Genomic DNA, 57,671 nt, shown 5'->3' on the forward strand with positions numbered 1-57,671 from the left:
CCCCTCGACCACATCCCCCTCACCCCCACCGGAAAACTCGACCGCACCGCACTACCCACACCACCACCCACCGACCACAAACCCTACCGACCACCCCAAACACCCCTCGAACACACCATCACCCAAGCATTCACCGACATACTCCACACCAACACCATCGGACTCGACGACTCCTTCTTCACCCTCGGCGGCGACAGCATCATGTCGATCCAGTTGGTCAATCGAGCCAGGGCGGCGGGCGTGGTGTTCACCCCGCGCGACGTGTTCGACCGCAAGACGGTCGCCGGGCTGGCCGAGGTCGCCGTCCGCGGCGGCACCGCGGCGACCGCGCTTCCGGCCGAACTGCCCGGCGGAGGCGTGGGGCCGGTGCCGGTCACGCCGATCGTCCGGTGGCTGCTCGAGCGGGCCGGGTCTGGGTTCGGCCGCTTCTCGCAGGCGGTGTTGCTCGGACTGCCGCCGGGGATCGACCGGCAGCAGCTGGTGGGCACGGTGCAGGCGGTACTCGATCGGCACGACATGCTGCGCGCGCGGCTGCGCCCGACCGACGACGGAAGTTGGGCGTGGGAAGCCTTGCCCGCCGGGGCGATTCGAGCCGAGGACGTCATCCGCCGGGTGGCGATGCCGGAAGCCCCGGGAAGCGCCGAGTTCCGTGCTTCTGTGGCGGCGGAGTTGGACGCCGCCGCGGACCGGCTCGATCCGGGCGCCGGGATCGTGCTGCAGGTGGTCTGGTTCGACCCGGTAGCCACGACGGAGCCGGGCCGGGCGCTGGTGGTGGCGCACCATACGGCCGTCGACGGAGTGTCCTGGCGGGTGCTGGTGCCGGATCTCGCGATCGCGTGGGCGCGGATCGAGTCCGGCGAACCACCTGAGCTGGCCCCGGTCGGGACGTCCATGCGCAGGTGGGCCCACGGGCTGGTCGAATCGGCCGGAAGCGCCGAGCGGCGCGCCGAATTCGGATTCTGGAAAGCGATGGCCGCCGGAGACGATCCGGTGATCGGATCCCGCTCCCTCGACCCCGCGATCGACGTCGCCGCCACTGCCCGCACGGTCGAGATCGATGTTCCCCCCGAAGTGACCGAGGCGTTGTTGACCACCGTGCCCGCGGCATTCCACGGCGAGGTGAGCGACGGGCTGCTGGCCGCGCTGGCGGTAGCGGTGACGAAGTGGCGGCGCGAGCGCGACACGGTAGCGTCCGGCGATCTCGCGGACGTCGTGATCGGTTTGGAAGGGCACGGCCGCGAGGAGCACGCGGTCCCCGGCTCGGATCTGGCCCGGACGGTCGGCTGGTTCACCACGACTTTCCCGATGCGCCTCGACCTGTCCGGCATCGATGTCGACGACGCGGCCGCGGGTGGGCCCGCGCTGGGGGCAGCGGTCAAGTCGGTGAAGGAACAGCTGCGCAAGGTCCCTGACCACGGGATCGGCTACGGCTTGCTGCGGTATCTCAACACCGATACCGGACCGGAACTCGCGAGCATGCCGACACCGCAGATCGCGTTCAACTACCTCGGCCGCGTCGCCACGAAGGTGCCCGGAGCAGCACCGTCTGCCGGATGGCTACCGGTGGACGACGGCGGGGACCTCTCGGGCGCCGAGTTCACCGGTGCGCTCGACCCGGATCTGCCGATGTCGGCGGTGCTCGACATCAACGCCCTCGTGCTGGACGACGGCGATCGGCGGCGGCTGCGGGCGAGGTGGTCGTATCCGGCCGGGGTGCTCACCGCCGACCAGGTGCACGAGGTGGCGGAGTCGTGGCGCCGGGTACTGATCGCGTTGGCGGCAGACAGCCACCGCGCGGGGACCGGCGGACGGACGCCATCCGATCTGGACCTCGTCGATCTCACCCAGTCCGACATCGAACGGCTCGAGACCGCATATCCGGCGCTGAGCGATGTGTGGCCGTTGACTCCGTTGCAGGAGGGCTTGCTGTTCCATGCGCTGCTCGCCGAGGAGTCGGTGGACGCCTATGTGGTCCAGCTGGTCCTCGAACTGGGTGGACGAGTCGATGCGCAGCGGCTGCGCCGAGCCGGGCAGGCGCTGCTGAACCGGCATGCGAATCTACGCGCGGCGTTCGTCACCGACACCGGGCCGGTGCAGGTGGTCGACGAAGACGTCGAGGCGCCATGGACGGAGCTGGACCTGTCCGGGCTGGACGACGGGGAACGGGATCGAGAGTGGACTCGGCTGATGGCCGAGGACCGCGCGACCCGGTTCGACCCGTCGCGCGCCCCACTGCTGCGCTGGATGCTGGTCACCACCGGGCCGGAACGCTTCCGGCTGGTGCTGACCAACCATCACCTGCTGCTGGACGGCTGGTCGATGCCGCTGCTCCTGAAGGAGTTGCTGGTGCTCTACGCCACCGACGGCGACGACACGATGCTCCCTCGTGTCCGGCCCTATCGGGACTTCTTGGCGTGGCTGGTGCGGCAGGACCCGACCGCTTCGCTCGACGCCTGGGCCCGTGCGTTCGACGGCGCCGACGAGCCGACCCTGATGGCTCCGCCCGACCCCCGCCGCCGCTACACCGAATCACGAGACGTCCTCGGCGAATTGACCGAGGAACAGACCGCTGACTTGACGAACCTGGCGCGGGCACGCGGAATCACCCTCAACACCGTGGTCCAGACGGCCTGGGCGATCGTCTTGGGCGCCTCGACATCCCGGACGGATGTCACCTTCGGCACCACTGTCTCCGGACGTCCTCCGCAACTCACGGACGTCGAATCGATGATCGGGCTGTTCGTCAACACGCTGCCGGTGCGTGTCCGGCTCGCCCCCACCGAAAGTTTGGGGCAGCTACTCGACCGGGTCCAGGCCGAACAAGCCGCGCTGCTCGATCACCACTACGTGGGCCTGACCGACATCGAACGAGTGGCTGGGCCGGGAGCGATGTTCGACACGATGACGGTGTTCGAGTCCTATCCGGTCGATCGTAGCGGGCTCACCGCCGACACCGACATCGCGGGCATGCGGCTGCTCGATGTGAGCGGCGCCGACGCGGCGCACTACCCGATCGGCCTTGTCGCCCAGGTCGACACGCGATTGCGTCTCGACATCAAGTACCTGCCCGATCTCTTCGACCACGACATGATGGACGCGACGCTGCGTCGGGTCCTGCGCGTGCTGGGGGCGATCGCCACCGACCCGGATCTACCACTGTCCCGGCTGGATCTGCTGTCCCCCGCGGAATACCGCGAGTTGGCGCCGGTGTCGGGTCGTCCAGCGGTGCCGGCGCAGGTCTTGCCGGATCTGCTGGCCGCGGCGGTGGCGAACGATCCGGGTGCGGTCGCGGCGGTGTGCGGCGACCGCCGGTGGACCTACGGTGAACTGGATGCGGAGTCGAATCGGCTGGCCCGCATGCTGATCGGGCTGGGAGCGGGGCCGGAGACCAGCGTCGCGGTCGGATTGCCGCGGTCGGTCGAGTCGGTGCTGGCGGTCTGGGCCGTGGCGAAGTCCGGGGCGGCGTTCGTGCCGATGGACCCCGAGTATCCGGCCGGCCGCATCGCGTACATGCTCACCGATTCGGGTGCGGCGGCGGGGATCACGCTGTCTCGGTGGCGGAATCGTTTCCCCGGATCGGTGCGATGGCTGGTGCTCGACGAACCGGCGGTCGAAGCGCGGCTGGCGGGATTGCCGGCAGCGCTGGTGAGTGACCAGGAGCGAACCCGGCCGGTGCGGGCCGACCACGCGGCGTACGTGATCTACACGTCCGGGTCGACGGGAGAGCCCAAAGGGGTGGTGGTGTCGCACAAGGGGTTGGCGAATCTGGTGGACGATCAACGTACGCGGTTGGGTGTCGGGCCGGGCACGCGGGTGCTGCATGCCGCGTCTCCGAGTTTCGACGCGGCGGTGCTCGAATACCTCTGGGCGTTCGCGACGGGCGGGCAACTGGTGATCGCGCCGCCGACTGTGTACGGCGGGGACGAGCTGGCGCGAATCCTGACGCGGGAGCGGGTTTCGCACGCGGCGCTGACGCCGACGGCCTTGGCGACGGTCGATCCGGCCGGGCTCGGAGGCCTCGGGACGGTCGTGATCGGCGGCGAGGAGCCCCCACCGGAGTTGGTGTCGCGGTGGGCGCCGGGCCGCAGATTGTTCAACACCTACGGTCCTGCCGAGGCCACGATCCAGACCGACGCCGGGCGCCCGCTGGTAGCGGGTGAGGCCGTGACGACCGGCAGCCCGATTCGCGGGGTGCAGGAGATCGTGCTCGACACCTGGTTGCGGCCGGTACCGGTCGGAGTCGTCGGCGAGTTGTATCTGGCGGGTCCCGCTTTGGCGCGCGGCTATCGCAACCGGATGGGCACGACTGCGTCTCGGTTCGTCGCCAACCCGTTCGCGGAGCCGGGGCAGCGCATGTACCGGACCGGAGACCTGGTGCGGTGGCTGCGGTCGCCGACCGGGCATCTGACGCTGGACTACCTGGGCCGGACGGATTTTCAGGTGAAGATCCGTGGTTTCCGCATCGAGCTGGGCGAGGTCGAATCGGCGCTGCTGGCGTACGCGGGTGTCGCGCACGCGGTGGCGGCCGTGCGCCGAGGCGCGGTCACCGGCGACCGGTTGATCGGGTACGTGGTTCCCGAATCCGGGGTCGAGCTCGACACGGCCGCGGTTCGCGAGTTCGCCGCGGAGCGGTTGGCCTCGCATATGGTGCCCGCGACCGTCGTGGTGATCGACGCGCTACCGATGACGGCCAACGGCAAGCTGGACCGCACCGCTCTGCCCGAGCCCGACTTCACCCTTCGTGCCGGATCCCGGCCACCGGCCACCGAGCTCGAGACGACGCTGGCCGGACTGTTCGCGGAGGTACTCGGACTCGACGAGGTCGGGGCGGACGATTCGTTCTTCGCCATGGGCGGCGACAGCATCATGGCGATTCAGCTGGTCGCGCGCGCCAAGGCGGCGGATCTGCTGTTCTCAGCGCGCGACGTGTTCGAGCACCGAACGGTCGCCGAGCTGGCCCGGGTCGCCGTGCGCGACAGCACCGAGGCCACCGCCCTGCCCGCCGAACTGCCCGGCGGAGGCGTGGGACAGATACCGCTGACGCCGATCATGTGCTGGATGTTCGAACGCGGTGGCTTCGACCGTTTCAGCCAGTGGGCGATGCTCACGCTGCCCGCCGGTATCGACAGCGCCGGAATCGGCGCCACCGTCCAAGCGGTGCTCGAACACCACGACATGCTGCGAGCCCGGCTACGCCCGGACCCCGCGCACGCGTCCGGCTGGGCGCTGCACGTATCGCCGACCGCCGCACCCGCCGCGGGGCTGATCCGGCGCGTGCCGGTAACCGCGGCGCCGGACAGCAGCGACTTCGCCGCGATCGCCGACGCCGAGGCGAACGCCGCGGCCGAGCGCCTCGACCCCGCGGCAGGAGTCGTGCTGCAACTGGTCTGGTTCGAGTGGGCGCGCGGGCCGGGACGGCTGCTGATCGTCGCGCATCACCTGGTCGTCGACGGCGTTTCGTGGCGCATCCTGGTTCCCGACCTCGCGATCGCGTGGGCACAGATCAGCGCGGGGCAACCACCGCGGCTCGCGCCGGTCGGCACCTCGATGCGACGCTGGGCGCATGCCATGAACACCGCCGCCGTGCGCCGGGACGAACTCGAGTGGTGGCGCACCACGCTCGACGCCGCGGACCCGCCGATCGGCGCACGCCCCATCGACCCAGCGGTGGACGTGCAGGCCACCGTCGCGACCGTCGAGGTGAAGCTGCCCATCGCGGTGACCCGCGCGGTGCTCACCACGCTGCCGGAGGCCTTCCACGGCAACGTGGACGACGCGCTGATCGCGGGGCTCGCTCTGGCGCTGACCCGGTGGCGGCGCGATCACGGCGACACCGTGCCGGAAACGCTGCTCACCCTCGAAAGCCACGGCCGCCACGACGCGGTGCTCCCGCACGCCGACCTCTCGCGCACCATCGGATGGTTCACCACCACCTATCCGGTGCGACTCGACTTGTCCGGCATCGACATAGACGACGCGTTCGCCGCCGGACCCGCCGCCGGGGCTGTCGTCAAATCGGTCAAGGAACGTTTGCGGCAGGTCCCCGATCACGGGATCGGCTACGGACTGCTGCGATACCTCGACGCCGATACCGCCCGCATCCTGCGTGCGCTGCCCGCACCGCAGGTGAGCTTCAACTATATGGGCAGGTACGACACCATTCCCGCAGCGTTGCGCGAGGCAGGGTGGATGCCCGCCGGAGGCGGCGGCGTTCAGAACCCCGACGCGGCCGCCGCATCCGTGCTGGGAGTCAACGCGGTCGTCACCGACACCCCGGAAGGGCCGGCTCTCACCGCCGCCTGGGACTATCCGACCGGTCTGTTGACCTCCGACGAGGTCACCGGCCTCGCGGAACTGTGGCGCGACGCGGTGACCGCGCTGGCCGACTATGCGTCCCGGCCCGGCGCCGGCGGGTTCACCCCCTCCGACCTCGACCTCCTCGAGCTGAGCCAGGACACGATCGACCGGCTGGAGCGCCTGCACCCGGCCCTGGACGACATCTGGCCGCTCACGCCGCTGCAGACCGGGTTGCTGTTCCACGCTCAGCTCGCGGACGGCGCCCTCGACGCCTATATCGTGCAACTCTGCATGGAACTCGGCGGGCACGTCGACGCCGAGCGGCTGCGCCGCGCCGCGCAGGCGCTCGTCGGACGGCACCCCAACCTGCGGACCGCGTTCGTGCGCGACGGCGCGGGTGAAGCGGTCCAGGTCGTGCATAAGCACGTCGACGTGCCGTTCACCCTCATCGACTTGGCCGAGCACGACGATCCCGCCGCCACGCTGGATCAGCTCATGGCCGCCGACCGGCGCGCCAGCTTCGACGTGGCCGCGGCGCCGCTGCTGCGAATGACGTTGGTGCGCATCGCCCCCGAGCGATACCGGCTGGTGTGGAGCATGCATCACATCCTCATCGACGGCTGGTCCACGCCACTGCTCATCCGGGAGCTGCTGACCCTCTACGCCTGCGACGACGACGCCACGGCGCCCGCTCCGGGCCGTCCCTTCCGCGACTACCTGACGTGGCTGCACGCCCAAGACCGGAACGCGGCGGAAACCGCGTGGACGCGGGCACTCGACGGCGTGTCGGAGCCGACTCTGCTGGCGATCGCGGACCGCGGCCGCAGGCACATCACCGCCACGCGCGACGTACGAGTTCAGCTCGGCGAAGACCGCACCTCGGCGCTGGTCGCCACCGCCCACCGACAGGAGGTCACACTCAACACCCTCGTTCAGGCCGCCTGGGGAATCGTGCTGGCCAACGCGACCGGCCGCGACGACGTGGTGTTCGGCACCACCGTCTCCGGGCGCCCGCCCCAGATCTCCGGCATCGAATCGATGATCGGGCTGTTCATCAACACGGTGCCGGTGCGGGTCCGGTTGGACCACCGCGAAACCCTCGCCCAACTGGTGCGGCGAATCCGGACCGAACAAGCCGCGCTGCTCGACCATCACCACCTGGGCCTGGCCCAGATCCAGCACATCGCCGGTCCTGGCGCGATGTTCGACACCGTGACGGCCTTCGAGTCCTACCCGATCGACTCGACCGGGTTGTCCGAAGACACCGACATCGCGGGAATGCGTGTCCTGGGCGTGCACGGACGCGATGCCGCGCACTACCCGCTCGGCCTGATCGTGCACCAGGACAACAGATTGCACCTGACCTTCAAATACTTGCCCGACCTGCTGACCCGGCAGCAGATCGACGCCATCGCCGACCGCGTGCTGCGCGTGCTCGACACCGTCGCGGACCACATCGACCTGCCGCTGCCCCGGCTACAGCTGCTGTCGCAGGCCGAGCAGGCCGCGCTGGTGCCCGTTCGCGGGCCACACGGGGCGGTGATGTCGGTGCTGCCGCAGGTGCTGACCGCCGCGATGGAACCGGAGACCGAAGCGGTGGTCTGCGACGGCGCACGACTGTCCTACCGCGAACTCGACGAAACCTCGAACCGGTGGGCGCGGGTGTTGATCGACACCGGGATAGGACCGGAATCGTTCGTAGCCATAGCGCTACCTCGCTCCATCGACGCCATGATCGCCGTGTGGGCGGTCGCAAAGACCGGCGGCGCGTTCGTCCAGGTGGAACCCAGCCATCCGCGCGAACGCAGCACGACCATCCTGACGGATTCCGGTGCCATGGTCGGGCTTACTCGCGAGCCCTACCGAAATCAGTTGCCGGACACCATCGAATGGCTGACCGTCGACAGCACCTCCTTCGCCGCGACGTCGGCAGAAGTGTCCTCCGCGGCGATCAGCGATGCCGACCGAACAGCCCCACTACGACCACAGCACCCGGCCTACCTGGTCTACACCTCCGGCTCCACCGGAACCCCGAAGGGCGTCGTGGTCACACATACCGGGATAGCGAACCTGGCCGCGGATACGCGGCAACGGTTCGGCATCACTCCGTCCTCTCGGATACTGGCTGTCGCCTCGCCGAGCTTCGATGTCTCGATCCTCGAATGGATCGGCGCCGTATGCGGCGGGGCCACGCTGATCCTCGCCCCCACACCGGTCGGCGCCGGGCTGTCCGAGCTGGTCCGGGCGGAACACGTCACCCATGCCGCTCTCACCCCGACGATGCTCGCCGCGATGAATCCCGACGGACTCGAAACCCTGGTCATCGGCGGTGAGCCGTGTCCGCCGGAGCTGGCGGCGCGGTGGACGCCGGGCCGCACGGTGCTCATCAGCTACGGGGCCACCGAGACCACGGTCGTGAGCTGCGCAGGCACTCCGCTGTCCACCACCGTCGACGGCCCGATCGCCATCGGCGGCCCGATCCGCGGATTCACCGCCGTCGTACTCGATCGCAAGCTCCGCCCCGTTCCGTTCGGAGTGGTCGGCGAACTCTATCTGTCCGGACCGGGCCTCGCCCGCGGCTACCACAAGCAACCCGCGACCACCGCGAGCCGATTCGTCCCCGCCCCGTACGGGCGGCCCGGGACGCGGATGTATCGCACGGGCGACCTGGTGGCGTGGACCGCCGACCGAAGACTGCAATACAAGGGCCGCAGCGACCTGCAGTTGAAGGTCCAGGGCAACCGCGTCGAACCCGGCGAGGTCGAATCCGCGCTGAGCGGCTATCCCGACATCGCCTATGCCGCGGTCACCGTGCACACCCGCCCCGACGGCACTGGCCAACTCACCGGCTACGTCGTACCGACGCCGCACACCACACCCGACACCGGCGCCATGACCACCTACCTCGCAACCCGCCTGCCCACCCACATGATCCCCACCGCCATCGTCGTCCTCGACCGGATCCCGCTCACCAGCACCGGCAAATTCGACTACAAAGCCCTGCCCGCGCCGGACCGCCCCCCGTTCCGCGCGCCGTCCACGCCGCTGGAGGCCACCGTCTGCGCGGCGTTCGCGCGAACGCTCCAGCTCGAACGAGCCGGTTGCGACGACGGTTTCTTCGCGCTCGGCGGCAATTCGCTCGCCGCGACCCAACTGGTGGCGCGACTGGAGGAGTCGACCGGGGTACCCGTGCCGATTCAGTGGGTCTTCAGCGACCCGACACCGGAATCGCTGGCCCGCCGCATCGAGGCTCGGCTGCGCGGGTTCGAGGAACCCGACCCTCATGACGCGCTCGCGGTGCTGCTCCCCCTGCGCGCGACCGGCGTCGAACCGCCACTGTTCTGCGTCCACCCGGCCATCGGTTTGGCTTGGGGTTTCAGCGGACTCGTGCAGCACCTCGGCTCGCAGCGACCCGTCCACGGGCTGCAATCCCCGGCGCTGACCGACCCCACCGCGCGGTTCGACACGCTCGACCAACTCGCCGCCCGCTACGTACAGGAGATCCGATCCGTCCAGCCGCACGGCCCCTATCACCTGCTCGGCTACTCGTTGGGCGGCACCATCGCGCACGCGATCGCCGTGCGACTTCGTCGCGAGGGCGAACCCGTCGCCACCTTGGCGATGATGGACACCCGCGTTGTCGACGCGGGCAGCGCGCAAGCTCCCCTGCCCACTCTCCGCGACATGCTCACCGAGTTCGGCGGCGTGGCCGGTTCCCGAATTCCGGCCGACCTCACCGTCGAGGCCGCGACCGACTTGCTGCACCGGCAAGGCGGTCTCTTCACCGCCCTCACACCCGAGCATCTCGCGACCCTGCACGGCGACTACACCCGGCTCGTCGACCTCACCCGAGATCATCGACCGGCACTCTTCGACGGTGATCTGCTCTACTTCAGCGCCGTCGACGGCCACCCGGACGACGGCCCCTCTCCGTCTCTCGCGTGGCAGGAGTACCTCACCGGCAGCATCTTCGAACACCGTGTTGCCGTCGCGCACGAAAGGATGACCGACCCTGAGGCGCTACATGCCATCGGATCAACCCTGACCGAGCACTTCCGCCGCACCCCCGTCCCCTCACCGGAGCCTCCGATCTCAGCAAGGACCAGCCGATGATGAACACCGACCCCATAGTCGGGACACGCTCCGGCGTCCAGCCGGTCAACCTCTTCGCTCCCGACGCGGAAACAGGCCTCGCCGACCACCCCCGGTTCCCCGAACTCCGTCGGTGGACCCGCGAATACCTGTGCCATTCCCACCCGGATCTCGGCCGGCCCGGTCCCGTCTGCCCCTACACCAGCCACGCCATCACGCACAGGTACCTGTGGGCCGCCTACTTCGATGGGCACGACATCGATATCGGGCGCATCACCGCGATCGCCGACGATCTGTACGACCTGTTCCCGGCCCTGCCACCGCGGGAGGCGCCCGAGTCGCTGTTCAAAGCCGTTCTCGCGGTCTTTCCCGACCTCACCGACTACCCCTCGATCGACGCGGTGCAACGACAACAGAAAACCAAATTCGTCGACAAAGGTCTGATGATCGGGCAGTTCTATCCGGGCTGCACCTACCCCGGACTGCACAATCCGGCGTTCCCGGCGCTCGACGCACCACTGCCCATCCTCGCGGTACGCCACATGGCCCCTACCGACTATCCGTTCCTCGTCGCGCGCCACGAATGGATCGACACCTACCTCAAGCTCTTCGCCCCTACCATTCCCGGATTCGTCGCCACGGCCATGTCCGTCAGACTCGAACAGGCAATCGACGCCCAGAAAGACACTTCCTGAGTCGGTAGTGTGGGCGGGTGCGGACGCCCGGTGACCACCGCCGAGCCGGTCCCGGCGACCGGCTGGACAGCGCTCAGTCAGCCACCAGTTCCACCGGGACCGCGAAGACGTCGACCATGGCTCCGTTGCGCAGCACGGTGACCGGCAGTTGCACGCCGATCGACTCGGCGAACAGCTGCCGCTGAATCCCCTGCGCGTCACGCACTTGCGACCGCGCCACGCTCAGCACCAGATCGCCGCGGCGCAGCCCGGCCAGCTCGGCGGGGCCGCCACGGACCACCTCCACGATGCGCACCCCGGCGGCCTGCCCGGTGCGCGCGGCGACCGGCTCGGGCAGGGGCGCTGGCACACCGACCAAGCCGAGGTATGCGCGCCGGACGCGCCCCTCGGTGTGCAGCGTGCCGATGATCCGGCGCGTCGTCGCGTTGATCGGGATGGCGAGGCCGAGCCCGATGCCCGCGACCGCGGTGTTGACGCCGACCACCCGGCCGGCCGAGTCCGACAGCGCGCCACCGGAATTTCCGGGGTTGAGCGCGGCGTCGGTCTGGATCACGTCCTCGATCACGCGGCCGGCGCGGCGGGAAGCCACCGGAACCGCGCGCCCGAGCGCGCTCACCACGCCCGCGGTGACCGAACCCGCCAGGCCGAGCGGACTTCCGACCGCCACCACCAGCTGGCCGACCACCAACTGGTCGGCATCTCCGAGCGGCACCGCGTCCGGCGCGCCGCCGCGTGCGCGCAACACCGCGAGATCCGACAGGGGATCCACCCCGACGACGTGGAAGCGGGATTCCACCCCGTCGGCGAAGACCACCTCACCCTCGCGGGCCGCGCCGACGACGTGCGCGTTCGTCAACAGGAACCCGTCGTCGGTGAAGACCACCGCCGATCCGCTCCCCCGCCTGGTCCGCACGCTGGCCACGTGCGGCGTCACCGACGCCGCCACCGCGATCACCGTGCGGGAGTAGGCATCCATCGCGGCGTTGTCCACGCCGACCACCACCCTGTTCGCCGGAATTGCACTACTGCGTCCAGGATGCCCTCGCGCCGCGGACGACGCACGGTGTTCGCCGCAGGCGCAACCTGGGCCGCGGGTGCGCCGGGCGTGTCGCCGGGATACGGATCGCAGGTCCGGCACCGGCCGCTACGCCGTGGGCACCCGGTCGAGGAAACCGTGCACACTCGTGATTCGGTCGTCGGCTCCGAGGGAGATCACGTCCGAACCCGCGACCGGGGCGCTGCCGTCGGCCGCGGAGACCAGCTCCCAGGAGAAGCGGGCGATGTCGTGGTGACCGTCGACCGCGCCGAGGCGACGGAACTCCAACCCGGGGAACTGCGCCTGCACGCCCCCGATGGCCGCCGCCAGCTGGGCGTGCCCGCGCACCTCCGCGAGCGGATCGGTGTACGCGCCGTCCTCGGCCCACGCGGCCGCCACCGCCGCGGCCCTGGCGTCCTCGTCGGTGGCGTTCCACGCGGCGAAGTACCGATCGACCGCTTCCTCGTAGCGCGACATAATGAATCCTCCTGTGCGGTAATGATTTTCGGCAACCGTTCGGGTCTTCCGATCGGCTGTCTCCAACCTTGCCGCGCCGCGCGCCCAGAGTCGATTACGCGCGAGGTAATGATCGCCGGAAAAGCGCGCGCGCCCGAGGGCTCAGCGCAGTAGGCCCCGCTTCTCGAGATAGGCCGATGGAATCACCGCCGCCGCCAGAGCCAGCAGCACGGTGATCAAAAGGCTCAGCTGCCAGGGCAATTCGGCGATGTCGAGCAGACCTGCGGCGTAGCAGCCGACGACCAGAACGGGCGGCAGGACGACCGCGGTGGTGACGGTGAACACCTTGACGATCTCGCTCTGCCGCACATTCAGGCAGATCGTCACGGATTGCTGCAAGAAGCGGACGTTGTCGTACGCCGAGCCCGCATACTGCCCCACCCCGTCGATGTCGGCGAGCAGGATGCCGATCGCCTCGTCGAGTTCCGCCTTCCCTGACGACGTGTCGGCCAGCAGATGTCGCGCGGCGCGGGCCAGCTGCCGCTGGGTCTCCTGAGTGCGCGAGACGATGCGTTCGGTCGCGTTCATCCGCGACATCACGCCGCGCAGGTCGGCGAGCTCGATCTCGCGCCGGTCCCGGCACGTGATCGTCCGCTCGATCTCGTCGCGCAACGCCTCCATGGCGTCACCCGCATGATGTAGCACCCGCTCCGACGCCTCGTTCAGTGCCCACAGCAGCGCGTACATCACGCCGTGCGCGGAGCCGGCGAGCGCCGGGTCGCGCCGCATCTTCGCGACCGCCTTGTCGAAGGGGACGAAATGCTCGGACGGCTGCAGCGTCACGAGGAATTCACCGCCCAGGGCGAAGACGATCGTCTCCTGTTCGATGTTCTCGCCACGCCGGAATCCGGCCGTCACCGGAAAGTAGCGAAAGCTGTCGGTCTCCAGGCCCTGATCGCGAGCGGACGTGAAGTCGATACCGAGCCGTTCCCGCAGCACCGCCGCGGTGTCGGCGTCGTCGGCGGCGAGCGGAATCCAATGCTGCTGGAGCACTTCGGTATCGAAGTGGTCGGCGGTCACGGCACCGAGAAAGGTCGTCATCGACTACCGCTGCCCGCGGAAGGAGCGCACCGCGGATCCGGCCTGCTGCCGCCGTTCCGGATCTGTTGTGCGAGGCAATGTTTCGGCTTTCTCGGGCAATGTGGCCATAGTGGATGCTCCAATACTTGCTATCGTGCGGGGCTGGCGCGCTCCTCCGGTACCGAGGACGCACGCAGGGGCGAGCAGCGACGTGATCGGGCGGCGCCGCGGGTCGGGGGCCACGTATCGGCCGAACCCGGACGCGCCGCTCTTACGCGCCGGAGAGATGACGAAGGTTGAGGTCCGTACCGTGTCGGCCGATGGGCGCCGTTGCCCGGCGGGCGATCACGCACGCGGATCAACGATGCGCCGGCGCAACCTGTTTCGCGAGAGCGGCCCGGCTGTAGACGTCGATACTGTCATCCGGCATCTGCCGCTCACCTCGCTTCGTCGGTCGACCGGCGCACGAATTGCGCCATCCATCATTAGAAACCCGCCCATCGGGGTACGTCAATCAGTTGCGCAAGTGTTCGACAGCGCGCCACCGGATGGAAATCCAACGGCAGCAGGGGAAGCCGGACGACCGCGAACGACAGCGGTTTCCGGCGCCGAGCAGCCCAGGCCGTCGGCGGCGGCCACCTGATTGCACTGCCGGTCACGGCCGTGCCACCCTACCGGCTCGCCGCCACCGCGACGTCACTCCGCCACATCCACCCCGTACCGGCGCGCCAGCACCGCGAGATCCGTCGGATAACCCTGGCCCACCGCACGCAACCGCCAGACGTCGCCACGCAGGTAGACCTCGGCGAGCACCAACGTCCGTTCCTCGGTGGCCGCGTCCATCGTCGCGCGCGCGACAACGCCTGCCTCCGCGCCAGGCATCGCCTCGACCTCGATCGCGCCGACATCACCGAAGGTGGCCTCCGCGTCGTCCAACGCGGCGGCCAGCACGATCCGGCGGCAATATCGCGGCAGCTGATCCAGCCGTATCGCGACGGACTGCTCGTCGGGCCCCTCGGCGACGAGACGCACGCCCCGCGTCTCGGGCTGGTTGTAGAAGACGAAGTCGTCGTCGCCCGCCACCTGCTCGTCACCGTCGACGAGGAACGCGACCAGGTCAACCGCCCCGCTGCCGCTGTAGGCCCACGACGCCCGGATCGTCCAATCGATGCCGAAGTCGTCGATCGGTAGATCGATCACCTGACCACGAATCAGCGCAAGAGGCTCGGCGACCGCGCGACGCGATGCCGGCGACGCGTCGGAAGGCTGCGGCGCCGAGAGCAATTCGGCGCCGTGCACCGGGATGCCGAGTTCGGCGGCCCGTACGCAGCGCCGGTCGGCGTGGCCTCCGGTCAGCGCGAGCACGTCGGTTACCCGCCCGGACATGTTCACCGCCGCGGAGCCGCCGAGCTCGGCGATCCGTGAGCGGGCTGCGGCGGCACCGCCATGCGTTCCACCGAGCACCAGCACCCGGCGTCCAGCCAAGGGGCCACCGGGTGCGACCGGCACACGCGACGGTCGACGATGTGTCGAAGAAGTTCGCGCCACCTGATCGCCCTTGCGCTCACCCGGCTCGACACGCTCCAGCAACAACAGAAATCTGTTCTCGCTGACGATCGGGGTGCCGACCTCGACGGCTTTGCGAGCCTTGCCGCTGGTCGAATTCGGCGCGTTGGTGACGAGCACACTGGTGCGACCGCTCACCGCGCTGGTCACCTCTAGTCCGGCCGCTTCGGCACGGGCGACCAGGGCGTCCCGATCGGTCGCGGTATCGCCGGTGAAGGCCACTTTCATTCCCTGGACGAGAGCGCCACCGGTCTCGAACCGGCCCGGATACGTGTAAGGACACGGTGTTTTCGGGCCCGTCCGCTCGGTCGGCAGACCCCACGCGCTCTGGTAGTTCTCCTTCGGCGGGCAGCGCAGCAGAGGCGGCGTGATGCCGAGCCGCGCCGCATCGGCGATCAGCGCTCTGAGCACACCGGCCAGGACGCGAGTGTCGTCCAACGCGTCGTGCGCTTTCGAACGTGAAATCCCGTAATAGGCCGCGAGCGTGCCGAGTTTGCAATCCGGCGTCGGCGGCGCGACCCGCCGCGCGAGGGCAAGCGTGCACAATCGGCGACCCACCGGCAGATCGGCGCCGGTCCTGCCGAATTCGCTGGCGAGGAACCGGTAATCGAAGTGCGCGTTGTGCGCGACCATCACCCGGCCGGTCAGCAGGGCCGAAAGAGGTTCGCGCACATGCTCGAATCGCGGTGAGCCGCGCAGGATCTCGGCCGTCAGGCCATGGATGTGCACCGGCCCCGGGTCGCAGCCCGGATCGACCAGCGTATGGAATTCCTGGACGACCTGGCCGTCGGCGTCCAGGACCAATGCCGCCACCGAAAGCACCCGATGCTCTTCGGCCCGCAGACCCGAGGTCTCCACGTCGACAACGGTGTAGGCGCCGAAACCCGCCGTTGAAGGCGCTTGGCGCACAATCGCATTCCCTGGCACGGCCAACTCATCGTGACCACGGTCCCGAACGTTGCATTGATCGCACCTCGAATTCCGGATACGCCGCACTCACCATGGACGAGGTCGCCGCACGGGCCGGAACCGACACGAACGCCATCTGCCGACGCCGGCCCCATGGCCGGCCCTCCTGGGCCGCGCGATCGCACGAGGTGAAGCCGTCCCCGAAGCCCTGCATCCGCCGATGCCACCGTGGCCCTGGTCCTGCTCCGCAACGAGTTCGTGGTCCGCGGGGCGCAGCGCTACGGGTTCGCGGCGCCGCAGATCGGCAACTCCAGCAGCGCGCTGGGAGCGCGTTGCGGCACCGAGGTGCCCAGGTAGTACTGAATCCACCCCGGATAGTTGCCCGAGTCCAGACGAAAGACTTGAACATGCACCGCGTGCTGTGTTCCGGTCTCGTTATCACGGAAATGCATCGCGGACCGTTCTCTGCCGTAAACGGCTATTCCTTCTGCCCACATCCGGCGAAAGTCGGCGTACTCGGCGAGTTCGGCGAGCAGATCCGCAGGCCATTCCGATTCCGCCGCCGGTCCGATGAGGCCGCGCAGCCAGCGGACCATCAGACCGGCCTCCCGCTCCCATTCCACGATCACCCGGCGCGACAGCGGGTTGCCGAAAAACCATCGCAGGATGTTCATGTCGTCCACCAGGCCGGGAAACGCGCGCGCAAACGGCCTGTTACAGGCGAGAACATTCCATCGGGTATCGACGAAGCCCGCCAGGCCCGGCTCCTGCGCGACGAGCGCCTGCCGCATGTCCTCGGTGATCTCGGCGCACAACTCGGCTATCGACGGCGACCTGCTGATCGAGAGACCGGCCAACTCGTACAAGTGGCGGCGCTCCGCATCGGTCAGCGCTTTCACGCGTTTCAGATAACCGACCAACGCCTCCACGACGACCATGGTGGGACGGGCGCGCTCGCCGCTTTCCAGGTGCGCGACATAGCTCGCGCTCACTCCGGCCGCGAACGCGAGTTTCTCCCGCGACACCCGGCGTTCGTCACGTAGCCGGCGCAGCATACTTCCGAAGCTGGGCGGCTCGGGGCGGCCACTGTCGATTCTGCCCGATACTCGGTGCGTCACTGATCCACTCCTCTGACAACTGTGTTGAACGACGGGACACATCGAAGGAAAAGGTGATGCCGGCGAGGACGGCGACCGCAATCCCCTCCGGCGTCCGGATCGTTGAAAAGAACAAGCCAGGGCGACATTGCCGCAGCAACCCCCGGGAAGATCCTCTGCGCACCGATGTTAAATGCATTCGATCACGATATGAAACCAACTGGACCGGCATGTTAGACAGATCACACACCGCAAGTGCACTGCGGTAACAGGTTGGCCTACAGTACTTTTCATTCCTCCCGGCGACCGGCGCCGCCGCGACTTCCGTTCCTCGCCGACCGGATCACCACTCGCCGAAGAAATCCTCGCCAGGGCGGACACTGCGCGGTATGTATCCGCAAAAGGGTGCGTCGGGAAGATGGACATACCCGAGCGGATTGCATTAGATCTTGGTCGAGAAATTCCCCGGAACGATCGACGATTTCATTTTCGAGCCGATCGCCGGCGGATCGAACTCCGTCATCACTAGAACAGGAGCATTCCGACTTGTCCGCACACGCTCATCCCACGCCGCGCATCACACTGGCGGCCAGCGGCGACGACGAACGAAGAACGTTCGCGGTGTGCGCCGCCGAAGGCAGGCCGCTGTGGTACGGCCCCCTCGAACCACCGCCGGACGACATGGTGGCGGGCCGGCCCGCCTCCGCCCCGACAACCGCCGCGGCGCGCGGCATCTGGCTCGCGGGCCAGGCGAAGACGCAGGCAGGTCTCGGCCATGCGCTGCTGCGCCTGATCGTCACCGACCGGCAGCTCGACATCAGGGCGCTGCAACGTACCGCCGTGCTCACCGGCCTCGCCCTCGAATTCATCGTCACCAAAGAGAATCCGGCGCGTGGCTGGTGCAGTACCTACGGATGGCTCGAGTGGAGCACCGCTTCGCTGGCCGGTCTCGTAGACCGCCGCTCCGGTTTCGGCGTACGCCCTTACGTGGCGTCGGCCCCTGTTCGCCAGAGTCCGAGGAGGACACGCCGATGATCGGCGACATCGCATCCACCGACACCGTCCGGCACATCGATGCGGGCGCGACGTTGCGCACCGCACTGGAAGGGCTGTTGGTCCACGATGGCGGCGAACTCGACGCCCGGCTACGCCACGCCGTCGCCGCCGTCGTACACCTGGCGGTCGACGCCCGCCCTGGACCACCCGACAGCACCGACGAGTTCCTGGGCAGGCTCGACACGGCGTGGCTGCTTGCCGCGTGGGCGGGGCACGATGTCGAACTCTCGCTGATCGCGACCCTCGCCGGAGGGACCGTGCCCGCGCTGTCGTGGTGTGAGTTGATGTTCACGACGGCGCTGGCGCCGTGGTCGGCTACCGACTCCGCACGACATGCCCGACAGATCTTCACCGCCGACACTCCGGGTGCCTGACCGCACCGGAAGCCGGCCGCAGTCCCCACCCGTTGCTGAAGTGGTCAGACGTCCAGCTCGAGCCGTCGCGGGTTCGGCCGCCTCGCCCCCTCCGGCGCCTTCCGCAGGTCGGCCGGACAGCGGGCGGCTCAGCCGTTCGCGCTGGACAGCGAAGGCGTCCGCGGCCGAACCCGCTCGCGCGGCGCATCGCCGGGTGCCGTGATCACCGAACCCGCCAGTAGGGTTGACCACGGCGTTGCCAGGCCGGATGCTCTTGGTTGGCCGAACAGCTCGAAACCGGACATTCGAACGATCTTCATCGTCGTAGCGCCGAGTTGTGGCGGCGACGACGCCGGTGCGGACCCGCCCCGGTGTCCGGTACTCGAGGGGAGATTCGCGTGACCTACCGCCTGACCGATATCGATTGCGTGAGTGCCCGTGGGCACTCCGCGCTAGGGGGAACCCTCGCGATACAGGCGGTCTGGCGCTACGACCGTGCGGTGGATCTGGCGGCGCTCGAGCATTTCCACGAGGCGTTGCGGCACGGCAGGCTGAGTAGAGCGGTCGCGCCCGCGATGATCCCCGCCGCCGGGGACCGGTGGACCACCCGAGTCGAATTCAGCCCGCTCGAGGTCGCCGAGGAGCCCATTCCCTCGGGCGATCTGGAGGCCTGGATCGCCGAACAGGGAAATGCCGAGTTGCGTACCTTCGGCGGGCCCGCGTGGCGGTTGGCGGCGACCCACCTCGACAACGGGGAAAGCGTGGTGTCGCTGCTGGTTTCCCACACGCTCGCGGACGGCCACGCGTTCTGCACGGCGGTCACGGACGCCGTCGCGGACAAGCGACTCGACTTGTCCTACCGCACAGATGAATTCGGCCGGATGCGCCTGCTCGCCGGTGATCTCCGCGATGCCGCGCGGCGAGCCAGGTCGTTACCCTCCGCCGCCGGTTTGGCGCTGCGGTTGGCCGTCACCGGGCGCGGCGGCGGGACCGGGACCGCCGGCGACGCGCCGGACTTCCGGCTTCCGACCGTCACCGCGACGGTCCCGGCGCAGCTGTGGCATGCGGCGGCACGGGCCCGAGGCGGAACCGGCACCACCCTGGCGGTGGCGATGATGACCGCCATCGCGACGGAGGTCGGCCGCACCGACGAAGAGGGCCGGGTGCGCATGATGATGCCGGTCAGCACCCGCACCGCCGACGATCTTCGGGCGAACGCTCTGACCTCCATCGCCTTCGAAGTGGACGTGCACGACGGCGCACCGGCCGATCTCGCTCCGCTGCGCGCGGTGATGAAGGAAAAGCTCACCGCGGCCGCGGCCAGCGGGCAGGACGTCCCGCCGCTGATCCCGGTCGCGGTGGCGCTGCCGCGCGGACGGTATGCCCGGCTGGCCCGGCAAGCCGCCACCGACCCCGCCTCCACGGTGTGCTCCAGCCTCGGCAAGCTCGACCCCGAAATCCTGCGCATCGACGGCAGCCCGGCCTCGGCGATGATGATCGGCCTGGTCAATCAGAGCCTCGACGCGCGGAGCGTCGTGACCGAACGCGGCGGCAATCTGTACGTCGCGCTGGTCGAGGCCGCGGAGAAGATCACGATGCGCGTCATGGGGTTCCACCCGCCTGCCCTGCTGGACACCGAGCAGCTCACCGAGCTGGTGCGGTCCGCGCTCGCCGAGTACGAGCTCTCGGCGACCTTCTGGTAGCACCTCGGCTTGTCACCGCCATGTGGCACGATCGCGTAAGTGACCAGCCGACCCGCCGCCACGCAGCACCTGCACGACCTCGCGCGGCTGCGCCGCGTTCGCGACCGCATCGATCGCGAGTACGCGCAGCCGCTGGACGTGGAGGCGCTCGCGCGCGACGCGCACATGTCGGCCGGGCACCTCAGCCGCCAGTTCCGGCTCGCCTACGGCGAGTCGCCGTACTCCTATCTGATGACGCGGCGCATCGAACGAGCGATGTCGCTGCTGCGGCGGGGCGACCTCAGCGTCACCGAGGTGTGCTTCGCGGTCGGCTGCTCGTCGCTGGGCACCTTCAGCACCCGCTTCACCGAGTTGGTCGGTGTGCCGCCGAGCGTCTACCGGCGCGAGGCGGCGCGCGCCACGGCGGGGATACCCTCGTGCGTGTCGAAACAGGTGACCAGACCGATCAGGAATCGAGAAGCACCGGTTACCGAGCCGCAATTAGCCTGACTGCCATGGACATCACCATTCACGCGAGCTTCCTGCCGCACGACGACGCGGACGCGGCCCTCGCCTTCTACCGCGACATCCTCGGCTTCGAGGTCCGCAACGACGTCGGGTACGAAGGGATGCGCTGGCTCACCGTCGGCCCCGCCGGCCAGCCGGAAACATCCATCGTCCTGCATCCGCCGGGCGCAGATCCTGGCATCACCGACGACGAGCGCCGCACCATCACCGAGATGATGGCGAAGGGCACCTATGGCGGCATCCTGCTGGCAACCAAGGATCTGGATGGCGCTTTCGAACGGCTGGCGGCCAACGACGCGGAGATCGTCCAGGAGCCGACCGAGCAGCCGTACGGGGTGCGCGACTGCGCCGTCCGCGATCCCGCGGGCAACCTGATCCGCATCCAGCAGCTGCGCTGACCGCCCGGCGCGAACCGATCGAACCGAGCCCGGCGACGCCGGCCGCGCAGGCGGCCCCGCCCGACAGATGGAGACACGATGAGCACGGCCACGACGACGGACACGCAGTCGCCCGCGCCGCACGCCGCGGACAGCCACGATTTGATCCGCGTGCACGGCGCGCGCGAGAACAACCTCAAGGATGTCAGCATCGAGATTCCGAAGCGAAGGCTGACGGTGTTCACCGGCGTCTCCGGCTCGGGCAAGAGCTCACTGGTGTTCAGCACGATCGCCGCGGAGTCGCAGCGGCTGATCAACGAGACCTACAGCGCGTTCGTCCAGGGCTTCATGCCGACGCTGGCACGGCCCGAGGTCGACGTGCTCGAGGGGCTGACCACCGCGATCATCGTCGATCAGCAACGCATGGGTTCCGACCCGCGCTCCACGGTCGGCACCGCCACCGACGCCAATGCCATGCTGCGCATTCTCTTCAGCAGGCTCGGAAAGCCGCACATCGGCTCGCCCCAGGCTTTCTCCTTCAACGTCGCCTCGATCAGCGGGGCGGGCGCGGTCACGACCGAACGTTCCGGAAGGACCGTGAAGGAGCGCCGCAGCTTCAGCATCACCGGCGGGATGTGCCCGCGCTGCGAGGGCCGGGGCTCGGTGTCCGATATCGACCTCACCCAGCTCTACGACGATTCCAAGTCGCTCGCCGAAGGCGCGTTCACCATCCCGGGCTGGAAGTCGGACAGCTTCTGGACGGTGCGAGTCTACGCGGAGTCGGGTTTCGTCGATCCGAACAAGCCGATCCGCAAGTACACCAAGAGGGAGATGCAGGACTTCCTCTACAAAGAGCCCACCAAGGTGAAGATCGAGGGGGTCAATCTCACTTACGAGGGGCTGATCCCCAAGATCCAGAAGTCGTTCCTGTCCAAGGACCGGGAGGCGATGCAGCCGCACATCCGGGCGTTCGTGGACCGCGCGGTCACCTTCACGACCTGTCCCGAGTGCGACGGCACCCGGCTCACCGAGGCGGCGCGCTCGTCGAAGATCGCGGGCATCAGCATCGCCGACGCCTGCGCGATGCAGATCAGCGACCTCGCCGAATGGGTCGGCGGCCTCAGCGAGCCGTCGGTGGCGCCGCTGCTGGGCGCGCTGCGGCACACTCTCGACTCGTTCGTGGAGATCGGGTTGGGCTACCTCTCGCTGGACCGGCCCTCCGGCACACTGTCGGGCGGTGAGGCCCAGCGCACCAAGATGATCCGCCACCTCGGCTCCTCGCTGACCGACGTCACCTACGTCTTCGACGAGCCGACCATCGGCCTGCATCCCCATGACATCCAGCGGATGAACAACCTGCTGCTGCGGCTGCGGGACAAGGGAAACACGGTGCTCGTCGTGGAGCACAAGCCGGAGACGATCGTGATCGCCGACCATGTCGTCGACCTCGGTCCGGGAGCGGGCACGTCGGGCGGCACCGTCTGCTTCGAGGGCAGCGTCGAGGGGCTACGGGCCAGCGGCACCGTCACCGGCCACCATTTCGACGACCGGGCCGCGCTCAAGGCCACCGTGCGCGAGCCGAGCGGCAAGCTCGAGATCCGCGGCGCGAAAGCGAACAACCTGCGCGATGTCGACGTCGACGTTCCGCTGGGTGTGCTCGTCGCCATCACCGGCGTGGCGGGGTCCGGCAAGAGCTCGCTGGTGCACGGGTCCATCCCCGCGGGCGAAGGCGTGGTCGCGGTGGATCAGGCGCCCATCCGCGGCTCGCGGCGCAGTAATCCGGCGACCTACACCGGATTGCTCGAGCCGATCCGCAAGGCGTTCGCCAAGGCCAACGGGGTGAAGCCCGCGCTGTTCAGCGCCAATTCCGAAGGAGCGTGCCCCACCTGCAACGGCGCGGGCGTCGTCTACACCGACTTGGGGATGATGGCAGGTGTCGCCACCACTTGCGAGGAGTGCGAGGGCAAGCGATACCAGGCGTCGGTGCTGGAATACCACCTCGGCGGCCGCGACATCAGCGAAGTGCTCGCGATGTCGGTGCTCGAGGCCGAGGAGTTCTTCGGCACCGAGGCCGCCCGCACCCCGGCCGCGCACGCCATCCTGAGCAGGCTCGCCGACGTCGGGCTGGGCTATCTCAGCCTCGGTCAGCCGCTCACCACGCTGTCCGGCGGCGAGCGGCAACGGCTCAAGCTGGCCACGCACATGGCCGAGAAGGGCGGCGTCTACGTCCTCGACGAGCCGACCACCGGCCTGCATCTCGCCGATGTCGAGCAGTTGCTCGGCCTGCTCGACCGGCTCGTCGACTCCGGCAAGTCGGTCATCGTCATCGAGCACCACCAAGCGGTCATGGCGCATGCGGACTGGATCATCGACCTCGGTCCTGGGGCGGGACACGACGGCGGCCGGGTCGTCTTCCAGGGCACTCCCGCCGACCTCGTCGCCGCCAGCTCCACTCTCACCGGCGAACATCTCGCGGCCTACGTCGGCGCCTGACCGGGCGCTCGCGAGCAGGGTGGCGGCGATCGACGCCGCTACCCTGACCCGAGAACGCGAGCCGTCAAGGCGAGCACGCCCTCCCGATGGCGTTGCGGGGAGGTCATGTCGGTGATCTCCGGACGCATGCTCGCGAAGATCGCCATGGCCAGGAACTCCGCGTCGGCATCCGGGACGACCTGGGCGATCAACTCCGCCAGCAGCGCCCGCCACGGCGCCCAGGTCTCGGACCGACAGCCGTCGGGCAGGGCGCGCGTCAACGGTTGCAACTCGACCACCGTGAGGTCGAACACCGTGGCGACGAAGGTCTGTATCCGCTCGTCCACCGGCACGGCGGGATCCGCGGCGAGGTCGCGGACGGCCGCCCAAGCCCGGCCGGTCCGGTCGTCGAACAGCGCGCGAATCAGCCCTTCGCGGTCGGTGAATCGGCGGAACAGCGTGCCCTTCCCGACTCCGGCGGCTGCCGCGATCTCGTCCATGCAGACGTTGTCGCGCTGCTCATCGCAGATCAGACGCCCGGCTACGGCGAGAATCGCGACCCGGTTGCGTTCGGCGTCGGCGCGCATCGCTGACCTCCAGTTGACATAAGCGGACCCACAGTCCGTATCATAGCGACACACTAAACGGACCGACAGTCCGTATCCGGAAAGGTGGATCCATGCGCGCAGTTCGCTATCACGAGTACGGCGGCCCGGAAGTGCTGCGAGTCGAGGAGGTCGACGATCCCACGCCGGGCGAGGGCGAGCTGCTCGTCCGGGCCACGGCCACCGGAGTCAACTACTTCGAGGTGCAGGTGCGCGCCGGGGTGACCCCGGATCCGCTCGGCCTGCCGCTGCCGCACACGCCCGGCATCGAAGTAGCCGGGACGGTGGCCGCGGTCGGTCCCGGCGTCGAGACCCGCCGCATCGGCGAAAGAGTGGTCGGCACGGTCGCCTCCGGCAGTTACGCGGAGCTGGTGCGCATTCCGGCAGCGGCGGCCGTACCGCTCGACGATCGCCTCGGCGAGCATCAAGCCCTCGCGCTGCTCGGCCAGGGCGCGACGGCCGTGGGATTGATCGAAGCCGCGGAGATCGGGCCCGAGGACACGGTTCTGGTGGAGGCGGCAGGCGGAGGAATCGGAACCCTGTTGATCCAGTTGGCCAAACGAGCCGGAGCCCGGGTCGTCGCCGGTGCGAGCGGGGCCGCGAAGCGGCAGCTGGCCGCCGACCTCGGCGCCGATGCCACCGTGGACTACACGCGACCGGGATGGACCGAGGAGGCCGGTCCGGTGTCGGTCGTGCTCGAGACCGTCGGCGGACAGACGGCTCGGGAGGCTTACAGCCTGCTCACGAAACCGCGCGCCCGCATGGTGGTCTTCGGCTCGGCCAGCGGCGTCGCGGTCGAGATCAGCTCGGAGCAACTCCTACCGGTCGGCGCCTCGCTGATTCCCTTCAGCCTCGGATATCGCCCGCAACGGTGGCCGGAGCTGGCCCGCCGAGCCGAGGACCTCACGGTGCGCGGTGAACTCACCCCCGTCATCGGCACGGTGCTGCCCCTGGCCGAAGCGGCGACCGCCCATCGGGCGTTCGAAGACCGCACGGCCATCGGGAAGACCATCCTCACCCCCTGACCGCGCATCGGAAACGTGCGGCCATCGAGCTCGTACGGCTCACGCCAAGGTACGCCGACCGGCCGACGGGCGACAGCATCCGCACCGGTGGCGATGCCGCCGGTGCGAAATGCCGTCGCGGTGCCCCCGACCTTCCCGCGCGGCGCGTCAATCCCAGCTGTCGATCTTGACGTCGTGGGGATGCGGAGCGCCCTTCTCAGTTTCGATCAGCGATTTCAGGCTCAGCAGGTAGACCGCCCACTTGGTGCTGCAGTGGTGCATGAAGTCCACCGGCTCCTTCCACCCTCGGTGCGCGAAGAGCACGGTGGTGTAGTCGCCCGCCTGCTCGAGGCTCCAGTCCACCTGGGTCCCGATCCACTCATCAGGCCCGCCGACCACCTCCCACAGCACTCGCTTTCCCGGGTCGAGCTCGCGCACCCGCATGTCGAATCCACCTGCCGCGAAGCGGAATTCGAGCAAGCCGCCGAGCTCGCCGCCGTCCCCCTCGGTATCGGCCGTCCACCACCCGGCGAGCCCCTCGGTGGTGGTCAAGGCGGCGTAGACCTCGTCCACCGGCGACTTGATGCCCACTTTGTGCAGAATGTCCACCATTTCGATTCCTCTTTCCATTGTTCTCGTAACCGCGTGATCTCACTGCTGGTCTTGTCTGCGCTGAATCGCCTCCGCGATGCGCTTGATACGCCGGAGCCTGGCGTCCCACGCCGCCCCGACCGCGGACAACTGAGCGACCGCGCGCGCGAGTTGCGCCTCGTCCACCCGGTACCGCCGCTCCCGCCCGGCGGGCGTGCCGTGCACCAAACCGACGCGGTCGAGCACGACGAGATGTTTGGCGACCGCCTGCCGCGTGACGGGCAGCCGCTCACTGAGGCTGGTGGCCGTACCGTTCCCCTCCGCGAGGAGCAGATCGAGCATCCGCCTGCGCATCGGGTCCCCGATGGCGGACCACAGGTCGTCGTCGACTGCGGCGGTCACGGCGTCGACACCAGCCGCACGATGTACTCCCCGAGGCGGGGGACGAAGGTGTCCCATCCCACGCTGTGGTCGCGGTACTGCTCCTCGAGTTTCGCCACCTCCCAACCCATTTCCCGGAACCCCGTCTCGGTGAGCCGGATCCTGGTGCCCGCGCCCGACGGGGTGAGTTCGAAAGTGACCAGCAGCGAGCCGGCGGAATCGTCGATCGCGCCGCCCGGATAGCACCAGCGGAACGAGAACAATCGCGGCGGCTCGGCCCGCACCACCCTGATCGGGACGACATCGACGCGGTCGCCCCAGACGAGTTCGCCGACCGCACCGGGCGCCGTATCGAACTCGGCGTCGTCGCTCCACCATTCCGAGATGTGCTCCGGGCTGCTGACGACCTCGAAGACCACCTCGGGCGAGGCGTCGACGTGTATCTCGCGTTCGATGCTGCCGTACTCCATATCCACGACCTCCATATGCAACGTTTGGTTGCGCTTGACGTTAGTCGACCACCGGGCATAGCGCAACCATCGGTTGCATATGCGCCGCCGTCGCCGATGCCGGACCTCGCCGCCGCACACCTCGCGCCGACCGACGCCATGGCGGTATCCCCTGCCCGGCAATGGCTTCAGCAACTGAGACATGCCGCGCCCACCCGCCGATTCGGCGCATAAGCAACTTTTCAGCAATCTCGCATCGCTACGATAGCCGCGTGCTGCGCGGAGTGCGGACGAATCGGCGATCAGAAGATCCGGCGACAACAAATCGTCGCGACCGCGGGCGCCGCCGAGCTGCCATGCGGGAGCCGGGATCGACACATCGCCCGGTCAACCCGTAGCCGCCACGCTCACGGCGATCACTGTCACCGCCCGCACCGACGATCGTCTTCATCGGCGTCCCTTTCGGATTCCCGGCAACTGGCAGTCGGCGTCTCGAGAATTCCTTTGCAACACCGGTTCTCGTGGCAGGTGTCGGCTCAACGACCTCTCGCCGAGCCCTGGGTCTCGCCGACACCGCGGCAGTCCGCTGTGCGTCCACGTTTGTGTGCGCGGTGATCGGTAATGTCGGACGAGTGAGTAGCTGGGTGCGCCGGAAGTTTCACGGCATCGGACGAATCGATCGAGCGATCGGCGGCGCGGTCGCCGAACTGCCTGCCTCGGTGGTCGACCACGGATTGCTGCGGCTCACCGGCAGCGCGAATTTCAGCGGACTCTGGCTGGTTCTCGCGACGCTGCTCGCCTCCCGCCAAGGCGCGCCGCGGCGGGCCGCGCTGCGCGGCGTCGTCTCCGTCGCCGGAGCCAGTCTCGTCGTCAACGTGGGCCTCAAATCGCTGATCGCCCGGCGCAGGCCTGCCGCCGAACTCCTGCCGGTGCACCGGCGACTCGTTCCGACTCCGCGCTCCTCCTCCTTCCCCTCGGGACACAGCGCTTGCGCCGCGGCATTCGCCACCGCTGTCGCTCTGGAAAGTCCCCGTACCGCACTGGCTGTCGCCCCGCTGGCCGCCACCGTCGCGTACTCTCGGGTGCACACCGGTGTGCACTGGAGTTCCGATGTGCTCGTCGGAGCGGCCGTGGGTTCCGGTGTCGCCCTGGCCACGCGACGCTGGTGGCCGGTACGCGAATCCGATGAGGCGCAGGCCCGCCCGGTTCGCGAAGTACCCGCGCTGGTGGAGGGCAAAGGCCTGGTGGTCATGGTGAATCCGGTGTCCGGTGACCCGAATTACGATCCCACCGACGACGTGGTCGCGGCCCTGCCCGCCGCCACCGTGCTGCGCACGCAGCCCGATCTGGACTGTGCCGACCAGCTCGAGCGGGCCATCGCCGAGCACGGTGAACCGGTGCTTGCGGTCGGCGTCGCCGGTGGTGACGGCACGGTGGCCGCGGTGGCCGCGGTCGCGTTGCGCCACGAGCTGCCGCTGGTCGTCATCCCCACCGGCACGCTCAACCACTTCGCCCGCGATCTCGGCGTCTACGACCTGCGCGAAGTAATCGATGCCACCGGTGTCGGCGAGGCGGTGGCGGTGGACATCGCCGGCGTCGAATGCGAGGACGACACCGGTTCCCGCACCCGGCATCTGATCAACACCGCCAGCCTCGGCGCCTATCCGGACCTGGTGCAGCTGCGCGAGAAGTGGCAGTCACGCTGGGGCAAATGGCCCGCCTTCGCCGCCGCGCTCGTGGTGACCCTGCACCGGGCCGAGCCGATCGAGATCTGCCTGGACGGACGCTGGCAGCGGGTGTGGTTCCTGTTCGTCGGCAACGGTCCCTACCACCCGCACGGCGCGGTGCCCGCCTTCCGTGACCGGCTCGACGCCGGACTACTCGATATCCGCTGGCTGCGCGCCGATCTGCGCTGGTCGCGCACCCGCGCCGTACTCGCGCTGTTGCTGGCGGCGATCGGCCACAGCAAGGTCTACGGCGAACGCCAGTTGCCCGAACTCTTCGTGCAGCTACCCACGCCGGAGGCGCTGGCGACCGATGGCGAGGTGGTCGGCAAGGCCACCCGACTGCACTTCCGCATCGCCGGGCAACTCGCGGTCTACCGCCGTGACGAATCCAATCCGCTCTGGGCCGACCGCAGCCGCCCGCATCACCGCCGAGCTCCCTGGCTGCGGGACGTCTTCCGAGCCGAGCTACCGTTTCAGCGGCGAGCGGGCGAAGACTGAGCGCGCGCTACTTCATCAAGCGCAGCAACCCGAGGTTCGGCTCGAGCGCGCCGTCCTGTCCCAGCGCCAGGAAGTCCGCCTCGACCGCCTCGCGCTCCAGCACCCCGGCCCGCACCGCGTGGTAACGCACCACCGACCAGAGGAAGACATCGAGGTCGTCGAAACGAGTGCCCTCCTCGACCACTTCCTCCTCGTGGAACCAGATCGCGACCTGCCCGTTGCTGAGCACCACGTACAGGTTGCCGCCGCCGTCCGCGCCGATCGAGTACACGTCGCCGTCGGTGAGCTCGGTCTCGTAGTCGGAATCCAGTATGCCGCAGTTATTTCCGGCGAAGTCGAAACCGTAGGACCAGTCGTGGACATCCAGGAACCGCGGCATCCGCCCGGACCGCACCCGGCGATCGAAAGCCGCCAGCGCCGCCGCGGACGCGGGCGCCAGCCGTTCGAGGAAGGGCGCCACCGGCCGGGTCGCTTCCGGCACGGTGACCGGCGGCCGATCGGCGAACCATCTGGCCAGGTCGGCGTCGAGGTCGCGCTCGACGTATCCGGCCAAGTCGTCACGAGTAAGTGTCACCGCCGAATCGTAAGCGTCGTCAATGACATTCACTGAACACCGGATCGTCCAGCCCATCGCCGACAGCTTGCGAAATCATCGCTACCGCGCTGCCTCGGGGCTGATCGCCGGGCGGCGATAAGCTCTTGCAGCTATGGCACTCAGCGCGACATTGCACAACTTCGCCGTCCAGTTGGCCGACGTCGATCGGGGCGTCTACCAGGAGCTGGAGTTGCGGGTGGCGCGGCACCCGTCCGAATCCGCGGAGTTCATGCTGACCCGAGTGCTCGCCTATTGCCTCGAATACGAGCAGGGCATCGCCTTCAGTGACGGTGGGGTCTCCTCCACCGACGAGCCAGCGGTGCTGGTGCGCGACCTCACCGGCCGCCTCACCGCCTGGATCGAAGTCGGCGCTCCGGACGCGGAGCGGGTGCACCGAGGCAGCAAACTCGCCGACCGGGTCGCCGTCTACACTCACCGCGACCCGGCCAAGGTGCTGGCGCAACTCCCCGGCAAGCGCATCCATCGCGCCGAAGCGATACCGCTCTACAGCTTCGATCGCGACTTCATCGATTCCGCCGTCGCCGCGACCGAACGCCGCAACACCGTGACCGTGTCCGTCACCGAGCGCCTGCTGTACCTGGACCTCAACGGCACCGCGTTGAGCGCACCGATCCACGAGCACCGGCTCACCTAGTTCTCGGATCCGTTCCTAGGTGCCACTCATCGGATCCGGCGTTCGCACTCCTCGAATTCGGCTCCGGTTCGAAGGCAGTCGTAGAGTCCGCTCTGCACGTCGCCATTGGTGGGCGGCTCGCCGCAGAGAACACCGCATCGCTGGTAGTTCGGGACGGCGCTGCCGTCGGGCCAGTGGCAGGCATCGCCGTCGCAGGTGTAGCCGCGCGTATTCGGGTCGCGAGGGATCGGATTCCGGCTGAAGGACCACACGAACGCGTCGGTGTTCTGTACCTGCGTGCAGTAGACGGTCCGGCCGTCGGCGAGGCGGCCCACCGCACCGGAATCCTGGCAGTAGTCGTTCAAGGTGACCGTGACACCGCCGTCGGACGGCAGCGGCGCGGCCGCGGAGGTCACGAACATCGCGGCCAGAAACGTCCCCGCGCCGACAACACCCGTCAGCGCCCGACGCGCCGCCTTACGCTCGCCCGGTCGAGGCATGCTTCCCTCCCTTGCTCCAGGTCCAGCGGACTATACGCCCGGCGTCCACGAGTGGCACACCATTGAGACGTCCTCGCGTACCTCGCCGCAGCCGTGTGCGACTCGCGGGGGGTTCAAGCGGCGGCGGCGGCGAAGGCCGGGTAGTTGTCGGCGGCCCGTTCGCTCGGCGGCGTCGATGTAGTGGGCGAGAGCGTCGCGGGACACGGTGGGGAGCAGTATCCCGTGCTGATCGAGGAGTTCGGCAAGCCCGGCGAGGACCGACCGATCGGTCGAACCCGTACCCGCGCCGGTCAGAACAGGAAATAGCGCTGGGCCATGGGCAATTCGGTGGCGGGTTGTTCGCGCCAGACCTCGCCGTCGATGCGGACGGTGAAAGTGTCCGGCTCGACTTCGATGCGCGGCATGGCGTCGTTGTTCGGCAGATCCGTCTTCCGCACGCCACGGACGTCGCGGACCGGAACCAGCCTCCGCTGGACCCGCAACCGGTCGGCGAGGCCGTCCTCGATCGCCTGCTCGGAGACGAAATGCAGTGCGGTCGCGGCGGCGGCCGCCGGGGCGGCGCCGAACATGGGGCGCGGCAGCACCGGCTGCGGCGTGGGGATGGAGGCGTTGGCGTCGCCCATCGCGGCCCAGGCGATCGCGCCGCCCTTGAGGACGGCATGCGGGCGGACACCGAAGAACGCCGGCTCCCACAGCACCAGATCGGCGAGCTTGCCCACCTCGACCGACCCGATCTCGTGGTCCAGGCCGTGCGCGACGGCCGGGCAGATGGTGTACTTCGCGATGTAGCGCTGGACCCGGGCGTTGTCGGCGGCGCCGTCGCCCGGCAGCGCGCCGCGGCGGCGCTTCATCACGTGCGCGGTCTGCCAGGTGCGCAGCACCACCTCCCCGATGCGGCCCATGGCCTGTGAATCGCTGCCGATCATCGAGATGGCGCCGAGATCGTGCAGCAGGTCCTCGGCCGCGATGGTGGAGGGGCGGATGCGGCTTTCGGCGAAGGCCAGATCCTCCGGGATCGACGCGCTCAGGTGGTGGCACACCATGAGCATGTCCAAGTGCTCGTCGAGGGTGTTGATCGTATGCGGACGAGTCGGGTTGGTGGAGCTGGGCAGCACGTTGGGATGGGCGGCGACGGTGATGATGTCGGGCGCGTGTCCGCCGCCCGCGCCCTCGGTGTGGTAGGCGTGGATGCCGCGGCCCGCGATCGCCGCCAGGGTGTCCTCGACGAAACCCGCCTCGTTCAACGTGTCCGAGTGCAGCGCCACCTGCACCCCCGCCGCCTCGGCCACGGTGAGGCAGGCATCGATCGCGGCGGGCGTGGAGCCCCAGTCCTCGTGCAGTTTGAAACCCGATGCGCCCGCGCGTAATTGCTCCCACATGGCCTCGGCGCTGACGGTGTTGCCCTTGCCGAGCAGCACGATGTTCACCGGCCAGCCGTCGGTGGCCTCCAGCATGCGCGCCAGATGCCACGCGCCGGGCGTCACGGTGGTCGCCTTGCTGCCCTCGGCCGGGCCGGTGCCCCCGCCGATGAGGGTGGTGATGCCGCCGCCGAGCGCCTCCTCCAACAGCTGCGGGCAGATGAAATGCACGTGACAGTCGATCGCGCCCGCGGTGAGGATGCGGCCGTTGCCGGAGATCACCTCGGTGGACGGCCCGACGACCAGGTCCGGGTGCACCCCGGTCATGGTGTCGGGGTTGCCCGCCTTGCCGATCGCGCTGATGCGTCCGTCGCGAATACCGACGTCCGCTTTGATGATTCCCCAATGATCGATGATCACCACGCCCGTGATCACGGTGTCGGGAGCGCCCTCGGCGCGCGTCGCTCGGGACTGGCCCATGGATTCGCGCAGGACCTTGCCGCCGCCGAACACGGCTTCGTCGCCCGCGCGCCCCGGTCCCCCGCTGCGGTCCTCGGTGATCTCGATCAGCAGATCGGTGTCCGCCAGACGAATCCGGTCGCCCGTCGTCGGTCCGAACAGTTCGGCGTACCGCGCCCGGCTCAGCTCACTCATCGCGTCCTACCTCCTGAGCCCGCGTACTCCGCGCCGCCCCGTTCCGGGTCCGCATACGCACTAGCCATCGAGACGGCCCGGTGGGGTCGGGCTGATCCCGTGCACCTCGCGGGCGCCGCCCAGCGGCACCAGCCCTACCCGTTGCCCGAGACCGGGTTCGAAGCGCACCGCGGTCCCGGCCGGGATGTCGAGGCGGTGGCCGTGCGCGGCCGCGCGGTCGAACTCCAGCGCCGTGTTCGCCTGCGGGAAATGCACATGGCTGCCGACCTGCACCGGCCGGTCTCCGGTGTTGACCACGTCGAGTTCGAGGCGCCGCGCGCCCACGTTCAGTTCGATGACGCCCTCGGCGCAAAGGTATTCGCCGGGGATCACGCCGGGCCTCGGTCCGGCTCGGGGGCGCTCGCAAACCGCATACCGCCCGCCTATCCGATCGGGTGGTGCACGGTGACGAGCTTGGTGCCGTCCGGGAAGGTCGCCTCGACCTGGACGTCGGGGATCATCTCCGGCACGCCTTCCATCACGTCGTCGCGGGTGAGGACAGTCCGTCCCGAGGACATCAGGTCCGCGACGGTGCGCCCGTCCCGCGCGCCTTCCAGCACGTGGTCGGTGATCAGCGCGACCGCCTCGGGATGGTTCAGCTTGAGTCCGCGCGCCTGCCTGCGCCGGGCCAGCTCGGCGGCGTAGCTGAGCAGCAGGCGCTCCTGCTCATGCGGTGACAGTCGCATCCGGGCTCCTCACCGGTTCACAGTGACGGGTGACGCACATTCTGGCACGCCCGTTCCGCCGTCGCCGGTCGAGCGGTCAGGACCGATGCGGCAGATTCTGCAGTCGCACCTGACCGCGCGCCACTGTGCGGCCCTGCTCATCGGTGATGACGACCTGCCACAGCTGCTGCAGCCTGCCCCGATGCAGCGGCGTCGCCTCGCCTGTCAGGGTGCCCTCGCGCACCGCCCGCAGGAAATCGGTGTTGTTGTTCACGCCGACGACCGTGCCCTGGTCGCCGAACCAGACACCGCCGGCGATGCTGGCGAGCGTCTCGACGACGGTGCAGTACACGCCGCCGTTCTGGATGCCTGCGGGCTGGTAGAGGTGCGGTTTCACGACCCACTCGCCACGCACGCGATCGGGGCTCAGCTCGGTGTAGCGCAGGCCGATCAGGTCGGCGAAGGTGCCTTCGCTGTAAGCGTTCATCTGCTCGGGCGTGACGTCCGCCAGCGAGCCGACCTGGCGAGTCTCCTGCTGTGTCATGTATTCACTGTCGCACAGCACCCGGCGCGCAACGCCGCGGCCTCATCGCAGGCCAGGGCGGTGCCCCGCCGAAGAGATCGACACAGAGCGGCGGGCCCCACCGGAAGTGGAGCCCGCCGCGGCACGGGATCGGGGGTCACCGCAGCCCTCGGGACTCGCACGCGATCCGTACGCCGGAGATGAGTATAGGTCAGGCTTACCTAACTAAGCAAGAACCCGACCGCCGCACGGGCAGCCCGCGCTCGGCCATCGCCGCCAAGAGCGCCTGGCCACGACGCGCGCCGGTGACGGAATCGGTCCGCGCCAGATCGGGCACGTAAGTCGAAGCGCCCGCGACGGATTCACCGACGAGGGACCAGAATCGCCCGGCGCTCAAACCGGAGCAGCGAGTCAGGTTCCGCTGGACGACGGTCAGCGCGGGCTCGCAGCGATGCGCGAGCCAGACGTACATCGCCTCCGGGCACGGCAAGGCGACCACACCGGGACCGCCCGCAAGCGGATCACCGTCGATCACGCGAATCGTGGTGTCCGACAAGCCCGCCCAGTCGATTCCGCCGTCGTTGTCGGTATGGATCCATAGGTTCTCCAAGCCCGGATCCCAGGCCCGCCCTTCCGCCACGAGCAGCGCGACCACCCGACCGGCTATCGCGTGGATCAGCGCCGTGGCAACCACTTCCGCCGCGATGCCGGCACTGATCATCTCCGCGGCATGCCGCCGGTACATGAGTTCGACGCGCCCCTCGCGCACTCCGTCCGCCAGCTGCCACCACCGTCGTTTGCCCTGCTCGGCGATCGCGGCGACGGCATAGACCCGCGGGTGCTCCGGTTGCAGCGCGCGCAGCCGGGCACAGGCGCGTCCGAACTCCGTCGTCGAGCGATGTGGCGTGGTGATGAGCTCGGTCATCGAACCTCCTCGGGGATCGGCTCCGTCGCGCGGCGCGGCGGACATTCGGCCATGCCCGTCTGTCCGCAAAGATAGGTTAGGCTTACCAGACCTAGCAACCGTATCGCTGATTTCAGGAGCAGCTCGTCGCCGTGACTTCTCTTGCCACCGTGAGGCGGCGACGTCTTTCCGGACTTCTCGTCTCGACCGTCCTGCTACTGCTCGCCGTGCTGGCCGGCGTGGCGGTGGGCGCCCGCTCGCTCGCGCCCGGGACCGTCTACGACGCCGTGCATCATGCGCTCACCTGCCCCGGCGGACCCTTCACCTGCGCAGCCGGTTCCACCGAGGAAGAGATCGTGCGAGGGCTGCGGCTGCCGCGCACCGCGTTGGCACTGGTCTGCGGGGCGGCCTTGGGAATCGCGGGCGCGCTCGTCCAGGGCTACACCCGCAATCCGCTCGCCGACGCCGGATTGCTCGGACTGAACGCGGGTGCGGCGTTCCTGGCCGCGTTGAGCGTGTACCTGTTCGCCTTCGCCGCGCCGGAGCAATACATCTGGTTCGCGCTGGCCGGAGCGCTGATCGCGGGGGTGGCGGTGTTCGCGACCTCGTCCGTGGGCGGCGGCAAGGCGAGCCCGCTGACCCTCGTGCTCGCGGGTGCGGCGGTCACCGCGTTCCTGCAGGCCATGACCAACGCCGTCGTGCTGTTCGACGCCGCCGCGCTGGACACCTACCGGTTCTGGGTGATCGGCGCCGTCGCCGGCCGCGACGCCGCGGTGTTCTGGCAGGTACTGCCGTTCCTGGCCGTGGGCATGTTGCTGGCGGTGCTGGCGGCGCCCGGACTGAATCTGATCGGCCTCGGCGACGACGTCGCGCGTGGGCTCGGCGTGCATGTCGGCCGCAGCCGCGCGCTCGGCCTGGCGGCCGTCGTGCTGCTGGCGGGCGCGGCGACGGCGGCGGTCGGGCCGATCGCCTTCCTCGGCCTGGTCGTGCCGCATCTGGCGCGGACGATCACCGGGCCCGACCATCGCTGGCTGATTCCCTATTCCGGGCTGCTCGGCGCGTTGCTACTGCTGATCGCCGATGCGGCGGGCCGGGTGGTGGCTCGCCCCGGCGAACTGGAGGTCGGCGTAGTGGTGGCCCTGCTCGGCGTGCCGTTCTTCCTCGCGTTCGTGCGCAGGCGAAAGCTGGTGAACCTGTGACGGTCTCGCTGCGAGCCTCGAATGCCCGCCCCGCGCTGCGCGTCGGGCCGGTGTCGACGGTGCTGCGACCGCGGATGATCCTGATCGTCGCGGTCCTGATCGCGCTGGCGCTCGCACTGTTGTGCCTGGACGTCGCGGTGGGCGAGTCCCGTCTACCGCTCGGGCGCGTGCTGGACGTCCTGACCGGCGGCGGCACCAGGGCTCAGCGGTTCATCGTGCTGGAGTCCCGGCTGCCGCGCGCGCTCACCGCGCTCGTGGTCGGCCTCGCGCTCGGGCTCGCGGGCGCTGTCACCCAGTCCATCCTGCACAACCCGCTGGCCGCGCCGGACATGCTCGGCATCACTTCGGGCGCGAGCCTGGGGGCGGTCGCGGTGCTGGTCGGCACCGGAGGCGCGAGCACCGGCCTGGCCGCCTCGGTCGGCGCGCCGGTGGCGGCCCTGGCAGGCGGGCTGCTCACCGCCGTCGCCATCTACCTGCTCGCCTGGGGACGCACCGCCACCGGCGCGTACGGCGCCACCGGGCTGCGGCTGGTGCTGATCGGCGTGGGCGTGAACGCCCTGCTGACCGCCGGGATCAGCTGGCTGCTCACCCGCGCCAGCCTGGCGGATGCCCAGCGCGTGCAGTTGTGGCTGAACGGATCGCTCAACGCGGCCGACAACGCGCGCCTGGGTCCCGCGGCGATCGCCGCGGGAATCGCCGCGCTCGTCGCGCTCGCCTCCGCCCGCACGCTCGCCGCGCTGCGCCTCGGCTCCGACACCACGCGTGCGCTCGGGGTGCGCATCCAGACCCAGCAGGCCGTCCTGATCGGAGCGGCGGTCGTGGCCGCCTCGGTGGCCACCGCCGCCGTCGGGCCGGTCGGTTTCGTCGCCCTCGCCGCGCCGCAGATCGCACGACGCCTGCTGCGCACACCGGGCGAGCCGCTGGTCGGCGCCGCGGTGACCGGCGCCGTCCTGGTGGTCGGCGCGGATGTCGTGTCCCGCACGGCGTTTCCGGTCGACCTACCCCTCGGCGTCGTGACCGCGGCATTCGGCGGGCCGTTCCTGCTGTACCTGCTCGTGCGTATGAACCGGAAGGCCACGCTGTCATGACGATCGCGGACATCACCGCCCCTGACGCCACGGAGCGAGCGAGCGCTCCTGCGCACCGGCTCGGCGCCGAGGCGGTCACACTCGGCTACGGCGACCGGGTGATCGTCGACGGGCTGAGCTTGACCGTCGCTCCCGGCGTCGTCACGACCGTCATCGGGCCCAACGGTTGCGGGAAGTCCACCCTGCTGCGTTCGCTCGGCCGCCTGCTGCGCCCCCGAGAAGGCCGAGTGTTGTTGGACGGCAAGGCTATTTCGACGATGAAGACCAAGGACGTCGCCCGCATCGTCGGCATGCTGCCGCAATCGCCGGTCGCCCCGGAAGGGCTCACCGTCGCCGATCTGGTCGCCCGCGGCCGCCACCCGCACCAGTCCTGGTTCCGGCAGTGGTCGGGCACCGACGAATCCGAGGTGACGACCGCGCTGGACCAAACCGGGATCGCCGACCTCGCCGGCCGGCCGCTCGATGAGCTGTCCGGCGGCCAGCGCCAGCGCGCCTGGATCTCGATGGCGCTGGCCCAGGGCACCGACATCCTGCTGCTCGACGAGCCGACCACCTATCTGGACCTGGCGCACTCCATCGAGGTGCTCGACCTGGTGGACCGATTGCACGCCGATCTCGGCCGCACCGTCGTGATGGTGCTGCACGATCTCAATCTCGCGATCCGCTACAGCGACCAGCTGGTCGTCATGCGCGACGGACGCGTGGTCGCCGCGGGCGCCCCCGGCGAGGTGGTGTCGGTCGAGCTGCTGCGCGAAGTGTTCGACCTGGACGCGAAGGTTCTCGAGGACCCGGTGTCGGGCCGCCCGATGATCGTGCCGATCGGCGCCAGGCACGTGCGCGGAAAGGTGGGCGGACCGGCTGCCACAACGCCCGAGACCGCGCCGTATGAGAAATGACACACCAGCTATTCCATAGTTACGACACCCTGTAGTACGCATCCTCGTCGTTGAGTACCTAAAATTAGGGAATGGCAGGTCTTGGTGAACTCGAGAAAGCGGTCATGGACCAGTTGTGGTCGGCCGACGAACCACAAACGGTCCGGCAGGTGCACGAGGCGCTCGCCGCACGCCGTGAGCTCGCGTACACCACGGTGATGACCGTGCTGCAACGCCTCGCGAAGAAGAACCTCGTGGTCCAGCGGCGCGACGACCGCGCGCACCGCTACGCGCCGGTGCACACCCGCGACGAACTCGTGGCCAGCCTGATGGTCGACGCCCTGCAACAGGCCGACGCGGCGGGCAGCCGCGCCGCGGCCCTGGTGCACTTCGTGGAACAGGTCGGCAAGGACGAGGCTGCCGCTCTGCGCGAAGCACTCGCTAAGCTCGAAGCAACCGAGGACTCGACGCCCCCGCCGCAGTAGACTCCTCGGGCGCCCTGGCCCCACAACGCAGTGAGCTGAGTCGATGAACGCAACCGCGCCGGTATTCGCCGGACTGGCATTGCTTCTCGCGGGGCCTGCCCCGGCCTTGCTCAGCCGGGCGACCTGGACCTACCGGACGCCCCGAGCAGCGCTGGTGCTCTGGCAGGCCATCGCGCTCGCAGCCGTGCTCAGCGCGTTCGGCTCCGGGTTGGCCATCGCCGCCGAGCTGCTCGTGCCCGGTCCCGACGGCCGCCCGACCACCGCGCCGACCAGGGAGATCGACGCGCTCGGCCTGCCGCTGTGGCTGGCGTACGTGTTCGTCTTCGCGCTCACGCTGCTGATCGGCGCCCGGTTGATCTACGCGATCATCAGGGTCGGCGTGCACACCCGCAGGCGGCGGTCGCGCCACCGCATGCTCGTCGACCTGCTGGACCAGAGCGGTCCGCACCGGCGCGCGGCCGACATCCGGGTGCTGGCCGCCACCGAGCCCATCGCCTACTGCCTGCCCGGCCTGCGCCAGCGCGTCGTGCTGAGCGAAGGCACTCTGACCAATCTCGCCGACGCCGAGGTCACCGCCATCGTCAGCCACGAACGTTCGCACCTGCGGGCCAGGCACGATCTCGTGCTGGAGGCGTTCACGGCCGTGCACGAGGCGTTCCCCCGGGTGGTGCGCAGCAAGGCGGCGCTCGGCTCGGTGAAACTGCTCATCGAGTTACTCGCGGACGACTCGGCGGTCAAGGTCACCGGACCGAAGCCGCTGGCCCGCGCCCTCGTCGCCTGCGCGAAGTCCACCGCGCCGCAAGGCGCGCTCGCCGCGGGGGGCCCCACCACGCTCATCCGCATCCAGCGGCTGAGCGGCCGGATCGGGGACCTGCGCATCGCCACGGCCGCCTACCTCGGCTCGGCCGCCATCCTGGTGGTGCCGACGCAGGCCGTGGCCGTACCCTGGCTCGTGGAACTGAGTCGGCTGTTCCACGGCTGACTTCCCGGCACGTATCCTGGACCTTCGGCCCGCCTCCGGTCGGCCGCATCCTCTCGCTTTACCCGGCGCGCGTCATCGCCCGCGCCACCGCGCGGTGAAACCGCATCGCGCACCGTTCTCCATCCCACCGAACAGCGCGATCCGCGTGGAACGCGCCGTGCGACGAAAGGCACATCCTCCTCGTGACCCCCTCGACCACCGTCGCCGCGGCGCCCCCCGCGACCTTCGCGGGTCTGGGCCTGCCCGCCGTGCTCGTCCAGGCACTGCGACGCGACGGCATCGAGACGCCGTTTCCGATCCAGGCCGCCACGACGCCCGACGTCCTGGCAGGCAAGGACGTGCTCGGCCGCGGGCCGACCGGTTCCGGAAAGACCTTGGCCTTCGGCCTCCCGATGCTCACCCGGCTGGCCGGCGCCGCGGCCAAGCCGGGCCGCCCGCGCGGACTGGTCCTGGTGCCGACCCGCGAGCTGGCCGCACAGATCGAGCGGGCACTGGACGAACCGGCGCTTTCGCTCGGCCTGCGCGTGGCCTCGGTGGTCGGCGGCGCCCCGATCAAACGCCAAGCCGACCGGCTCGCCCGCGGCGTCGACCTGCTCATCGCCACGCCCGGACGGCTCGCCGACCTCCTCACCCAGGGATCGGCCGATCTGTCCGACGTGACGATCACCGCGCTCGACGAGGCCGACCACATGGCCGACATGGGATTCCTGCCGCAGGTGACCAAGCTGCTCGACCGCACGCCGCGCGACGGTCAGCGCCTGCTGTTCTCGGCCACGCTGGACGGCGAGGTCGACAAGCTGGTCAAGCGTTACCTGCGCTCCCCCGTCACGCATTCCACCGCACCGCCGTCGGCCTCGGTCACCACGATGTCGCATCACCTGCTCTACGTCGGCGACAAGGTGACCAAGCGGGCGGTCGCCACCGAGATCGCCGCCCGCGACGGGCTGACCATCATGTTCGTCCGTACCAAGCACGGCGCCGACCGGCTCGCCAAACAGCTGCGCGGGGCGGGCATCGCCGCGGGCGCGCTGCACGGCGGCAAGGCGCAGAACAATCGCACCCGCACCCTCGCCGCGTTCGCCGACGGCTCGGTGCCGGTGCTGGTCACGACCGACGTCGCCGCGCGCGGCATCCACGTCGACGGGATCTCCCTCGTCGTGCATGTCGATCCGCCGCCGGAGCCGAAGGCCTATCTGCACCGGGCCGGGCGCACCGCCCGCGCGGGTGAGGACGGCGTGGTCGTCACGCTGGTGATGGACGAAGAGCGCCGCGACGTCGAGTCGATGGCCCGTAAGGCGGGTGTCGAAGTGGACGGAGTCGCGGTCCGTCCCGGCGACCGCACCCTGGTCGAGATCACCGGCGCCCGCCGCCCGTCCGGAACTCCGGTGGTTCCGGCTTCCGCCGCGCCCGCGACCACCCCGGCGACGAAACCCGCACGACGTCAAGCGAACCGGCGTGCGGAGACAGCTCAGGCCGGTGGCCGCGGCGCCGGTGCGGCGAAGCAGTCCCGGTCGGGCTCGATGCCGAGCCGTGGTGGCGAATCGGTCACCGCGTCGGGGCGTCGTCGCGGCCAGGCGAAAGTCGCCGGGAAGCCCGCCACCGGCAGCTCCGCCGGGCACAGTGCGGGTTCGGTCGAGGGTGCGTCCCCCCGCCGTTCCGCTGCGGCGGGCGGATTCTCCGGACGCGCCGCAGGGCACGCCTCCGGCGACACGCCGGGCCGGACACGGCGACGCGCCGTACGCGCGCAGCAGTCACCGCAGCGGGGCAATCGCGGAGCAAACTAGAACGTGTCGACTCACGCGGCAGCCGCCGTCCTCTGCGCCCTGCTCGCGGCGCTGCTGTTCGCGGTCGCCGCGGTGGCGCAACAGCACGCGGCGGCCGCGGTGCCGGAGGGCGCGTCGCTGATCCGCTCGCTGATGCGTACCCCGCGCTGGTGGGCGGGCGTCGTCGGCGACGCGGGCGGATACGCCATGCAGGTCGTCGCGCTCACCTTGGGCGCGGTGCTGCTGGTGCAGCCGATCCTGGTGAGCGCGCTGGTGTTCGCGCTACCGATGTCCGCCCGGCTCAACGACCGCCGCGTGGCGCCGCGCACCTGGGCGACCGCCCTCGCGCTGACCGCCGCGCTGGCCTGCTTCCTGCTCGTCGGCAATCCGACCGAGGGCAACACCGATGCGCCGCTGCGAGATTGGCTCGTGCCCCTGGGCATCCTGCTCGGCCTGATCGCCGCCGCCACCGCCGGTGGCATCGCCGCGCGCGACCCGGCGTGGCGCGCGCTGCTGATCGGCGCCGCGAGCGGCGCCCTCTACGGACTCGCCGCCGCGCTCACCGACTACGTCACCGACCTGTTCGAGCACGGCCTCGGGGATGTGCTCAGCGGCTGGCAGACCTGGGCACTCATCGGGGCCGGTGTCACCGGCGTCTACCTGCAGCAGCGCGCCTATCACGCGGGACCGCTGACCGCCTCCTTGCCCGCCGTCACGGTCGTCGAGCCACTGGCCGCCGCGTTCATCGGCATCGCCGTGCTGGACGAGCGGTTGCGGACGGACACCGCGGGACTGGTCATCACCGGAGGCGCGGTGCTCGTCATGGCCGCCGCGACGATCATGCTCTCCCGCTCGCAAGCCGCCGCCTGAGCCCACCGGCGAAGAAAGGCCGACGGGACAGACGACGCACCGCATATCCGCACTGTCGAGCCCCGGGCAGAACGGCGCACACCCGTCGGCGCGCGGATATCATCGGTCGAGTGCGCTTTCTTCCCGGTCATCAGCCGCCGTACGACCTCACCTACGACGACATCTTCCTCGTCCCGAATCGGACGGACGTCGCGTCGCGCTTCGACGTCGATCTGTCGACGACCGACGGGTCGGGCACCACCATTCCCATCGTCGTGGCGAACATGACCGCCGTGGCCGGGCGCAGAATGGCCGAGACGGTGGCCCGCCGCGGCGGCATCGTCGTCCTCCCCCAGGACCTGCCGATCACCGCGGCCGCCGACACCATCGCCTTCGTCAAGAGCCGCTCGCTCACCGCCGACACTCCGGTCACCCTCGCCCCCGACCGTTCGGTCTCCGAGGCGGTCGCCCTGATGCACAAGCGCGCGCACGGCGCGGTCGTGGTGGTGGACGAAGGACGCCCGGTCGGCGTGGTGACCGAGGCCGCCTGCGCCGACGTCGACCGCTTCGCCCGGCTCCGCGAGGTCGCGGTCACCGATTTCGTGCGGGCCCCCGCGACCACCACCCCGCGTGACCTGTTCGACCTGCTGCACGCCGAGCACGCCGACTTCGCCGTGCTCACCGCCGAGGACGGCACCTTGGCCGGCGTGCTCACCCGCACCGGCGCCCTGCGCGCGGGCATCTACCAGCCCGCCGTCGACGCCGCGGGCAAGCTGCGCGTCGCGGCCGCGGTCGGCATCAACGGCGACGTGGCCGCCAAGGCCAAGTCCCTCGTGGATTCGGGCGCCGACCTGCTGGTCATCGACACCGCGCACGGACACCAGGCCAAGATGCTCGAAACGCTCACCGCCGTGCGCGATCTCGGGCTCGGAGTCCCGCTGGTCGCGGGCAACGTCGTCTCCGCCGAGGGCACCAGGGATCTCGCGGCGGCGGGCGCCGACATCGTCAAGGTCGGTGTCGGCCCCGGCGCCATGTGCACCACCCGGATGATGACCGGCGTCGGCCGCCCGCAGTTCTCCGCGGTGGCCGAATGCGCCACCGCCGCCGCGGAACTCGGCGTGCACATCTGGGCCGACGGCGGCGTGCGCCATCCTCGCGACGTGGCGCTCGCGCTGGCCGCGGGCGCGTCCAACGTGATGATCGGCTCCTGGTTCGCCGGTACCTACGAGTCCCCCGGCGACCTGCGGGTCGATCGCGACGGCAACGCGTACAAGGAGAGCTTCGGCATGGCCTCCAAGCGGGCCGTCGCCGCCCGCACCGCCTCCGACAGCGAATTCGACCGAGCGCGCAAGGGACTGTTCGAAGAGGGCATCTCCAGCTCGCGGATGCGGCTGGACCCCGAGCGTCCCGGCGTCGAGGACCTCATCGACCACATCTGCTCCGGTGTGCGCAGCGCGTGCACCTACGCGGGAGCACGGACGCTCGCCGAGTTCCACGACAAGGCAGTGCTCGGCGTGCAATCCGCGGCCGGATTCGCCGAAGGCCGCCCGCTGCCCAGCGGTTGGTGAGCGCCGACACACGAATCGCACCGGCACCGGCCCACGCCACTCGGCACGTGGGCCGGTAGCATGGTGGTTGCCGGACACCGGCACCACGACTCGTTTGCGAAAGGATCCAGTTGTCACCCGCGTCCGAGGGCGCCGCACAGGAGGGCTCCTCTACCGAGCCGGGTGACCAACCCGGCGTCCTCCTCCCCGCAGTAGTCCCATTCCGCACAGGCCGTCACGCAGCACCGTTCGGGTGGTGCTGACCATGTCCGTCGCGCTCACCGCGCTCAGCCTGATCGGATTCATCGCACTCACCGTCGGCACGGCCCTGTTCGTCGCCGCGGAATTCTCCCTCACCGCCCTGGAGCGCAGCACCGTCGAGGCGCACGCCCGCACCGGTGACGTCCGCGCCCGCATGGTCCGCAAGGCGCATCGCACGCTGTCGTTCCAGCTGTCCGGCGCCCAGCTCGGCATCACCATCACCACGCTGATCACCGGTTACATCGCCGAGCCGGTACTGGCCCGGCTGCTGCATCCGGTGTTCGCCGGCATCGGGCTGAGCGAAGCCGCCGCGGGCGGCGTCGCGCTCACGCTCGCGCTGATCCTGGCCACCTCGCTGTCGATGATCTACGGCGAGCTGGTGCCCAAGAACATCGCCATCGCCAAGCCGCTCGCCACCGCCCGCGTCACGGCCGGACCGATGGTCAGCTTCTCGGTGGTGTTCAAGTGGATGATCCATTTCCTCAACAGCACCGCCAACTGGGTGGTTCGCAGGCTCGGTGTCGAGCCCGCCGAGGAGTTGCGCTCGGCCCGTTCGCCGCAGGAACTCGGCTCCCTGGTGCGCACGTCCGCGCTGCGCGGCGCGCTCGACCAGCCCACCGCCCAGGTGATGGACCGCTCGCTGCAGTTCGGCGAGCGCAGCGCCGAGGAGCTGATGACTCCGCGGGTGAAGATCGAGTCACTCGACAAGGACGACACCATCGCCGATCTGATCGACGCGGCGGGCCGCACCGGTTACTCCCGATTCCCGGTGATCGACGGCGATCTCGACAACACCCTCGGCTTCGTGCACGTCAAGCAGGCTTTCACCCGCCCAGTGCACGCGCGCCGGACGACCCCCCTCTACCGGCTCGCCCAGCCGGTGCCGATCGTGCCCGCCAGCTTGGACGGCGACGAGGTGCTCGAACGGGTCCGCGCCGACGGCATGCAGGTCGCCCTCGTCGTGGACGAGTACGGCGGGACCGCGGGCCTGGTCACCATGGAGGACATCATCGAGGAGATCCTCGGCGACGTCCGCGACGAGCACGACGAGGAGGAGCGCGACGTACGGCGCGTCTCCGACGGCTGGGACTGCTCGGGCCTGCTGCGTATCGACGAGGTCTCCCGGGCGACCGGGTACGACGCGCCGGAGGGCGAGTACGAGACGCTGGGCGGCCTCGTGCTGACCCGGCTCGGCCGCATCCCGGTGCCCGGCGACGAAGTCGTGCTGCCCAACCCTCGCTCGCAGCAGTGGACGGCGCCGGAGAACCACGGCTCCGGCGGCTGGATCGCCCGGGTGGAGCGCATGGACGGACGGCGCATCGATCGGGTCCGGTTGATCCCGGTGGACGCCGACGCCCTCGCGACCAAGGAGCACAGCCATGGGTGACCTCTTCGGCGTCCTGCTCACCGTCGTGCTGCTGGCAGGCAACGCCTTCTTCGTCGCCGCCGAGTTCGCGCTCATCTCCGCCCGCCGCGACCGGCTGGAAGCGCTGGCCGCGCAGGGCAAGCGCAACGCGAACACCGTCATCCGAGCGGGCGAGAACCTTTCGATGATGCTCGCCGCCGCGCAGCTGGGCATCACCATCTGCTCGATCCTGCTCGGCCGCGTCGGCGAGCCCGCCGTCGCGCACCTGCTGGAAGGCCCGTTCGACCTACTCGGCCTGCCGCAGCAACTGCTGCACCCGGTGGCGTTCGCGCTGGCGCTGACCATCGTGGTGATCCTGCACATCCTGTTCGGCGAGATGATCCCGAAGAACATCGCGCTGGCCGGGCCGGAGCGCAGCGCGCTGCTGCTGGTGCCGGTGCACCTGATGTGGCTGCGGCTGGCCCGCCCGCTCATCGCGCTGTACAACCTGGCCGCCAACCTGTCGCTGCGCCTGCTGCGGGTCGAGCCGAAGGACGAGCTGGAGGCCACCGTGTCGACGGTGGAACTGGCCGAGATGATCGGCGAGTCCCGCTCGGAGGGACTGCTCGACGAGGAGGAGCATCGCCGCCTCACGCAGGCGCTCGGCACCAGCGACCGGGTGGTCGCCGACGTGATGGTGCCGCTGGACGCGACCCGATCGATTCCGCTGCGCGGCAACGGGACCACACTCGGCGACATCGAATCCGCGGTCGCCGAGACGGGTTTCTCCCGCTTCCCGGTGCGGGCGAACGACGGCTCGCTGGTCGGCTACCTGCACGTCAAGGACGTGCTCGACAAGGTCGCCGACGAGAGCGCCGGTCCGGGGACGCCGATCCCGCGCACCGATATCCGCCCGCTGCCGACGGTGGGCATGGGCGCCACGCTCTACGAGGCGCTGGCGCGGCTGCGGCGCACCAACAGCCATCTCGGCCGCGTGGTCGACGACCGGGGCAACACCACCGGCATCGTCGCCTTGGAGGACTTGGTGGAGGAATTCGTCGGCACCGTCCGAGACGGAACGCATCGGGTGGGCGAATGACGATTCGGGCAGCGTGCCCGCGCGGGGTGCGATGACCATGCGGGTGTTGTCCGGTGCGCGGTGGCGGGAGTCCGCCGCCGCGCACCGGGCCCGGCTGGACGATCTGGTCGGGCCCTATCTCGAGCGGCGGGCGCAAGGTTCGTCGCACCCGGTGATCGACTTCTTGTTCACCTACTACGGGCACAAACCCGCCCAGTTGCGGCGCTGGCATCCGGGATACGGCATCGGGATGGCCGATGCCGCCGAATACCGCGATGCGCGCGGGTATCACCACGTGGTCACCGATTCCGGCGCTGCGGGCTTCTGCACCGCCGATCCCGCATACCTGGACAAACGCCGCGATACCGTCGCGTTCGTCGCGGAGTTGCTGCGTGCCACCGCGTCCCGGCCCGCTCATCTGTCCTGCTTCGGGCTGCACGAATGGGCGATGGTGTATCGCACCGACGACATCCGCCACCAGAGGGTGCCGCTGCGGCTGGGACGCGCGGGCACCGACAGCGTGCTCGACTCGATGTCGCTGCGCTGTACGCATTTCGACGCCTACCGCTTCTTCACCCCGGACGCCGTCGGCCGCAATTCCGAGCCGCTCACCCGAGCCGACCAGCTGCGTCGCGAACAGCCGGGCTGTCTGCACGCGAATATGGATCTGTACAAGTGGGGCTTCAAGCTGGTCCCGCTGATCTCGTCGGAGCTGCTCCTGGATTGTTTCGAGTTGGCTTGCGCCGCAAGGGAACTGGACATGCGCGCCAGCCCGTACGACCTGTCCGGCCTCGGCTACCAGCCGGTTCGCATCGAGACACCCTCGGGGCGGGCGGAGTACGTCCGCGCCCAGGCCGAGTTGGCGGAACGCGCAGCCGGACTACGACGCGTCTTCCTGGGTGCCTGCGACGAACTCCTGTCGGAGCACCCGAATTCGGCCACGCTCGGCACCGGACCGACCCAGTCGCGCTGACCACGCGGACCGGAAAACTTCGCGAATCGTCTGCGATTCGACGAAACTCACCCTCGGGCCGACGGAAATCATTACCATTCAGTCAGTTCAGCGGTGACTGTCCCAGTCACCCTGGGTAGCCAATCTCGACGACGAAGTTGGGGGGTCGCGACGATGCGCCCGTTGGCCAGACTGTGCCGTGCCAAACCGCTGGCTCTGCTCACCATCGGCATGGTTACGGCCGTGCTGCTGCCCATGAGCGCTTCGGCCGATCCGCCATCGGACGTTCGTAACGCGGTCGAGGAGTTCCTCGACGTCGGGCGCACTTCGGTTCCCCGCGCCGACTGCGGCCCCGGCGCCGCCCCCGAGAGCGGACTGCAAGGCGATGTCACCGCCGCCGACCGCGACAGCGGGCGCAGCACGCAGGGCTACCGGTGCAACATCTCCTACGTCGGCGGCTACGCGGGACGCGGCGCGGGCATCACCTCCACCAGCTTCGAGCATTGCGCCTATCTGGGCTCGTTCTTTCCCGGCGACCTGATCAGCGAGGGCCGTGGCGTCCAGGTGCTCGACGTGTCCGATCCGGCGAATCCGCGTCCGACGGCGACTTTGACCGAGCCCGCGATGCTCGCGGGCACCTGGGAGAGCCTCAAGGTCAACACCGAGCGCAAGTTGCTGGTCGGCACCGGCGTGCCGGTCGGCGAGGGTGTGGGCTTCCTGTCGGTCTACGACATCTCCGATTGCGCGCATCCGCGGCTGCTCAATCCCGGTCCGGGGACGAATCTGGCGATGCCGCTGCCGATCACCACGCACGAGGGCGGCTTCTCCCCCGACGGCAACACCTATTGGGCCTCGGGAGTCGCGCCCGGCTTCGTCAGCGCGGTGGACCTGAGCGACCCCGCCGATCCGCATGTGGTGTGGCAGGGCTTGACGGGCATCGAAGCGCACGGATTCGGCATCAGCCCGGACGGCGATCGGATGTACATCTCCGCGCTCGGCGGATTCACCGTCCTCGACATCAGCGCGGTGCAGCGCCGCGACTCGAACCCGCAGGTGCATCATCTGGGCCGGGTGTTCTGGACGGACGGCTGGGCGACCCAGCACAGCATCCCGGTCTTCTACGACGGCAAGCCCTACCTCTACACCGTCGACGAAGGCGGTTCCGGCGGCGTCAAACTCATCGATATCTCCGACGAGACGGCGCCCAGGGTGGCCAACAAGATCAAGCTCGAGATCAACCTGCCGCAGCACATCGACAGCAATATCGGTTCGTCGATGGGCGGTTCCGCCTTCGCCTACGAATCGCACTACTGCGCCGCCGACCGGCAGGACAACCCGACCGCCTTGGCCTGCGGATGGATCTCCTCCGGCATCCGGGTGTTCGACATCCGCGACCCGTACGCCATCCGCGAGATCGCCTACTACAACCCGCCCGCCCGCACCGGGCAGAACATGAGCCTGTGGAACTCGCCGCACGCGCTCGCCTCGCTCATCGGCGTTCCGCTTATGAGCACCCCTCCGGCGGTACGCGCCGTACTGGAGGGACAGTTCAACCCCTTGGATGCCACCACCCCGCGCACCGGCCGCCTCGCCTTCGGCGATGTGTCCACCGACTGGTGCTTCTCACCACCGGAATGGCGCGGATCACAGCTGTACGTCGCGTGCTCGGACAACGGGTTCATGGTGCTGCGACTGGACGACGACGTGTACTCGCCACCGGCGGACCAGCGGTCGATCGTCGGGTCGTAGCGATGCGGCGCTGGATGTCGACCGCCGCCCTGGTCTCGGCGGTCTTCGCGCTGCTCGTGCTCGGCGCCGCTCTGCGGCCGCTGGTGTTTCCGGAAAGTCGTTCCGCCGCACCGGTGCTCACCGATGTCGAGATCGGCTTCGTACAGGACATGACCACCCATCACCAGCAAGCGCTGCTGATGGTGCAGCGGCTGGATCGCTCGGTCGATCCGGCGGTCGCCCGGCTGGCCGAACAACTCGACCGCACACAGCGCCTGGAGATCGGCACCATGCTCGGCTGGCTGCGCCTGGCGGACGCGCCGCCCAGCTCCGTACACCCGATGGCGTGGATGCACGGCGCGGACGCGTCGGCGCATGGCCATCAGGCGACGGCCGCGCAGACGGCACCGCTGATGCCCGGGATGGCGAGCACGGCGGAACTGGACAATCTGGCAGCGGCACATGGCCGGAACGCGGAGATACTGTTCCTTCAACTGATGTTTCGCCACCACCAGGGCGGTGTCGCGATGGCCGAGGCCGCCGACGGTCTCCTGGGCTCCGGGCCGGTCAAAGAGATCGCGCGTTCCATGATCCATGGGCAAGGCCAGGAGGCGGGGGTGATGGGCATGCTGCTCACCCAGCGCGGAGCGACCCCACTGCCCTGATCACCCGGGCGGCTACGACGCCACGTGCAACCCGAAGCCGGTCGCTCCCCGCGCTTCGCGACCAGCCACGAGACGCAGAGTCCGGTCGTAGTCGCCGCCGCCCTGCGGGCGGTACCGGATCGGCTCCAGTTCGGCCAGCTCCGACATCCGCCGCCGCAGGTCGTACGCGACGTCGTCGAAGCGCGCGGCGTCGAGGCGGATCGTGTCGTGCACCACGAACGGCGGCAGCACGTCCATGCCGGTGTAGTAGAGGATGCCGTGGTGGATCGGGAACAGCAGATCTTCGACGGGGCCGTTGATCCCGCGATCGGAGTAGGACGGCTGCCTGCCCCCGACCGAGACCACCAGCATCGCGCGCCGCCCGGCCAGGACGCCCGCCCCATATCTGGGCAACGCCTTACCCCCGGCTCCATAGGCGAAATCGCAGGTGAGAACCCGGTCCACCCAGCCCTTCATGATCGCGGGCATGCCGAACCACCAGAGTGGGAAATGCAGGACGACGGCGTCGGCCCACAGCAGTTTCTCCTGCTCGGCGCGTATGTCGGGACTCAGCGTCCCGTCGCGGTAGGCCACACCCGAGGCCAGCATGAAGTTGGGCTCCTCGACCGCGCCGAAATCGTCGGTGTCGGCGGCGGCCTTCCACCCCATCGCGTAGAGGTCGGTGATCCGCACCTCGTGCCCGTCCGCCCGCAACTGGCGCACCGCAACGTCTTTCAGAGCGCCGGTGAGTGAGTCCGGCTTCGGGTGGGCGTACACGATCAGTACGTTCATTCCAGCGTTCGTCACATGTCGGCGCAACAGCGTGCGGAGCGTCGGATATTCCGTCGTCCCCTCGACCTGCGTCGACAGGTGGCCCGGCGACGGCCCGGCGACACCGCGACGGTATGGTCGGCTGAACCGGGTCATGATCGTCGGCCGGGAGAGGTTGGGCAACAGATGATTCGGACCGATGCGATCAAGGTGCCCGCGCACGTGCGCGGATACCCGGGTGTGGCGTTCGGCGGGTATGTAGCGGGACTACTCGCCGCCGCGAGCGGCGCCACGCAGGTGCGCGTCGACTTCCGCCGCGGCGTGTCCGTGGACACTCCGCTGGTACTGGCGGCCGACGGCTCCGGCGGCGCGTCACTCACCGACCTCGACGGTGCGGTACTCGCCGAAGCGTCCCCATCGACGGTCACGGTCACGCCGCGGCCCGCGCCCAGCTGGGAACAGGCTCGAGCGGCGAGCGCGACCGCAGGCGCGCTGCGCAAGATGAGCCACTGCTACGGCTGCGGTGCGGCCTGCGCGCCCGGACGTGGATTGCGCTTGTCACCTTGGGCCATGTCCACGCACGACATGGTCATCGCCGCCTGGACACCGGATCTCGCGCTCGCCGGACCCGATGGGTTCCTCTCCACCGAGAACGTCTGGTCCGCTCTGGATTGCCCCGGCGGCTGGGCCGCGATGGCGCTGCGCGACCTGCGCCCCGGAGCGGTCACCGCCGCTCTCACCGCCACGCAGCTCGAATCGGTCCGCGCCGGCGACCCCTACCTGTCCTACGGGTGGCCGATCTCATCGGACGGCCGCAAGCACACGGTCGGCGTGGCCTTGTCACGAAGCGACGGAACGCTGTGCGCCCTCGCCGAAGCGCTCTGGATCGAGCCCCGCCGACCGCTCCCGTTCGAATGGTGATCGGTCCCCCCGAATCTGCCGACCGCGCTCAGTGAGTGTCGACGAAGCGGTACCACTGGCCGTCGAAAGCGGCGTATTCGATGCCGTTGGTGGCGGGTGGGCCGAGGTGCGGTGGGGTGGCCGGGTCGCGGAAGAAGGCGAAGCCCTCCGAATTCGAGTCACCCGTTTGGGTGTAGAACAGGCAGCCGCCGTCGCGGGGCGTGATGAAGGTGATCGTGTAGACGCCGAGGCGGCTGCGGTGGCCGGAGTGCGCGCAGTCGACGGCTTGATCTTCGAGGATCCCGCGGGAGAGGCGCCAGCCGGTGTCCTCAGGGACGTCGTAGAGGGCCGACGCCACGAGGGCCGCGATGAGCACGGGCGAGGCGAGACTGTGGAACACGGCACGGTAGCGCAGCACCCCGAGCAGTCCGAACAGGACGGCGATCCCACCGAGCACACCGAGCACCGCCCAGAGCACGACGAGGGTCGGGAACGTGCCCTCCGCGGCGAGTTGCCAGAACAGCGCCGCGCAGCAGAGCGCGACCAGGGCGGTCAGGAGCCCCATCCACAGAACGAACCAACGAGGAATACGCGACCGTGTGCGCACGGACCCTGCGGAGTTCACGTGTTCAAGATACGAGGGGCAGGAGCTTCGCGCGCGGGATCGGCGGCGAAATCCCCCGGGGCACTGGCGATCACGGCGACGCGGGAAGCGGGCGGAAAGCCCGCGCGGTCCAATTCCGGAGACCGCGCCCGAGTTCGCATGGTCCAGATGTCCGGCGAATTCCGGCACCGATGACTACGCACTTCACCAGGCGGCGAGATCCATCAGTGTGAAAACAAACAATTCGGAACGTTTCCCGATTCCGGCCGGAATAGAAAATCCCCCGGCCAGCACACCTGACCAGGGGATTTCACTACTCGCAGCAGATCGTGGACCGCACGTTCACAGCGGAGGGAAGCCCGCCGATCCGGTGGCCATCCAATTCCAGAACATCGCCGCGCGATTAACGACCAATGCCACGATGTCGAGCACAACGCTTCCCATGAATCTTCCTCACAAATCGACGATCTCGTGCGGCCCCCAGAGTAACGGACCGATATACAAGAGTCGAAACTCCTGGTCGCCCGAGAAAGCGCGAATCCCCCGGCCGACGGGACCGGGGGATTCGCGGCGCGCGGAGACTAGACGCAGGCCAGCGCCTTCGCCTCACGGCGACGGCGGTGCAGGATCGGCTCGGTGTACCCGTTGGGCTGCTTGGTGCCCTCCAGGATCAGTTCCTTGGCCGCCTGGAACGCGATGCTGCCCGCGAAGTCCGGCGCCATCGGCCGGTAGTTCCGGTCGCCCGCGTTCTGCCGGTCGACGACCGGGGCCATCCGCTCCAGGCTGGCCACCACCTCATCGGCGCTGACGATGCCGTGACGCAGCCAGTTGGCCATCAGCTGGCTGGAGATGCGCAGCGTCGCACGGTCTTCCATGAGCGCGACGTCCTTGATGTCGGGCACCTTGGAGCAGCCGACGCCCTGGTCGATCCAACGCACCACGTAGCCGAGGATGGACTGCGAGTTGTTGTCCAGCTCCTGGCGCTTCTCCTCGTCGGTCCAATTCGGCGCGGCGGCCAGCGGGATCTCCAGGATCTCGTCGACGGTGGCGCGGCGACCGCCCTTGGCGATCTCCTGCTGCCGCTTGAACACGTCGACCAGGTGGTAGTGCGTCGCGTGCAAGGTCGCGGCGGTGGGCGAGGGCACCCACGCGGTGTTCGCGCCCGCGCGCGGGTGACCGATCTTCTGGGTGAGCATGTCGGCCATCAGGTCCGGCATGGCCCACATGCCCTTGCCGATCTGCGCCTTGCCGGGCAGGCCGGCGGCGAGACCGGTGTCGACGTTCCAGTCCTCGTAGGACAGGATCCACTGCTGGGACTTCATGTCCGCCTTGCGGACCATCGGCCCGGCCTCCATGGAGGTGTGGATCTCGTCGCCGGTGCGGTCCAGGAAGCCGGTGTTGATGAACACCACACGTTCGGCGGCGGCCTGGATGCAGGCCGCGAGGTTCACCGTGGTGCGGCGCTCCTCGTCCATGATGCCGACCTTGAGCGTGTTGCGGCTCAGCCCGAGCACGTCCTCGATCCGGCCGAACAGCTCGTCGGTGAACGCGACCTCGTCCGGGCCGTGCATCTTCGGCTTCACGATGTAGACCGAGCCGGTGCGGCTGTTCTTCAGCTGCACGTCGTCGGCCAGGCTGTGCTTGGCGATCAGCGAGGTGATCAGCCCGTCCATGATGCCCTCGGGCACCTCGTTGCCCTCGGCGTCCAGGATGGCGTCGGAGGTCATCAGGTGACCGACGTTGCGCACGAACAGCAGCGAACGGCCGTGCAGCGTGAGTTCGCCGCCGTCCAGCGCCGTGTACACGCGGTCGGGGTTCATGGTGCGGGTGAAGGTCTTCTCGCCCTTGGTGACCTTCTCCGCGAGGTCGCCCTTCATCAGGCCGAGCCAGTTGTGGTAGCAGAGCACCTTGTCCTCGGCGTCCACGGCGGCGACCGAGTCCTCGAAGTCCATGATCGTGGTGACCGCGGACTCCAGCACGACGTCCTTGACGCCCGCGGTGTCGGTGCTGCCGATCGGGGACTGCGGGTCGATCTGGATCTCGATGTGCAGACCGTTGTGCTTCAGCAGCACCGAACTCGGCGCCTCCGGATCACCGAGGTAGCCGACCAGCTGGGAGGCGTCGGCCAGACCGATGCTGGTGCCGTCCTCGAGGCCGACCTCGAGCTCGCCGTCGACGATCTTGTAGGACGTCGAGCCGATGTGCGAACCGGTGATCAGGGTGACCGAGTCGTCGAGGAAGTTGCGCGCCCACTCGATGACCTTGTCGCCGCGCACCTTGTTGTAGCCGGTGCCCTTCTCCGCGCCGCCCGCCTCGGAGATGGCGTCGGTGCCGTAGAGCGCGTCGTAGAGCGAGCCCCAACGCGCGTTGGCGGCGTTGATCGCGAAACGGGCGTTCATCACCGGCACCACGAGTTGCGGGCCCGCGGTCGCGGCGATCTCCTCGTCGACGTTCTGGGTGGTGATCTGGAAATCGGCGGGCGCGGGCCGCAGGTAGCCGATGTCGGTCAGGAAGTTCTTGTAGGCGGCCTTGTCGTAGTTCGCGCCGGGGTGCTCCGCGTGCCAGGCGTCGACCTTGCCCTGGATCTCGTCGCGTTCGGCCAGCAGAGCGCGGTTGCGCGGAGCGAGATCATTGATGACCTGCTCGGCGCCGGCCCAGAACGCGGCGGAATCCACGCCGGAACCGGGGAGCGCCTCGTTCTCGACGAACTCGTGGAGAACGCGTGCCACCTGGAGCCCGCCGACCTGAATCCGCTCTGTCATCTACTGCCTCACTTCCGAGAAAACCGAGTGGGAAAACAGTGTCATGTTACCCGTGGGTAGCGGTGTAACCGCGCGCCGGGTCGCCCATGCCTGTGCCCGAATCCGTCGCCACGCCGAGGTGAGCTGTTCGTTGCGCCCGGCGGGTCGTGAGCCGTCGGCGGTCGGCCGGACAGCCCCTTGATCGTAACGCGCGCCGGATTTAATGTACTGATCGGAACATTTTCGGAGATGCAGGAGTCAAGGTGCCACTCACCGACAAGGTCGTTGTCGTCACCGGGGGAAGCCGGGGGCTGGGCAAACAGATGGTGCTCGCGTTCGCCGAAGCGGGCGCGGACGTGGTGATCGCAAGCCGCAAGCTGGACGGCTGCGCCGCGCTGGCCGATGAGGTGACCGAGCGGTTCGGCCGCCGCGCCCTGCCGGTGGCCTGCAACGTCAGCGACTGGTCGCAGTGCGACGCCCTGGTGCAGACCGTCTACGACACATTCGGCCGGGTGGACGTGCTGGTCAACAACGCGGGCCTCTCGCCGCTGTACCCCAGCCTGGACCAGGTCACCGAGGCGCTGTTCGACAAGGTCATCGGCGTGAACCTCAAAGGACCGTTCCGGTTGTCCGCTCTGATCGGCAGCCGGATGGCCGCCGACGGCGGCGGCTCGATCATCAACGTCTCCTCGATCGAGGCGATCCGGCCGGAACCCTTCGCGGTCCCTTATTCGGCGGCCAAGGCCGGTCTCAACGCCCTGACCGGAGGGCTGGCCCAGACGTTCGCGCCGAACGTGCGGGTCAACACCATCCAGTGCGGGCCTTTCGAAACCGACATCGCCACGGCGTGGCCGGACGAGTTGCGCGCGGAACTCACCGAACACAATGCCCTGCGCCGGGTCGGCAGGCCGGAGGAGATCGTCGGCGCGGCGCTGTTCTTCGCCACCGAGGCCTCGGCGTTCTGCACCGGCGCCACCCTCCCGATCGACGGAGGATGGCGATGAAGGCGCTGGCTTATGACGGACCGCGACAGATCTCCTACGGCGACCGGCCCGATCCCGCGCTGCCCGGCCCCGACGGCGCGATCGTCCGGGTCACCGCGGCGGGCATCTGCGGCAGCGATCTGCACATCTACGCCGGACACGGATTCGTCGCGGGCGCCGGTTACGGCGTCGGGCACGAAGCCGTCGGCGAGATCGTGGAAGTGGGGCCGTACACCCGAGGATTCTCCGTCGGCGACCGCGTGCTGGTCGCCGCCTCTGCCGGCTGCGACAGCTGCGCGCAGTGCCGAGCCGGGATCGTCACCGCGTGCGCTCGCCATCCGTTGCCGGTGGATGCCTGCTACGGGCTCGGCGGCGCACTGGCCGGATGCCAGGCCGAGTTGCTCGCCGTCCCGCACGCCGCGGGCAATCTGGCGAAGTTGCCCGACGAGGTGAGCGACACCGCCGCCGTCGTGCTCACCGACAACGCGCCCACTGCGTGGTACGGAGCCCGGCGCGCCCGGATCGCGCCGGGCGACACCGTGGTGGTGATCGGGCTCGGCCCGGTCGGTCTCATGGCGGTCCAGTCCGCGTTCGCGATGGGCGCGGCGCGGGTACTCGGCGTCGACCTGCTGGCCGAACGCCGCAAGCGCGCCGCCGAGCTCGGCGCTGAGCCGGTCGAATCGGACGATCCGAAGCAGGCGATCCGCGAAACGCTGCGCGGCGGAGCGGATGTCGCGATCGAGGCGGTCGGGGCCGACGAAACCATCAAGCTGGCGATCAGCGCCGTCGGGCACGGCGGCCGGGTCAGTGTGATCGGCGTGAGCCACAACCGGGCCTACCCGTTCCACATGATGGCGGCGCAGGTGAAGGACCTCGAATTCCACATCGGGCTGTGTTCGATCCAGTACGAACTGCCCGCGCTGCTGAAGCTCACCGCGGGCGGCAGGCTGCGGCCCGAGGCGGTGGTCACCCACCACCTTCCGATGTCCGACGGGTCCGCCGCCTACCGGATGTTCGCCGAGCGGGCCGACGGGGTGGGCAAGATCGTGCTGGACCCGTCGAAATGACCGCACCGTCCCGTAGGCGGGGCCGTCCGCCCGCGGCCGAATCGACCGCGAGCGACACCAGGGCGCGGATCGTGCGGGCCGCGATCGACCTGTTCGCCGAACGGGGCTTCCACGGCACCGGTGTGGCCGAGGTCGGCGAGCGCGCCGACGTGCAGCGCGGCGCTCTGTACTACCACATCGGTTCCAAAGAAGAGCTGCTCTGGCAGATCCTGCGCGACTACACGCAGCTCATGTTGACCGAGGCCGAACAGATCGCCGACGGGCCCGGCGATCCGGTCGCCAAGCTGCGCAAGCTGATCGACAGTCACGTGCGGCTGATCGTGCGGCATCAGCGCGAGGTGGCCATCCAGCTACGCGACGTCGGCGCGCTCACCGGCGAGCGCGCCGCGCAACTGCAAGACCTGCGCGACCGGGTGCAGCAGTGCTGGCAACGCGTCATCGACGCCGGTCACGCCGAGGGGCTGTTGCGCACCGACGACCACGTGGTCACCAACAGCGTGCTCGGCATGTTGAACACGGTGTCGTTCTGGTACCGCCCGCACGGCGGCCGCTCCCCCGGCGAGATAGCCGACATCCTCGCGACCACTTTGCTCGACGGCGTGGTGACCGGCACCGGGCGGGACACGAAAGGCTGACCGGGGCTTGGGATTTCGAGGCCGACCCGGAGCACCGGCGGAAGCTGGACTCGGCCGCGGAGTTCGTCCGCACCGAAGAAGAACTACGCCCCGGGCGACCCGGTGTATCCGAGCGGGTACCGGCCGCGCTGCGCGAGAAGGCCCGCGAACTGGTGGCCCAGCGCCTCGAGCGCATCGGCGGGAATCTCTGAGCAGGCCGCCGGAGTTCAGGATGCGCGCTGAGTGGCGGCGTCCGGGTGCGACGTGTCCGCGTACCCGGCGACGGGGCTGAGCCGCAGCACCGAGGGCATCCGGCGGGTGAGCGCGGGCGTGCCGGTGAACGCCACCCGGCCCGTCCGCAGCGCGTGCGCC

At 69.4% G+C, this 57,671-nt stretch carries 48 protein-coding genes (1 of these 48 running past the window's edge); 28 read left to right on the top strand and 20 right to left on the bottom strand.

Features of this window, described 5'->3' with window-relative positions:
- The first annotated feature begins 117 nt into the window (after nt 1-117).
- The gene (locus tag ACIHAX_RS34510) at nt 118-10,410 is read left to right on the top strand and encodes an amino acid adenylation domain-containing protein (RefSeq protein WP_397281872.1); all 10,293 of its coding nucleotides are present in this window, start codon (nt 118-120) and stop codon (nt 10,408-10,410) included.
- On the top strand, nt 10,407-11,084 hold the full coding sequence (locus ACIHAX_RS34515) for a DUF6875 domain-containing protein (RefSeq protein ID WP_364436544.1): 678 nt from the start codon (nt 10,407-10,409) through the stop codon (nt 11,082-11,084). Before ACIHAX_RS34510 ends, ACIHAX_RS34515 begins: the two co-directional genes overlap by 4 nt.
- Before the next feature lie 73 nt (nt 11,085-11,157).
- Here ACIHAX_RS34515 and ACIHAX_RS34520 read toward each other — a convergent pair whose 3' ends face one another.
- The 5 genes from ACIHAX_RS34520 to ACIHAX_RS34540 all read right to left on the bottom strand — a co-directional run bounded on the left by ACIHAX_RS34520 (nt 11,158) and on the right by ACIHAX_RS34540 (nt 17,186).
- A complete protein-coding gene (locus ACIHAX_RS34520; protein WP_355078544.1) occupies nt 11,158-12,060 on the bottom strand; it encodes a trypsin-like peptidase domain-containing protein in 903 nt (300 codons plus the stop codon).
- A 168-nt stretch (nt 12,061-12,228) separates the two neighbouring features.
- Nucleotides 12,229-12,597 carry a nuclear transport factor 2 family protein gene (locus ACIHAX_RS34525; RefSeq protein WP_397281805.1) on the bottom strand — a complete coding sequence of 123 codons (369 nt, stop codon included), beginning with the start codon at nt 12,595-12,597 and terminating at the stop codon, nt 12,229-12,231.
- Nucleotides 12,598-12,738: 141 nt separating this feature from the next.
- A complete protein-coding gene (locus ACIHAX_RS34530) occupies nt 12,739-13,677 on the bottom strand; it encodes a CorA family divalent cation transporter (RefSeq protein ID WP_397281807.1) in 939 nt (312 codons plus the stop codon).
- Between the two features lie 675 nt (nt 13,678-14,352).
- Complete coding sequence (locus tag ACIHAX_RS34535; RefSeq protein WP_397281810.1) at nt 14,353-16,149, bottom strand: TerD family protein; 1,797 nt, start codon at nt 16,147-16,149, stop codon at nt 14,353-14,355.
- A gap of 260 nt (nt 16,150-16,409) precedes the next feature.
- Nucleotides 16,410-17,186 carry a helix-turn-helix transcriptional regulator gene (locus tag ACIHAX_RS34540; protein WP_397281812.1) on the bottom strand — a complete coding sequence of 259 codons (777 nt, stop codon included), beginning with the start codon at nt 17,184-17,186 and terminating at the stop codon, nt 16,410-16,412.
- Between the two features lie 588 nt (nt 17,187-17,774).
- Between ACIHAX_RS34540 and ACIHAX_RS34545 the strand changes: the two genes are divergently transcribed.
- The 6 genes from ACIHAX_RS34545 to ACIHAX_RS34570 all read left to right on the top strand — a co-directional run bounded on the left by ACIHAX_RS34545 (nt 17,775) and on the right by ACIHAX_RS34570 (nt 23,717).
- On the top strand, nt 17,775-18,263 hold the full coding sequence (locus ACIHAX_RS34545; protein WP_364436561.1) for a hypothetical protein: 489 nt from the start codon (nt 17,775-17,777) through the stop codon (nt 18,261-18,263).
- Nucleotides 18,260-18,658: a hypothetical protein gene (locus tag ACIHAX_RS34550; RefSeq protein WP_356968539.1), complete on the top strand. Its 399-nt coding sequence runs from the start codon at nt 18,260-18,262 to the stop codon at nt 18,656-18,658. The genes ACIHAX_RS34545 and ACIHAX_RS34550 overlap by 4 nt, the downstream gene beginning before the upstream one ends.
- 377 nt (nt 18,659-19,035) lie before the next feature.
- Nucleotides 19,036-20,340 (top strand): hypothetical protein, encoded by a 1,305-nt coding sequence (locus ACIHAX_RS34555; protein ID WP_397281815.1) that lies wholly within the window; start codon nt 19,036-19,038, stop codon nt 20,338-20,340.
- Between the two features lie 39 nt (nt 20,341-20,379).
- Nucleotides 20,380-20,829, top strand: coding sequence for a helix-turn-helix transcriptional regulator (locus ACIHAX_RS34560; protein WP_355078458.1), 450 nt, complete (start codon nt 20,380-20,382; stop codon nt 20,827-20,829).
- Between the two features lie 5 nt (nt 20,830-20,834).
- On the top strand, nt 20,835-21,245 hold the full coding sequence (locus ACIHAX_RS34565) for a VOC family protein (protein ID WP_355078459.1): 411 nt from the start codon (nt 20,835-20,837) through the stop codon (nt 21,243-21,245).
- A gap of 78 nt (nt 21,246-21,323) precedes the next feature.
- Nucleotides 21,324-23,717 carry an ATP-binding cassette domain-containing protein gene (locus tag ACIHAX_RS34570; RefSeq protein WP_397281817.1) on the top strand — a complete coding sequence of 798 codons (2,394 nt, stop codon included), beginning with the start codon at nt 21,324-21,326 and terminating at the stop codon, nt 23,715-23,717.
- Between the two features lie 38 nt (nt 23,718-23,755).
- Here the strand turns inward: ACIHAX_RS34570 and ACIHAX_RS34575 are convergent, their stop codons facing one another.
- On the bottom strand, nt 23,756-24,283 hold the full coding sequence (locus tag ACIHAX_RS34575; RefSeq protein ID WP_364436573.1) for a TetR/AcrR family transcriptional regulator: 528 nt from the start codon (nt 24,281-24,283) through the stop codon (nt 23,756-23,758).
- A 92-nt stretch (nt 24,284-24,375) separates the two neighbouring features.
- On the opposite strand from ACIHAX_RS34575, the gene ACIHAX_RS34580 reads away from it, so the two are divergent.
- A complete protein-coding gene (locus ACIHAX_RS34580; protein ID WP_355078462.1) occupies nt 24,376-25,326 on the top strand; it encodes a zinc-binding dehydrogenase in 951 nt (316 codons plus the stop codon).
- Between the two features lie 147 nt (nt 25,327-25,473).
- Here ACIHAX_RS34580 and ACIHAX_RS34585 read toward each other — a convergent pair whose 3' ends face one another.
- Genes ACIHAX_RS34585 through ACIHAX_RS34595 form a run of 3 tightly spaced genes read right to left on the bottom strand, consistent with a single transcriptional unit; the run spans nt 25,474 to nt 26,762 of the window.
- Nucleotides 25,474-25,917, bottom strand: a complete 444-nt coding sequence (locus ACIHAX_RS34585; protein WP_356968547.1) for an SRPBCC domain-containing protein — start codon at nt 25,915-25,917, stop codon at nt 25,474-25,476.
- Nucleotides 25,918-25,956: 39 nt separating this feature from the next.
- Complete coding sequence (locus ACIHAX_RS34590; protein WP_356968549.1) at nt 25,957-26,298, bottom strand: metalloregulator ArsR/SmtB family transcription factor; 342 nt, start codon at nt 26,296-26,298, stop codon at nt 25,957-25,959.
- Entirely contained in the window at nt 26,295-26,762 is a 468-nt protein-coding gene (locus ACIHAX_RS34595; protein WP_397281820.1) for an SRPBCC family protein, read from the bottom strand. Before ACIHAX_RS34595 ends, ACIHAX_RS34590 begins: the two co-directional genes overlap by 4 nt.
- 596 nt (nt 26,763-27,358) lie before the next feature.
- Here ACIHAX_RS34595 and ACIHAX_RS34600 point away from each other — a divergent pair.
- Complete coding sequence (locus tag ACIHAX_RS34600; RefSeq protein ID WP_355078465.1) at nt 27,359-28,951, top strand: phosphatase PAP2 family protein; 1,593 nt, start codon at nt 27,359-27,361, stop codon at nt 28,949-28,951.
- Nucleotides 28,952-28,958: 7 nt separating this feature from the next.
- On the opposite strand, the gene ACIHAX_RS34605 is transcribed toward ACIHAX_RS34600, so the two are convergent.
- Entirely contained in the window at nt 28,959-29,525 is a 567-nt protein-coding gene (locus ACIHAX_RS34605; RefSeq protein ID WP_364436583.1) for a hypothetical protein, read from the bottom strand.
- Between the two features lie 133 nt (nt 29,526-29,658).
- On the opposite strand from ACIHAX_RS34605, the gene ACIHAX_RS34610 reads away from it, so the two are divergent.
- A complete protein-coding gene (locus tag ACIHAX_RS34610; RefSeq protein WP_364436586.1) occupies nt 29,659-30,201 on the top strand; it encodes a YaeQ family protein in 543 nt (180 codons plus the stop codon).
- A 26-nt stretch (nt 30,202-30,227) separates the two neighbouring features.
- On the opposite strand, the gene ACIHAX_RS34615 is transcribed toward ACIHAX_RS34610, so the two are convergent.
- The 6 genes from ACIHAX_RS34615 to ACIHAX_RS34640 all read right to left on the bottom strand — a co-directional run bounded on the left by ACIHAX_RS34615 (nt 30,228) and on the right by ACIHAX_RS34640 (nt 34,844).
- Nucleotides 30,228-30,680: a hypothetical protein gene (locus tag ACIHAX_RS34615; protein WP_364436589.1), complete on the bottom strand. Its 453-nt coding sequence runs from the start codon at nt 30,678-30,680 to the stop codon at nt 30,228-30,230.
- A 290-nt stretch (nt 30,681-30,970) separates the two neighbouring features.
- Complete coding sequence (locus tag ACIHAX_RS34620) at nt 30,971-32,692, bottom strand: urease subunit alpha (protein ID WP_364436592.1); 1,722 nt, start codon at nt 32,690-32,692, stop codon at nt 30,971-30,973.
- 60 nt (nt 32,693-32,752) lie between these two features.
- On the bottom strand, nt 32,753-33,064 hold the full coding sequence (locus ACIHAX_RS34625; protein WP_355078470.1) for an urease subunit beta: 312 nt from the start codon (nt 33,062-33,064) through the stop codon (nt 32,753-32,755).
- A gap of 50 nt (nt 33,065-33,114) precedes the next feature.
- Nucleotides 33,115-33,417 carry an urease subunit gamma gene (locus tag ACIHAX_RS34630; protein WP_039797870.1) on the bottom strand — a complete coding sequence of 101 codons (303 nt, stop codon included), beginning with the start codon at nt 33,415-33,417 and terminating at the stop codon, nt 33,115-33,117.
- Nucleotides 33,418-33,493: 76 nt separating this feature from the next.
- Complete coding sequence (locus ACIHAX_RS34635; RefSeq protein ID WP_355078546.1) at nt 33,494-33,883, bottom strand: PaaI family thioesterase; 390 nt, start codon at nt 33,881-33,883, stop codon at nt 33,494-33,496.
- 253 nt (nt 33,884-34,136) lie between these two features.
- Entirely contained in the window at nt 34,137-34,844 is a 708-nt protein-coding gene (locus ACIHAX_RS34640) for a hypothetical protein (protein WP_364436599.1), read from the bottom strand.
- 131 nt (nt 34,845-34,975) lie between these two features.
- On the opposite strand from ACIHAX_RS34640, the gene ACIHAX_RS34645 reads away from it, so the two are divergent.
- The 13 genes from ACIHAX_RS34645 (at nt 34,976) to ACIHAX_RS34705 (ending at nt 49,640) form a co-directional block, all read left to right on the top strand.
- Entirely contained in the window at nt 34,976-36,022 is a 1,047-nt protein-coding gene (locus ACIHAX_RS34645; RefSeq protein WP_397281826.1) for a FecCD family ABC transporter permease, read from the top strand.
- Nucleotides 36,019-37,110: an iron chelate uptake ABC transporter family permease subunit gene (locus tag ACIHAX_RS34650; protein WP_364436606.1), complete on the top strand. Its 1,092-nt coding sequence runs from the start codon at nt 36,019-36,021 to the stop codon at nt 37,108-37,110. The genes ACIHAX_RS34645 and ACIHAX_RS34650 overlap by 4 nt, the downstream gene beginning before the upstream one ends.
- Nucleotides 37,107-38,006, top strand: a complete 900-nt coding sequence (locus tag ACIHAX_RS34655; RefSeq protein WP_364436609.1) for an ABC transporter ATP-binding protein — start codon at nt 37,107-37,109, stop codon at nt 38,004-38,006. The genes ACIHAX_RS34650 and ACIHAX_RS34655 overlap by 4 nt, the downstream gene beginning before the upstream one ends.
- 71 nt (nt 38,007-38,077) lie before the next feature.
- Complete coding sequence (locus ACIHAX_RS34660) at nt 38,078-38,470, top strand: BlaI/MecI/CopY family transcriptional regulator (protein WP_397281829.1); 393 nt, start codon at nt 38,078-38,080, stop codon at nt 38,468-38,470.
- 43 nt (nt 38,471-38,513) lie between these two features.
- On the top strand, nt 38,514-39,452 hold the full coding sequence (locus ACIHAX_RS34665; protein WP_355078475.1) for a M56 family metallopeptidase: 939 nt from the start codon (nt 38,514-38,516) through the stop codon (nt 39,450-39,452).
- A 182-nt stretch (nt 39,453-39,634) separates the two neighbouring features.
- Nucleotides 39,635-41,236 carry a DEAD/DEAH box helicase gene (locus ACIHAX_RS34670; RefSeq protein ID WP_397281831.1) on the top strand — a complete coding sequence of 534 codons (1,602 nt, stop codon included), beginning with the start codon at nt 39,635-39,637 and terminating at the stop codon, nt 41,234-41,236.
- Between the two features lie 3 nt (nt 41,237-41,239).
- Nucleotides 41,240-42,085: a DMT family transporter gene (locus ACIHAX_RS34675; protein ID WP_355078477.1), complete on the top strand. Its 846-nt coding sequence runs from the start codon at nt 41,240-41,242 to the stop codon at nt 42,083-42,085.
- Nucleotides 42,086-42,195: 110 nt separating this feature from the next.
- A complete protein-coding gene (locus ACIHAX_RS34680) occupies nt 42,196-43,632 on the top strand; it encodes a GuaB1 family IMP dehydrogenase-related protein (RefSeq protein ID WP_355078478.1) in 1,437 nt (478 codons plus the stop codon).
- 244 nt (nt 43,633-43,876) lie between these two features.
- Complete coding sequence (locus ACIHAX_RS34685; RefSeq protein ID WP_355078547.1) at nt 43,877-45,259, top strand: hemolysin family protein; 1,383 nt, start codon at nt 43,877-43,879, stop codon at nt 45,257-45,259.
- Nucleotides 45,252-46,316 carry a hemolysin family protein gene (locus ACIHAX_RS34690; RefSeq protein ID WP_355078479.1) on the top strand — a complete coding sequence of 355 codons (1,065 nt, stop codon included), beginning with the start codon at nt 45,252-45,254 and terminating at the stop codon, nt 46,314-46,316. The genes ACIHAX_RS34685 and ACIHAX_RS34690 overlap by 8 nt, the downstream gene beginning before the upstream one ends.
- A 37-nt stretch (nt 46,317-46,353) precedes the next feature.
- Complete coding sequence (locus ACIHAX_RS34695; protein WP_364436706.1) at nt 46,354-47,268, top strand: 3-methyladenine DNA glycosylase; 915 nt, start codon at nt 46,354-46,356, stop codon at nt 47,266-47,268.
- A gap of 153 nt (nt 47,269-47,421) precedes the next feature.
- Nucleotides 47,422-48,996 (top strand): LVIVD repeat-containing protein, encoded by a 1,575-nt coding sequence (locus ACIHAX_RS34700; protein WP_397281834.1) that lies wholly within the window; start codon nt 47,422-47,424, stop codon nt 48,994-48,996.
- 14 nt (nt 48,997-49,010) lie between these two features.
- Nucleotides 49,011-49,640, top strand: a complete 630-nt coding sequence (locus ACIHAX_RS34705; protein ID WP_397281836.1) for a DUF305 domain-containing protein — start codon at nt 49,011-49,013, stop codon at nt 49,638-49,640.
- A 12-nt stretch (nt 49,641-49,652) separates the two neighbouring features.
- Here ACIHAX_RS34705 and ACIHAX_RS34710 read toward each other — a convergent pair whose 3' ends face one another.
- Complete coding sequence (locus tag ACIHAX_RS34710) at nt 49,653-50,411, bottom strand: NAD(P)H-dependent oxidoreductase (RefSeq protein ID WP_355078482.1); 759 nt, start codon at nt 50,409-50,411, stop codon at nt 49,653-49,655.
- A 165-nt stretch (nt 50,412-50,576) separates the two neighbouring features.
- On the opposite strand from ACIHAX_RS34710, the gene ACIHAX_RS34715 reads away from it, so the two are divergent.
- Nucleotides 50,577-51,311: a PaaI family thioesterase gene (locus ACIHAX_RS34715; protein ID WP_397281839.1), complete on the top strand. Its 735-nt coding sequence runs from the start codon at nt 50,577-50,579 to the stop codon at nt 51,309-51,311.
- A 28-nt stretch (nt 51,312-51,339) separates the two neighbouring features.
- Here the strand turns inward: ACIHAX_RS34715 and ACIHAX_RS34720 are convergent, their stop codons facing one another.
- The gene (locus ACIHAX_RS34720; RefSeq protein ID WP_397281841.1) at nt 51,340-51,855 is read right to left on the bottom strand and encodes a hypothetical protein; all 516 of its coding nucleotides are present in this window, start codon (nt 51,853-51,855) and stop codon (nt 51,340-51,342) included.
- A 620-nt stretch (nt 51,856-52,475) separates the two neighbouring features.
- On the bottom strand, nt 52,476-54,656 hold the full coding sequence (locus ACIHAX_RS34725; RefSeq protein ID WP_364436634.1) for a malate synthase G: 2,181 nt from the start codon (nt 54,654-54,656) through the stop codon (nt 52,476-52,478).
- A 242-nt stretch (nt 54,657-54,898) separates the two neighbouring features.
- Here ACIHAX_RS34725 and ACIHAX_RS34730 point away from each other — a divergent pair, with 242 nt between their 5' ends.
- Genes ACIHAX_RS34730 through ACIHAX_RS34740 form a run of 3 tightly spaced genes read left to right on the top strand, consistent with a single transcriptional unit; the run spans nt 54,899 to nt 57,320 of the window.
- Complete coding sequence (locus ACIHAX_RS34730; RefSeq protein WP_397281844.1) at nt 54,899-55,639, top strand: SDR family NAD(P)-dependent oxidoreductase; 741 nt, start codon at nt 54,899-54,901, stop codon at nt 55,637-55,639.
- Nucleotides 55,636-56,685, top strand: coding sequence for a zinc-binding dehydrogenase (locus ACIHAX_RS34735; protein ID WP_364436640.1), 1,050 nt, complete (start codon nt 55,636-55,638; stop codon nt 56,683-56,685). Before ACIHAX_RS34730 ends, ACIHAX_RS34735 begins: the two co-directional genes overlap by 4 nt.
- The gene (locus tag ACIHAX_RS34740) at nt 56,682-57,320 is read left to right on the top strand and encodes a TetR/AcrR family transcriptional regulator (RefSeq protein WP_397281847.1); all 639 of its coding nucleotides are present in this window, start codon (nt 56,682-56,684) and stop codon (nt 57,318-57,320) included. Before ACIHAX_RS34735 ends, ACIHAX_RS34740 begins: the two co-directional genes overlap by 4 nt.
- 206 nt (nt 57,321-57,526) lie before the next feature.
- On the opposite strand, the gene ACIHAX_RS34745 is transcribed toward ACIHAX_RS34740, so the two are convergent.
- Nucleotides 57,527-57,671 carry the final stretch of a winged helix-turn-helix transcriptional regulator gene (locus ACIHAX_RS34745; protein ID WP_397281849.1) on the bottom strand. 554 nt of this gene lie beyond the right edge of the window, so 145 of the gene's 699 nt are visible here — the last part of the coding sequence; its start codon lies beyond the right edge, outside the window; it ends in the stop codon at nt 57,527-57,529.

The sequence above is a fragment of the Nocardia sp. NPDC051929 genome, from assembly GCF_044548645.1.
Taxonomy (GTDB): Bacteria; Actinomycetota; Actinomycetes; order Mycobacteriales; family Mycobacteriaceae; genus Nocardia; species Nocardia sichangensis.

Bases quoted from the DNA above. Each gene is read 5' to 3' on its own strand.
- ACIHAX_RS34725 (WP_364436634.1), bottom strand. From the start codon at position 54,656: ATGACAGAGCGGATTCAGGTCGGCGGGCTCCAGGTGGCACGCGTTCTC.
- ACIHAX_RS34585 (WP_356968547.1), bottom strand. From the start codon at position 25,917: ATGGTGGACATTCTGCACAAAGTGGGCATCAAGTCGCCGGTGGACGAG.
- ACIHAX_RS34740 (WP_397281847.1), top strand. From the start codon at position 56,682: ATGACCGCACCGTCCCGTAGGCGGGGCCGTCCGCCCGCGGCCGAATCG.
- ACIHAX_RS34550 (WP_356968539.1), top strand. From the start codon at position 18,260: ATGATCGGCGACATCGCATCCACCGACACCGTCCGGCACATCGATGCG.
- ACIHAX_RS34620 (WP_364436592.1), bottom strand. From the start codon at position 32,692: ATGAGTGAGCTGAGCCGGGCGCGGTACGCCGAACTGTTCGGACCGACG.
- ACIHAX_RS34570 (WP_397281817.1), top strand. From the start codon at position 21,324: ATGAGCACGGCCACGACGACGGACACGCAGTCGCCCGCGCCGCACGCC.
- ACIHAX_RS34715 (WP_397281839.1), top strand. From the start codon at position 50,577: ATGATTCGGACCGATGCGATCAAGGTGCCCGCGCACGTGCGCGGATAC.
- ACIHAX_RS34520 (WP_355078544.1), bottom strand. From the start codon at position 12,060: ATGGATGCCTACTCCCGCACGGTGATCGCGGTGGCGGCGTCGGTGACG.
- ACIHAX_RS34685 (WP_355078547.1), top strand. From the start codon at position 43,877: ATGTCCGTCGCGCTCACCGCGCTCAGCCTGATCGGATTCATCGCACTC.
- ACIHAX_RS34720 (WP_397281841.1), bottom strand. From the start codon at position 51,855: ATGGGGCTCCTGACCGCCCTGGTCGCGCTCTGCTGCGCGGCGCTGTTC.
- ACIHAX_RS34595 (WP_397281820.1), bottom strand. From the start codon at position 26,762: ATGGAGGTCGTGGATATGGAGTACGGCAGCATCGAACGCGAGATACAC.
- ACIHAX_RS34655 (WP_364436609.1), top strand. From the start codon at position 37,107: ATGACGATCGCGGACATCACCGCCCCTGACGCCACGGAGCGAGCGAGC.
- ACIHAX_RS34705 (WP_397281836.1), top strand. From the start codon at position 49,011: ATGTCGACCGCCGCCCTGGTCTCGGCGGTCTTCGCGCTGCTCGTGCTC.
- ACIHAX_RS34640 (WP_364436599.1), bottom strand. From the start codon at position 34,844: ATGACCGAGCTCATCACCACGCCACATCGCTCGACGACGGAGTTCGGA.
- ACIHAX_RS34580 (WP_355078462.1), top strand. From the start codon at position 24,376: ATGCGCGCAGTTCGCTATCACGAGTACGGCGGCCCGGAAGTGCTGCGA.
- ACIHAX_RS34530 (WP_397281807.1), bottom strand. From the start codon at position 13,677: ATGACGACCTTTCTCGGTGCCGTGACCGCCGACCACTTCGATACCGAA.
- ACIHAX_RS34610 (WP_364436586.1), top strand. From the start codon at position 29,659: ATGGCACTCAGCGCGACATTGCACAACTTCGCCGTCCAGTTGGCCGAC.
- ACIHAX_RS34735 (WP_364436640.1), top strand. From the start codon at position 55,636: ATGAAGGCGCTGGCTTATGACGGACCGCGACAGATCTCCTACGGCGAC.
- ACIHAX_RS34525 (WP_397281805.1), bottom strand. From the start codon at position 12,597: ATGTCGCGCTACGAGGAAGCGGTCGATCGGTACTTCGCCGCGTGGAAC.
- ACIHAX_RS34710 (WP_355078482.1), bottom strand. From the start codon at position 50,411: ATGAACGTACTGATCGTGTACGCCCACCCGAAGCCGGACTCACTCACC.
- ACIHAX_RS34635 (WP_355078546.1), bottom strand. From the start codon at position 33,883: ATGAACGCTTACAGCGAAGGCACCTTCGCCGACCTGATCGGCCTGCGC.
- ACIHAX_RS34575 (WP_364436573.1), bottom strand. From the start codon at position 24,283: ATGCGCGCCGACGCCGAACGCAACCGGGTCGCGATTCTCGCCGTAGCC.
- ACIHAX_RS34690 (WP_355078479.1), top strand. From the start codon at position 45,252: ATGGGTGACCTCTTCGGCGTCCTGCTCACCGTCGTGCTGCTGGCAGGC.
- ACIHAX_RS34695 (WP_364436706.1), top strand. From the start codon at position 46,354: ATGCGGGTGTTGTCCGGTGCGCGGTGGCGGGAGTCCGCCGCCGCGCAC.
- ACIHAX_RS34540 (WP_397281812.1), bottom strand. From the start codon at position 17,186: ATGCTGCGCCGGCTACGTGACGAACGCCGGGTGTCGCGGGAGAAACTC.
- ACIHAX_RS34665 (WP_355078475.1), top strand. From the start codon at position 38,514: ATGAACGCAACCGCGCCGGTATTCGCCGGACTGGCATTGCTTCTCGCG.
- ACIHAX_RS34565 (WP_355078459.1), top strand. From the start codon at position 20,835: ATGGACATCACCATTCACGCGAGCTTCCTGCCGCACGACGACGCGGAC.
- ACIHAX_RS34660 (WP_397281829.1), top strand. From the start codon at position 38,078: ATGGCAGGTCTTGGTGAACTCGAGAAAGCGGTCATGGACCAGTTGTGG.
- ACIHAX_RS34515 (WP_364436544.1), top strand. From the start codon at position 10,407: ATGATGAACACCGACCCCATAGTCGGGACACGCTCCGGCGTCCAGCCG.
- ACIHAX_RS34615 (WP_364436589.1), bottom strand. From the start codon at position 30,680: ATGCCTCGACCGGGCGAGCGTAAGGCGGCGCGTCGGGCGCTGACGGGT.
- ACIHAX_RS34630 (WP_039797870.1), bottom strand. From the start codon at position 33,417: ATGCGACTGTCACCGCATGAGCAGGAGCGCCTGCTGCTCAGCTACGCC.
- ACIHAX_RS34700 (WP_397281834.1), top strand. From the start codon at position 47,422: ATGCGCCCGTTGGCCAGACTGTGCCGTGCCAAACCGCTGGCTCTGCTC.